General features: G+C 32.1%; 42 protein-coding genes and 1 tRNA gene. 33 read left to right on the top strand and 10 right to left on the bottom strand.

What is annotated here, in order from left to right:
- Together QZZ53_RS06445 and rpiB are read right to left on the bottom strand one after the other, a co-directional pair.
- On the bottom strand, positions 1-787 hold a 787-nt coding region (locus tag QZZ53_RS06445; protein ID WP_296382737.1), incomplete at its 3' end, for a cation diffusion facilitator family transporter.
- Positions 788-1,222 (bottom strand): ribose 5-phosphate isomerase B, encoded by a 435-nt coding sequence (gene rpiB / locus QZZ53_RS06440; RefSeq protein ID WP_296382735.1) that lies wholly within the window; start codon positions 1,220-1,222, stop codon positions 788-790.
- A gap of 735 nt (positions 1,223-1,957) precedes the next feature.
- Here rpiB and QZZ53_RS06435 point away from each other — a divergent pair.
- From QZZ53_RS06435 to QZZ53_RS06410, 6 genes are all read left to right on the top strand, one after another.
- A complete protein-coding gene (locus tag QZZ53_RS06435) occupies positions 1,958-3,463 on the top strand; it encodes a T9SS type A sorting domain-containing protein (RefSeq protein ID WP_296382733.1) in 1,506 nt (501 codons plus the stop codon).
- 195 nt (positions 3,464-3,658) lie between these two features.
- A complete protein-coding gene (locus QZZ53_RS06430; RefSeq protein WP_296382732.1) occupies positions 3,659-5,905 on the top strand; it encodes an RNB domain-containing ribonuclease in 2,247 nt (748 codons plus the stop codon).
- Between the two features lie 127 nt (positions 5,906-6,032).
- The gene (locus tag QZZ53_RS06425) at positions 6,033-6,332 is read left to right on the top strand and encodes a heavy metal-binding domain-containing protein (RefSeq protein ID WP_296382729.1); all 300 of its coding nucleotides are present in this window, start codon (positions 6,033-6,035) and stop codon (positions 6,330-6,332) included.
- A 30-nt stretch (positions 6,333-6,362) separates the two neighbouring features.
- Entirely contained in the window at positions 6,363-7,034 is a 672-nt protein-coding gene (locus QZZ53_RS06420) for a head GIN domain-containing protein (RefSeq protein ID WP_296382727.1), read from the top strand.
- A gap of 44 nt (positions 7,035-7,078) precedes the next feature.
- The gene (locus QZZ53_RS06415; protein ID WP_296382726.1) at positions 7,079-7,771 is read left to right on the top strand and encodes a LysE family transporter; all 693 of its coding nucleotides are present in this window, start codon (positions 7,079-7,081) and stop codon (positions 7,769-7,771) included.
- A gap of 8 nt (positions 7,772-7,779) precedes the next feature.
- Positions 7,780-8,172 (top strand): RDD family protein, encoded by a 393-nt coding sequence (locus QZZ53_RS06410; RefSeq protein ID WP_296382723.1) that lies wholly within the window; start codon positions 7,780-7,782, stop codon positions 8,170-8,172.
- Positions 8,173-8,330: 158 nt separating this feature from the next.
- Here the strand turns inward: QZZ53_RS06410 and QZZ53_RS06405 are convergent.
- Both QZZ53_RS06405 and folB read right to left on the bottom strand, forming a co-directional pair.
- Positions 8,331-8,401: transfer RNA gene (locus QZZ53_RS06405), tRNA-Cys, on the bottom strand.
- Between the two features lie 50 nt (positions 8,402-8,451).
- On the bottom strand, positions 8,452-8,814 hold the full coding sequence (gene folB / locus QZZ53_RS06400; protein ID WP_296382721.1) for a dihydroneopterin aldolase: 363 nt from the start codon (positions 8,812-8,814) through the stop codon (positions 8,452-8,454).
- 63 nt (positions 8,815-8,877) lie between these two features.
- Here folB and QZZ53_RS06395 point away from each other — a divergent pair, with 63 nt between their 5' ends.
- The 4 genes from QZZ53_RS06395 to QZZ53_RS06380 all read left to right on the top strand — a co-directional run bounded on the left by QZZ53_RS06395 (position 8,878) and on the right by QZZ53_RS06380 (position 14,250).
- On the top strand, positions 8,878-9,978 hold the full coding sequence (locus tag QZZ53_RS06395; RefSeq protein WP_296382718.1) for a helix-turn-helix domain-containing protein: 1,101 nt from the start codon (positions 8,878-8,880) through the stop codon (positions 9,976-9,978).
- A gap of 87 nt (positions 9,979-10,065) precedes the next feature.
- Complete coding sequence (locus QZZ53_RS06390) at positions 10,066-12,444, top strand: TonB-dependent receptor (RefSeq protein ID WP_296382716.1); 2,379 nt, start codon at positions 10,066-10,068, stop codon at positions 12,442-12,444.
- A 4-nt stretch (positions 12,445-12,448) separates the two neighbouring features.
- Positions 12,449-13,276, top strand: coding sequence for a DUF4249 domain-containing protein (locus QZZ53_RS06385; protein ID WP_296382715.1), 828 nt, complete (start codon positions 12,449-12,451; stop codon positions 13,274-13,276).
- A 113-nt stretch (positions 13,277-13,389) separates the two neighbouring features.
- Positions 13,390-14,250 (top strand): hypothetical protein, encoded by an 861-nt coding sequence (locus QZZ53_RS06380; protein ID WP_296382713.1) that lies wholly within the window; start codon positions 13,390-13,392, stop codon positions 14,248-14,250.
- 69 nt (positions 14,251-14,319) lie between these two features.
- Here the strand turns inward: QZZ53_RS06380 and QZZ53_RS06375 are convergent, their stop codons facing one another.
- Positions 14,320-14,520 (bottom strand): zinc ribbon domain-containing protein, encoded by a 201-nt coding sequence (locus QZZ53_RS06375; RefSeq protein ID WP_296382711.1) that lies wholly within the window; start codon positions 14,518-14,520, stop codon positions 14,320-14,322.
- An 88-nt stretch (positions 14,521-14,608) separates the two neighbouring features.
- On the opposite strand from QZZ53_RS06375, the gene QZZ53_RS06370 reads away from it, so the two are divergent.
- Positions 14,609-16,618 carry a glutamine--tRNA ligase/YqeY domain fusion protein gene (locus QZZ53_RS06370; RefSeq protein WP_296382709.1) on the top strand — a complete coding sequence of 670 codons (2,010 nt, stop codon included), beginning with the start codon at positions 14,609-14,611 and terminating at the stop codon, positions 16,616-16,618.
- 100 nt (positions 16,619-16,718) lie between these two features.
- Positions 16,719-17,207, top strand: coding sequence for a DUF1761 domain-containing protein (locus QZZ53_RS06365; protein ID WP_296382707.1), 489 nt, complete (start codon positions 16,719-16,721; stop codon positions 17,205-17,207).
- Positions 17,208-17,281: 74 nt separating this feature from the next.
- Here QZZ53_RS06365 and QZZ53_RS06360 read toward each other — a convergent pair whose 3' ends face one another.
- The gene (locus QZZ53_RS06360) at positions 17,282-18,211 is read right to left on the bottom strand and encodes an SPFH domain-containing protein (protein WP_296382706.1); all 930 of its coding nucleotides are present in this window, start codon (positions 18,209-18,211) and stop codon (positions 17,282-17,284) included.
- 85 nt (positions 18,212-18,296) lie between these two features.
- On the opposite strand from QZZ53_RS06360, the gene QZZ53_RS06355 reads away from it, so the two are divergent.
- Positions 18,297-18,977, top strand: coding sequence for a hypothetical protein (locus tag QZZ53_RS06355; protein ID WP_296382704.1), 681 nt, complete (start codon positions 18,297-18,299; stop codon positions 18,975-18,977).
- 119 nt (positions 18,978-19,096) lie between these two features.
- On the opposite strand, the gene gltX is transcribed toward QZZ53_RS06355, so the two are convergent.
- Positions 19,097-20,611, bottom strand: a complete 1,515-nt coding sequence (gene gltX, locus QZZ53_RS06350; RefSeq protein ID WP_296382702.1) for a glutamate--tRNA ligase — start codon at positions 20,609-20,611, stop codon at positions 19,097-19,099.
- Between the two features lie 150 nt (positions 20,612-20,761).
- On the opposite strand from gltX, the gene QZZ53_RS06345 reads away from it, so the two are divergent.
- The gene (locus tag QZZ53_RS06345; protein WP_296382700.1) at positions 20,762-21,115 is read left to right on the top strand and encodes an immunity 22 family protein; all 354 of its coding nucleotides are present in this window, start codon (positions 20,762-20,764) and stop codon (positions 21,113-21,115) included.
- A 2-nt stretch (positions 21,116-21,117) separates the two neighbouring features.
- Here QZZ53_RS06345 and QZZ53_RS06340 read toward each other — a convergent pair whose 3' ends face one another.
- A complete protein-coding gene (locus QZZ53_RS06340; protein ID WP_296382698.1) occupies positions 21,118-22,161 on the bottom strand; it encodes an alkane 1-monooxygenase in 1,044 nt (347 codons plus the stop codon).
- Positions 22,162-22,270: 109 nt separating this feature from the next.
- Between QZZ53_RS06340 and QZZ53_RS06335 the strand changes: the two genes are divergently transcribed.
- The 5 genes from QZZ53_RS06335 to QZZ53_RS06315 all read left to right on the top strand — a co-directional run bounded on the left by QZZ53_RS06335 (position 22,271) and on the right by QZZ53_RS06315 (position 29,933).
- Positions 22,271-25,897: a DUF4175 family protein gene (locus QZZ53_RS06335; protein WP_296382696.1), complete on the top strand. Its 3,627-nt coding sequence runs from the start codon at positions 22,271-22,273 to the stop codon at positions 25,895-25,897.
- The gene (gene ybeY, locus QZZ53_RS06330; protein WP_296382694.1) at positions 25,890-26,306 is read left to right on the top strand and encodes an rRNA maturation RNase YbeY; all 417 of its coding nucleotides are present in this window, start codon (positions 25,890-25,892) and stop codon (positions 26,304-26,306) included. The genes QZZ53_RS06335 and ybeY overlap by 8 nt, the downstream gene beginning before the upstream one ends.
- A gap of 74 nt (positions 26,307-26,380) precedes the next feature.
- Complete coding sequence (gene mnmG / locus QZZ53_RS06325; RefSeq protein ID WP_296382692.1) at positions 26,381-28,252, top strand: tRNA uridine-5-carboxymethylaminomethyl(34) synthesis enzyme MnmG; 1,872 nt, start codon at positions 26,381-26,383, stop codon at positions 28,250-28,252.
- A gap of 77 nt (positions 28,253-28,329) precedes the next feature.
- Complete coding sequence (locus QZZ53_RS06320; RefSeq protein WP_296382690.1) at positions 28,330-29,187, top strand: class I SAM-dependent methyltransferase; 858 nt, start codon at positions 28,330-28,332, stop codon at positions 29,185-29,187.
- Between the two features lie 212 nt (positions 29,188-29,399).
- The gene (locus QZZ53_RS06315) at positions 29,400-29,933 is read left to right on the top strand and encodes an OmpH family outer membrane protein (protein ID WP_296382688.1); all 534 of its coding nucleotides are present in this window, start codon (positions 29,400-29,402) and stop codon (positions 29,931-29,933) included.
- A gap of 31 nt (positions 29,934-29,964) precedes the next feature.
- Here the strand turns inward: QZZ53_RS06315 and QZZ53_RS06310 are convergent, their stop codons facing one another.
- The gene (locus QZZ53_RS06310; RefSeq protein ID WP_296382687.1) at positions 29,965-31,122 is read right to left on the bottom strand and encodes a DNA polymerase III subunit delta'; all 1,158 of its coding nucleotides are present in this window, start codon (positions 31,120-31,122) and stop codon (positions 29,965-29,967) included.
- Positions 31,123-31,208: 86 nt separating this feature from the next.
- Here QZZ53_RS06310 and QZZ53_RS06305 point away from each other — a divergent pair, with 86 nt between their 5' ends.
- The 3 genes from QZZ53_RS06305 to QZZ53_RS06295 all read left to right on the top strand — a co-directional run bounded on the left by QZZ53_RS06305 (position 31,209) and on the right by QZZ53_RS06295 (position 35,019).
- Complete coding sequence (locus QZZ53_RS06305; protein WP_296382685.1) at positions 31,209-32,396, top strand: phosphoglycerate kinase; 1,188 nt, start codon at positions 31,209-31,211, stop codon at positions 32,394-32,396.
- Positions 32,397-32,457: 61 nt separating this feature from the next.
- On the top strand, positions 32,458-34,017 hold the full coding sequence (locus tag QZZ53_RS06300; protein WP_296382683.1) for a LysM peptidoglycan-binding domain-containing protein: 1,560 nt from the start codon (positions 32,458-32,460) through the stop codon (positions 34,015-34,017).
- Between the two features lie 24 nt (positions 34,018-34,041).
- On the top strand, positions 34,042-35,019 hold the full coding sequence (locus QZZ53_RS06295; protein WP_296382681.1) for a DUF4837 family protein: 978 nt from the start codon (positions 34,042-34,044) through the stop codon (positions 35,017-35,019).
- 54 nt (positions 35,020-35,073) lie between these two features.
- Here QZZ53_RS06295 and tatA read toward each other — a convergent pair whose 3' ends face one another.
- Positions 35,074-35,256 carry a twin-arginine translocase TatA/TatE family subunit gene (gene tatA / locus QZZ53_RS06290; protein ID WP_296382680.1) on the bottom strand — a complete coding sequence of 61 codons (183 nt, stop codon included), beginning with the start codon at positions 35,254-35,256 and terminating at the stop codon, positions 35,074-35,076.
- Positions 35,257-35,369: 113 nt separating this feature from the next.
- On the opposite strand from tatA, the gene QZZ53_RS06285 reads away from it, so the two are divergent.
- From QZZ53_RS06285 to QZZ53_RS06235, 11 genes are all read left to right on the top strand, one after another.
- Entirely contained in the window at positions 35,370-36,239 is an 870-nt protein-coding gene (locus QZZ53_RS06285) for a M23 family metallopeptidase (RefSeq protein WP_296382678.1), read from the top strand.
- Entirely contained in the window at positions 36,239-37,741 is a 1,503-nt protein-coding gene (locus QZZ53_RS06280; RefSeq protein ID WP_296382675.1) for a GH3 auxin-responsive promoter family protein, read from the top strand. Before QZZ53_RS06285 ends, QZZ53_RS06280 begins: the two co-directional genes overlap by 1 nt.
- 27 nt (positions 37,742-37,768) lie before the next feature.
- On the top strand, positions 37,769-39,460 hold the full coding sequence (locus QZZ53_RS06275; RefSeq protein WP_296382673.1) for a hypothetical protein: 1,692 nt from the start codon (positions 37,769-37,771) through the stop codon (positions 39,458-39,460).
- A gap of 3 nt (positions 39,461-39,463) precedes the next feature.
- Positions 39,464-40,531 (top strand): hypothetical protein, encoded by a 1,068-nt coding sequence (locus QZZ53_RS06270; RefSeq protein ID WP_296382671.1) that lies wholly within the window; start codon positions 39,464-39,466, stop codon positions 40,529-40,531.
- A complete protein-coding gene (gene rfbB / locus QZZ53_RS06265) occupies positions 40,528-41,571 on the top strand; it encodes a dTDP-glucose 4,6-dehydratase (RefSeq protein ID WP_296382669.1) in 1,044 nt (347 codons plus the stop codon). Before QZZ53_RS06270 ends, rfbB begins: the two co-directional genes overlap by 4 nt.
- 8 nt (positions 41,572-41,579) lie before the next feature.
- Positions 41,580-42,443, top strand: coding sequence for a glucose-1-phosphate thymidylyltransferase RfbA (gene rfbA / locus QZZ53_RS06260; RefSeq protein WP_296382667.1), 864 nt, complete (start codon positions 41,580-41,582; stop codon positions 42,441-42,443).
- A gap of 1 nt (position 42,444) precedes the next feature.
- Positions 42,445-42,993 (top strand): dTDP-4-dehydrorhamnose 3,5-epimerase, encoded by a 549-nt coding sequence (rfbC, locus tag QZZ53_RS06255; protein WP_296382665.1) that lies wholly within the window; start codon positions 42,445-42,447, stop codon positions 42,991-42,993.
- Positions 42,987-43,850 carry a dTDP-4-dehydrorhamnose reductase gene (gene rfbD / locus QZZ53_RS06250; protein WP_296382663.1) on the top strand — a complete coding sequence of 288 codons (864 nt, stop codon included), beginning with the start codon at positions 42,987-42,989 and terminating at the stop codon, positions 43,848-43,850. Before rfbC ends, rfbD begins: the two co-directional genes overlap by 7 nt.
- 166 nt (positions 43,851-44,016) lie before the next feature.
- Positions 44,017-45,486, top strand: coding sequence for an MBOAT family O-acyltransferase (locus QZZ53_RS06245; protein WP_296382662.1), 1,470 nt, complete (start codon positions 44,017-44,019; stop codon positions 45,484-45,486).
- A 2-nt stretch (positions 45,487-45,488) separates the two neighbouring features.
- The gene (locus QZZ53_RS06240; RefSeq protein ID WP_296382660.1) at positions 45,489-46,949 is read left to right on the top strand and encodes a DUF1574 family protein; all 1,461 of its coding nucleotides are present in this window, start codon (positions 45,489-45,491) and stop codon (positions 46,947-46,949) included.
- 41 nt (positions 46,950-46,990) lie between these two features.
- Positions 46,991-47,472, top strand: a 482-nt coding sequence (locus QZZ53_RS06235) for a hypothetical protein (RefSeq protein WP_296382658.1), incomplete at its 3' end; no start/stop codon positions are given.

Raw genomic sequence — 47,472 nt, 5'->3', positions numbered from 1 at the left:
ATGTAATATCGTTTTTAAAATTTACATGTGCTTCTAAATGAATCTCTGCTTCATTAAGTTGCCATATATGTACATGATGCATATTCTCTATAAACTCTAATTTTTCTATGTCTTTAACAATATCCTTGATATGAATTTCCTCTGGTGTAAACAACATCAACACTTTAAAAGAATCCTTTAATAAGTCCCAACCCATTACAATTAAATAAATAGCAATTGCAAAGGTTAACACACTATCAATCCACCAGATCTCATAAAACTTCATTAATAAACCTCCAACTAAAACCGCTACACTTGCCATCATATCTGTTAATAGGTGAAGGTAAGCACTCTTCATATTCATGTTATCATCAGCATTTTGCTTTAGTAACAACACACTAAATCCGTTTCCTAAAATAGCGATAAGAGATAACCAAATTACTAAGTTAGATTCTATTTCTTGTGGGTTTTGAAAACGCTCAACAGCTTCAAAAATGAGAAGAATAGCAACAATAATTAAAGTTGAAGCATTAATAAAAGCAGCTAAAATTTCGGCACGTTTATAACCAAACGTACGTTTTAAAGACGCTTTTCTTTTTACAAGCTTATTTGCTATATAACTTATTACTAAAGAAACGACATCGCTAAAATTATGAAGCGCATCACTCAATAAAGCTAAACTACCAGAAATTAAACCACCAATAACTTGAGCAACTGTAATCGCAATATTTAAAACTATTGAAATAAGTAAATTACGACCATTAAGATCGTGAGAATATGAATGATTATGTGAGTGCGAGTGACTCATTTAACATGATAAAGGAATTTTATCTACACGATTTTGATGACGACCACCTTCAAACTTAGTATCTAAAAAAGTATCTACCATTTTTATGGCTTGTGGAATTGATGTAAAACGTGCTGGAATACAAATAATATTAGCATTATTATGTAAACGTGTTAATTCAGTAATCTCACTTGTCCAACACACTCCAGCTCTCACTTTTTGATATTTATTAGCTGTCATCGCTACACCATTAGCACTACCACAAACTAAGATTCCAAAATCTACCTTACCATCATTAACATCTTTAGCAACAGGATGTACAAAATCTGGATAATCTACACTATCTAATGTATCTGTACCATAATTAGTAATAGTATGTCCTTTGGTTTCTAAATGTTTTACAATAGCAGCTTTATAATCTGGTCCTGCATGGTCGTTTCCAATGGAAATTTTCATAATAAGTAGTCTTATGTTATTAGACCTCAAAGTTAATAATTGCTTATAAGTAAGCATAACTTATAACAGCTTACTTATTCATAAGTTTTAAGTTTGAAAATAAGTTTTTTGTGAGCATTTATAATTGCTGTTCATAAGTACAACTAAAAATGATGAGTACTTGTTAATAACTGTTCATAAGTCTCTAAAACTAAAATTAGGTTTATCCATTAATTTTCATAATCAAAATTAAGATGATACAAACCTAATTAGTTAGCTGTTTTTTTAGAGAGAGTTATTAAGTATCATTAGTATAGAAATGAACAGTTTTTTAGTAAAAATATATGAGTAAATTCTATTAACATCGTTTATTAACAGTTGTTCATAGTTTTTAAAATAACCTTTAAAATGAAGGAGTTATATATAAATTTAATGTTAACTACGTATTAAATAAATATGATAAGTCACTTATCAAAACAAAACTCTAAAAAGTTATAGTAACTATTAACAGACTATAATAACCATCGTTTTATTTTTTAAATTTTAAAAGAAAAATGATTATATGTATATATATGTTGATAAGTTTGAAATTTAAAAAATAGATAAACTTTTATATTAAACGCATTATACTCAATATTTCAAACCAATATTTTACTAATAAACGACTATCTATAAGCTATTATTTACCGATTACACTTTATTTGATAAAACTCTTATAAAAAAGCGATATTTTGTAATAAGTTTAAATCACTTATTATGAAACATAAATTACGTTTACTAGTATTATTAATATCCTCATTAAGTTTTTCACAAGTACAAATTGGGCAGGATATTGATGGTGAATCCGCAGGAGATTTTTCAGGACGTAGTATAAGTTTATCTTCAGATGGAAGTATTGTCGCTATTGGTGCTTCTAATGCTAAAGGCTATGATGCTAATGGAAATCTAGGTTCTACTGGACATGTACGCATTTATGAAAACCAAAGCGGTACTTGGTCACAAATAGGACAAGACATTGATGGAGATGTATCGGGAGATAATTCAGGATTTAAGATAAGCTTATCATCAAACGGTAGTATTGTTGCTATTAGTTGTCCTATTCATAATGGCAATGGAGGTACTTTAAGTAATTCAGGTCATGTACGCATTTATGAAAACCAAAGCGGTACTTGGGTACAAGTAGGACAGGATATTGATGGTGAAGCGACAGGAGATGAATCAGGACAAAGTGTAAGTTTATCATCAGATGGAAGTATTGTTGCTATTGGTGCTACTGAAAATGTGGGTTATGCGCAAAGTTGGCAAAGGCCAGGTCATGTACGCATTTATGAAAATCAAAGCGGCACATGGGTACAAATAGGCCAGGACATTGATGGTGAAGGAACAGGAGATGAATCAGGATTTAGTGTAAGCTTATCATCAAATGGTAGTAGTATTGCTATTGGTTCAATTCTTAATGATGGTAATGGAGGTAATTCAGGTCATGTAAGAGTTTATGAAAACCAAAGTGGTACATGGGTACAAGTTGGACAAGATATAGATGGTGAAGCAACAGGGGATTTTTCAGGACGTAGCATAAGTTTATCGTCAGATGGAAGTATTGTTGCTATTGGTGCAAATGATAATGATGGTAATGGATTTGGTTCAGGTCATGTACGCATTTATGAAAACCAAAGTGGTACTTGGGTACAAATAGGACAAGATATTGATGGTGAATCCGCAGGAGATAATTCAGGAAATAGTATAAGTTTATCGTCAGATGGAAGTATTGTTGCGATTGGTGCTGAAGCAAATGATGGTAATGGTTTAAGCTCTGGTCACGTACGTGTTTATGAAAACCAAAGCGGCATCTGGACACAAATAGGGCAGGATATAGATGGTGAAGTTGCAGGAGATGCATTAGGATATAGTGTAAGTTTATCTTCAGATAGTAGTAGTGTTGCTATTAGTGCAATTAGTAATGATGGTAATGGTATTAATTCTGGCCAGGTACGTGTTTACGATTTAAGTGCTTTATTATCTTTAAATGAGTTTGCATTATCACAATTTAAATTATACCCAAACCCAACAAAAAATCAATTCACTATTCAATTAAATACTACTACAAAACTAAAAAGCGTGTATATCTACAACAACTTAGGTCAATTAGTTTTAACTTCTAAAAAGAGGACTATAAATTCTTCAAAATTAGCAGCAGGTGTTTATACTGTAGAAATAGAAACTACTAAAGGAAAAGCCTCTAAAAAGTTGATTATAGAGTAGATTATAAAAAATTTAAAAAACTAAAAAAGAGGTGTGAAATTCACACCTCTTTTACAATAATTTAACCTTAGCTAAACACTATTAAATTTTAATAGTGTAGCTTTGCATTAAACTTAATATCTTCACTTCCACCTATATTGAGTTAAAATTTAGAATTCCTAACACTTTTAGGAAAAGAATATGATTACAAATTAAATGACAAAAAAGAAAAAAAGGAAATCATCAAAAAACAAGATTTCCAACCTTACAAATACCATTCTAGGTATTTTAAAAAAAGAAAGAAACCAAGCCCTAAATTATAAACAAATTGCTTCTAAACTAGGTGTTAACGACGCTAGTAGTAGAAATCAGATTATAAAAACTTTAGCAAAATTAGCCGCTAAACAAGAAATAGAACAGGTAGATCGTGGTAAATATAAAGCCATTGTAAATACAGAATATCATACAGGTATTTTAGATTTAGCGTCAAAAGGAAATGGATATATCATTTCAGACGATTTTGAAGATGATATTTTCATTGCTTCAAATAATATAAATAAAGCTTTAAATGGAGATGAAGTAGAATTTCACGCTTACAAAAGAAGACATCGTGGAAAATTAGAAGGAGAAATCACCAATATTATTACACGAGCTAAAACGGAATATGTTGGTACTATTCAAATTCACGAGAAAAAGAACTTCGCATTTGTAGTACCAGATAGTCCTAAAATGTATAAAGACATTTTTGTACCTATTAATAAAATTAATAAAGCAGAAGATGGAGATAAGGTTTTAGTTTCTTTAGAAGATTGGCCAGAAAAATCAGATTCACCTAACGGAAAAGTACTTCAAGTATTAGGCAAACCAGGAGAACACAGCACAGAAATTCATTCTATTTTAGCTGAGTATGGTTTGCCACTAGAGTTTCCTCACAATGTAGAAACGTATGCTAATAATTTAGATATTTCAATTAAACCAGAAGAAATCGCAAAACGACGCGATATGCGTAAAGATTTAACCTTTACTATAGATCCTAAGGACGCGAAAGATTTTGACGATGCCTTATCGTTCACGGTTCTAGATAATGGTTTATATGAAATAGGAATCCATATTGCAGATGTATCTCATTACGTACAACCAGGAACTGTTTTAGATGATGAAGCTTACGAACGCGCAACCTCTATTTATTTAGTGGATCGTGTAGTACCAATGTTACCAGAGCGTTTATCTAATGGAGCTTGTTCATTACGTCCACACGAAGAGAAATACACATTCTCAGCTGTGTTTCAAATGAACGAAAAATGCGAAATTAAAAACGAGTGGTTTGGTAGAACAGTAACTTATTCTGATGCACGTTTTGCTTACGAAGAAGCTCAGGCTATTATAGAGAACAATCCTAAGTATACTCTTTCATCTCGAGCGAAGTCGAGAGATCTCATAGATCTTAAAATACCAAAAGAAGTTGCTTTAACAGGTAATGAATATAATACAACAACAGATGTTGCTGAAGCTGTTTTAGTTTTAGATAAGTTAGCTAAAAAAATGCGTTCACAGCGTATGCGAGAAGGAGCGATTTCTTTTGATAAGGTTGAAGTAAAATTTAATTTAGATGAGGAAGCCAATCCGGTTGGAGTGTTCTTTAAAACAAGTAAAGATGCTAATAAGCTGATTGAAGAATTTATGCTATTAGCCAATAGAAAGGTTTCAGAGTTTGTTGGAAAACAAAATCCAAAAAAGACTTTTGTGTATCGTGTACATGACGAACCAAAGCAAGAAAAATTAGCACAACTACAGACTGTTGTTGCTCGTTTTGGACATAAATTAAATTTTAAAGACAAAGGAAGTATTGCGTCTTCATTAAATAATTTATTAAAGGATGTTGTTGGTAAAAAAGAACAAAACTTAGTAGATACATTGACTATTCGTACCATGTCTAAAGCAGAATATACTACGCATAATATTGGGCATTACGGATTAGCGTTTGATTACTACAGTCATTTTACGTCTCCAATTCGTCGTTATCCAGATGTGATGGCACATCGTCTATTACAACAGTATTTAGATGGAGAGAAATCTGCAAATGAAGCTATTTATGATGAAAAATGTAAGCATTCTAGTAATATGGAATACTTAGCAACAAAAGCTGAGCGAGATTCAATAAAATACATGCAGATTCGTTTTATGCAAGACCACCAAGAAGAAGAGTTTCTAGGAGTTATTTCTGGAGTTACAGATTGGGGAATTTATGTAGAAATTGTGTCCAATAAATGTGAAGGTATGGTCAGTGTAAGAGATATGAAAGATGACCACTATCAATTCGATCAAGATCAATATGCAATGGTTGGTAATAAATTAGGTATGGTATATCAACTTGGAGATGAGGTTATTGTAAAAGTGAAAAACACAGATTTATTAAAAAAGCACTTAGATTTCTATATGGTTGGTAAACCAGAAGTTGAGTAAATTAAAAATATGATTTGTCATACTAAATTCACAAATTCAACGAAGTTAATTTATTTCAACATCTTGTATTTTACTATGTAACAATTTACTGTTTTTAAGTACTTATAAACAAACAAACAATCACTCAATGATATTAACCACAACAAATTCAATAGAAGGCCATAAAATAATTGATTATTTAGGTATAGTAACTGGTGTTGCTATGAATGAAGAAACCTTATCAATGGGTTTTAGTATGTCTAAATATTATAAAAAAATTCAAGAAAGTATAGATAAAGTTAAAGAAACAGCTTTTCAGCGTTTACAAGTAAATGCATCACAATTAAATGCAAATGCCGTCGTTGGTATAAAAGTAGAAGTTGAATTTACTGCAAGTAACTATCCTATAGTTTCTGTAACAGGTACAGCGGTTAAAGTTGCTGTGTAATCTAAAAAGATATTAAATAAAATAATAAGCATGAAAAAACTCACTCTAATTATAGCCTTAGTAATTGGTTTTATAATAAACGGACAAGAGACTATAGAAAAAACAGTAGGAGAATTCACAACCGTTAAAGTCTATGATTTAATCAATCTTAAAATGATTAAATCAACTGAAGACAAAGTTGTAGTCTCTGGTAAAAACAAAAATGATGTTGAAGTCGTTAATAAAAACGGAAAGCTTAAAATAAGAATGAATATCGAAGAGATATACGATGGTAATGATACTGTTGTGATATTGTATTATACTTCTGTAGATGTCATCGATGCAAATGAAGGAGCTAAAGTTGTGGTTAATGGAGCTATTGAACAATTTGAAATAGATTTAAAAACACAAGAAGGTGGTGAGATTACAGCTAATTTAAAAACGAGTTATGCTAATTTTAGAGCAGTTACAGGTGGAGTTATAACTGTAATTGGAAGTTCTAAAAATCAAGATATTTCAATATATACAGGCGGAGTCATCAATGGTAAGGACTTTGTCACTGAACAAACAGAAGTTAGTATTAATGCTGCTGGAGAAGCTTATGTAAATGCAACAGAGTATGTTGATGTTAGAATAAAAGCAGGAGGTGATGTATTTATCTATGGTAATCCTAAAAAGGTAGAAGAGAGTCGTGTACTTGGTGGCAGAATAAAACGTATGTAAATTCTTAATAGTTTTGTTACTTTTGTGTAAACCGTAAGATTTACATGTTTGATGATATCTTAACAGCCATTCCTTTTGGTATTATTTTAGCCTTTACCATTGGTCCTGTGTTTTTTGTTTTACTCGAAACCAGTGTAACCAAGGGTTTTACTAGTGCTATTATTTTTGACCTTGGAGTTATCTTAGCAGACATTGTATTTATTTTATTGATTTTTAAAAGTACAGACACCCTTTTAGATAAAATAAAAGACGATCCTAAATTATTAGTTTTTGGTGGTGTTTTACTCATTGTTTATGGTCTTATAAGTTTTATAAAAACCTCAAAATCTTTCCGGTCTATTGTAAGAGAACATCACAGAATTGAGTTGCCTAAAAAAGATTATGGAAAGCTATTTATCAAAGGCTTTCTGCTCAATTTTATCAATATTGGTGTACTTTTAGGTTGGTTAGGGTTTATAGTTATTGGCACTTCAATAACCACTTCAAAAAATGGAGTATTTATTTTTATAAGCACAATGCTTATTTCTTATTTCGTAACTGACCTCTTTAAGATTGCGGCAGCAAAACGCCTTAAAAATAAACTTACACCAAGACGTATTTTTAAAACAAAAAAAATTGTTTCATTGGTTATTTTAGGATTTGGAGTATTGTTGCTTACACAAGGCTTGTTTCCTGAGCTCTATGAAAAGAGTAAAGAACAAATAGAGAAGGTTAATCCAATTAAGGATAATGATTAATCGTAGTTATGAATTTAGATTACGCAAGATTACAAAATAGAATTAAAGCTGCTGTTATAGATAGTATTATTCTATTTACTGTGATGTATTGCACATCAGAATTACTTAATTCATTTGAAAATATTTCTCCATCTTTAAGAATGTGGCTTTTCATTCTATATTTTATCCTATATGAACCCTTAATGATATCTGTATTTGGTTATACACTAGGTCACTTTTATTGTGATATAAAAGTGAGACGTGAGAATGATTTTAATAAAAAAATAAACTTCCCGCTAGCATTGATAAGGTTTCTTTTTAAAGCTTGTTTGGGTTGGTTATCACTACTTACAATCACTGGAAGTGAAAAAGGACAAGCAATTCACGATTCAGTGGTTAAATCTGTAGTTTTAGTTGATTAGAACTATGTAAACCTGAAAATTTATAAAAATTACCTCAATATAAGTTGAAGATTTTTTGAGGTACTATTTACAAAGTATTCGAACCGCATAAGTCTTAATTTAAACTTTCTTAAAATTTATAAATAAAAAAACCTTCAACATATGTTGAAGGTTTTTTGAGGTGTCGAGCGGATTCGAACCGCTGTAGATGGTGTTGCAGACCACTGCCTAGCCACTCGGCCACGACACCTTATTGAGAGCGCAAATGTAAAAAAAATAAAGGTTTTACACCATATTGCGCTACTTTTTTCGCTTTTCGGTCATTTTTATGGTTACCATTTCCACGTCACCACCTATTGGTGGATTGATTTTACTAACCGAAATGGTAGCTTTAGTTACCATTTTATCTTCATTAAATATTCGAGTTAATATACGCTGTGCTACGGTTTCAAGAAGTTTTGATGGTTTACTCATTTCTTCTCTAGCCACTTTATTTAAGAACACGTAGTCAACAGTATCATTGAGTTCATCGGATTTTGCCGAAGCTTTTAAATCAGCTTTAACTTCTAAATCTACTCTGTAATCGCTGCCAATAGCTGTTTCTTCTTTTAAGCATCCATGATTTGCAAATACTCTAATATTTTCAACTTTTATTGTTCCCATGCAATAGTTTTGTTATTGCAAAGTTATTTAAAAAAAGAATGTAATTTTATTAAAACACCTTTAATGCTTTCCGGAGATTTTTTTCTAATTTTTTTAGATCTTTTATCAGGATTTTCTGCAATTATGATTGGTCTTTTGTTTTTAACTGTAAAATCAAAAAATCAAATTGCTAATATATTCCTAGTACTTTTTTTATGGTGTTTGGCTTGGTTAATTTTAACAGACACATACATTAATTATACTGAAGAAAATGTTTTAAGCGATCCATTTATTTTTGGTTTTGATCCTGTATTGTTAATTATTCCATCACTATTTCTATACATCATCATAACTATTAACAAATCATTTAATGCATGGTATTTAGTATTGTTTATACCTGGTATTTTATTTAATCTTTTTCAGATTCAAGAAGATAGTATTCTAGATATCATATTTATGCTATTGTTTCCTATAATTAATTTACCCTTAATGATTATTGCTTATCGCATATTAATACGACATAAGAAAAATGCCGCGAACTATTATTCTGAATTAGAATATAAAACTCTAGTATGGATTAAGAGTATTATTATAACGGTTTTAATATTGCATTTTTTTCTATTTTTTAGTGAATTTGCAGAATATTTACATGGGTCATTAGGAGATGTTTTTATGTTTTTAGAAATATTAACGACGTTGTTTATTGTGTATTGGATTGGTTATAATGGTTTTTTCCAAGCACAATTATTTAAAGAAAGTTCTTCTAAAGAAAGTCTAATAGAGGAATTGATTATTTCAGAAACAGAAGCTCAAAAAGAGATAATTTTAAATAATGAGTTGCTCGAGGTGTTTAAAGAAATTGAATCTAGAATAAGGACCGAAAAGCTATTTAAAAACTCAAGCTTAAATTTAAGAAACTTAGCGATGGGTTTAGAAATTAAAGAAAAGGAATTATCTAAGCTGATTAATCAATGTTCTGATACAAATTTTTATCAATTTATTAATCGTTTTCGCGTAGATGAGTTTAAAAACTTATTAAAATCACCAAAGGCCAAACAAATGTCAATTTTAGGCTTAGCTCAAGAAGCAGGATTCTCTTCTAAATCAACATTTTACACTGCTTTTAAAACTTTAGAAGGTGTAACCCCAAAACAGTACGAATTATCTCTTAAAAAGTCCGAATAAAGACCATTCGGACTCCTTCTAACATTCCTTTAAGAATTTAAATATAGGTTACTACGTTCTTTTGCAAACACAAAAAAACGAACGTATATGAAACACACTTTTTTATCATTATTATTTTTCATTTTTATTAGTACTGGATACGCACAAGAAAAATTCACGATTAGCGGTACACTTAAAGATCAAAGCAATGGTGAAACACTTTTGGGAGCAACAATCATTATAAAAGGTACGTCAATTGGTACAACTACTAACGAATATGGTTTTTATTCCTTAACCGTATCTAAAGGTAATTATGTATTAGTTGTGTCTTATTTGGGCTATAAAACAATTGAGGAAAAGATAGATCTTAATCAAAATATAAAATTCAATACTGAATTAGAAGAAGATGCCAGACAATTAGATGAAGTAGTTATAACTGCTGGAGAATCCAAAAAAGTTAATTTAAGAACTCCACAAATGAGTGTTGCCAAATTATCTTCTAAATCCATTAAAAAGATTCCAGCTGCTTTTGGAGAAGTAGATGTAATTAAGTCTATACAATTACTGCCTGGTGTTACTAATTCTGGTGAAGGAGCATCTGGATTTAATGTACGTGGTGGAGCAGAGGATCAAAATTTAATTTTATTGGATGAAGCTGTTATATATAACTCATCACATTTATTTGGTTTCTTTTCAGTTTTTAATGCAGATGCTATTAAAGATATTAAACTTTATAAAGGAGGCATTCCTGCTCGTTTTGGAGGAAGAGCTTCTTCTGTTTTAGATATTCGTCAAAAAGACGGTAATAGCAAAGAATTCAAACTTACCGGAGGTGTTGGACTAATATCAAGTAGGCTAACCGCAGAAGGACCAACTTTTAAGGATAAAGGCTCTTTTTTAATATCTGGTAGATCATCTTATGCGCATTTACTCATGAAGTTATCTAAAAAAACCAAAAAGAGTAGTGTTAAGTTTTACGATTTAAATTTTAAAACCAATTACGAGGTTAATGAGAATAATAAACTGTATTTATCTGGATACTATGGAAATGATGACATTAGTTTTAGCAATTCTTTTAAAAACTCTTACGGTAATCTTACTGGAAACCTGCGTTGGAATCATCTTTTTAATGATAAATTATTTTCTAATCTATCACTTATATATAGCAAATACAATTATAATCTCGAAATCAATTCAGCTGGTATAGATTGGAAATCGGATATTAAAAACTATAATTTAAAATACGATGTTGGTTATTATTTAAATGATACTTATAAATTCAATTTTGGTGTTAGTGGTATCTATTACGATTTTAATCCAGGTCAATTAAACCCGTTAAATTCTAGTTCTGGAGTTAACAAACGTAAGTTAGATGATAAGTTTGGATTCGAAACAGGAATTTACGCTGGTTTAGAACATAAAATTTCTAATAAACTTACAGCGCAATATGGTATTCGTTATAGTAATTTTACTCGATTAGGGAAGCAAACTCTAAATGAATACAGCAATAATTTACCAGTCGTTTACAATGCAGATTTAGGAATTTACGAACGTGCAAATTCTATTGGCCAAACCATGTACAATAACGGCAAGAAAATTGCATCTTTTGGGAATTTCGAGCCTCGATTAGCACTATCTTATCAGTTAAATGAAAAATCTTCAATAAAGGCAAGTTATAATCGCATGGCTCAATATTTACATTTAATTTCTAATACCACATCAGCAACACCATTAGATGTATGGGCACCTAGCGGAAAATATATAAAACCACAATTAGCCAATCAATATGCTGTAGGATATTTTAGGAATTTTAGTGACAATATGTTCTCTATTGAAGCAGAAGCTTATTATAAAACAGTAGATAATCGGGTAGATTATATTGATGGTTCAGATTTAATTGCACAGAACAATATAGAAACGGAAATTTTAATCGGTAAGTCAAGATCTTATGGTTTAGAACTATTGCTTCGTAAAAACAAAGGTGATTTTACAGGATGGATAGCCTATACACTCTCTAAAGCACAACAAAAAACACCAGGAGGTGCTGCAGGAGGATTAGGAATTAATAATGGAAAATGGTATAAGACCTCGTACGATAGAACACACGATATTTCCTTTACTGGGAACTACGAATTAAATAAAAAATGGAGTTTCGGAACAAATTTTGTTTTTCAAACAGGTCGCCCAGTTACCTATCCAAATGGGCAGTTTCAATATAGTGGGCTTTCAATTCCTACATATTCCAACAGAAATGCAGATCGTTTACCTGCATACCACAGATTAGATATATCTGCAACACTCACTCCTAGAAAAAATAAAGACCGGAAATGGAAAGGCGAATGGGTATTTGGTATCTATAACTTATATGGACGCAAAAATGCAGCATCTATTTCCTTTGGTGAGAATTTAGATACAGGCATAAATGAAGCTACACGAACTTCAATTTTCGGATTTATGCCAGGAATCACTTATAACTTTAAATTTTAATACTATGAATATCATAAATAAAAATATCAACCTTTTAATAATTGCAATTCTTCTTTTAACTTCTTGTACTGATACTATTGATGTTGCTGTGCCAAACGGAGGAACAAGATTAGTTGTCGAAGCATCAATTAATTGGGAAAAAGGAACTACAGGTCAAAATCAAATTATTAAATTAAGTACGTCAACAGCTTATTTTGATGCAAATCCAGATATGCCTGCTAATGGAGCAATTGTTTTGGTAACTAATGAAAATGATGGGACTCAATTTACATTTCAAGATCAAGGAAATGGAGAATATATTACAAACAATTTTATTCCTGAATTGAATCATCCCTATTCATTAGAAATTATATTCAACGGAAAAACTTACTCGGCAACCGAAACCCTAATTTCTGTAGTAGATATTTCTGAAATTCAGCAGTCCATAAATGAAGAAGAAGGTGAAGAAAATATAGAGGTTTCCATTTATTTTAATGATCCTGCAAATGAAGCAAATTATTACTTGGGAGAATTTATTCCGTCAAACAATCCAAAAACTAATTTAGAACCTCTTGAAGATAGTTTTACAGATGGGAATCAAAATTTTATTGAATTTGAAGATGAGGATTTTATTGTAGGAGATACCTTAGAGATAAGCCTGTATGGAATTTCCGAACCCTATTACAATTATATTAATCTTTTAGTAAATCAATCTGATTCGGGAGGAAGTCCTTTCCAAACAACACCAGTTCAATTAAAAGGAAACTGTAAAAATTTAGAAGATCCAAACGAAGAGATATTAGGATATTTTAGGTTGGGCGAAGTTGTTAGAGCCACACATATCATTAATTAGATTTAAAAAAAAGTGTTGTAGGCTGTCAACAATTTAAGTTGATTGATTGATAGTACGTTGACAGTCCAACAACCAAAATTATTAATTTATATATATAATAAAAAACGAAAAATATGAAAAAATTAAATTTTAAATTACTTACGATTTCAATCACTTTATTAAGTTTCATCTCGTGTTCTAGTGATGATAATGGTATAACGATATCAACAATAATTGACCCAGGAAACGATCCTAATTTTACCATTGTAGCTAATACAGATATTGGTATGACTAAATACAATAGAAAAGTTGTTGTATTTGGCGTAGATATTTACGCAGCATCTGGTGTAGAAGATGCAAAGTTATTATATGCGGCTAATATTATGGCGCAGTATTTAGATAATAATGAAGATGGTATTGCAGACAATCAAGCAATAGTTGATAAAATGGTAGAAAACAATGCCTTTTTATTTATGTGGAAAAATGAAAGCACTGATTTTTTAAACAATCAACCATCGGGACGTGTTGGGCAAGATTTAGGAAATGATGAAACACACCCTAATTTTGTACTTAATGGACGTACAGGCACTTTTGATGCTGGTTTAGAAGAGGTATGGCATATTATCACTAATGCTGGTTACGAACGCTTATATCCAAACGTTTTTGGTACACAAGCAGGAAGCTCAATAAGTAACGCAATGGATATTGCTAGAGGTGGGCAGTTTACCACAATTCCAAACCCTTATCCTACAAGTGCATGGTATACATATGATGATCAAACTTGTGATTATGAGTGTCATGGAGGTGAATATATTTACTGGGCAATGAGCTCTATTCTTGGAGCACAAGAAAATAGATTGAGCGAAATAGATAATGAATGGCGATTAAATACGTTAGCTCTAGTACAAAGTACAGATTCAGAAGTATATGGATTACTTACGGATCCACAATATAAATTCCCAACAGTTCTACCAGATGGAACCTATAGGCAATAAACAAAGTGTTGGAGGCTGTTAGCTGTTTTTTAAGTTAGCTAGCAGCTTCTCAACCACAAGTTGAATATTTTAATTAGTAAACAAATCAAAAATATTACTCATAGCACTGGTTTTTGCTTTAAAGAACTCAGTATAAGAACAGTTTTTACAGGTTACAGACGTGAATTTCTTATTCTGCACATCAAAGATTTTAGATAAAGTTCCTCCTGTAGCTCTCATTTCTCCGATTTCGTAAGTGGTATTATCACATTTTGGACATTTGTAGTTCATTTGATTTATATGTTTTGGTTTATACTATAAGTGTATCATGGTTGATAAATGTTACAATTTGCTTAATTTTACACTTTATAATTTTCCGATGTCAGAAGAAACAAAATCACTCAATTTTATTGAGCATATCATAGAAGAAGATTTAGCAAATGGCTTATCAAAAGATAAGTTGCGTTTTCGTTTTCCGCCAGAGCCAAATGGGTATTTACACATAGGTCACACTAAAGCTATTGGTATTAGCTTTGGACTAGGTGAGACGTATGGTGCACCTGTAAATCTTAGGTTTGATGATACTAATCCTGCAAAAGAGGAACAAGAGTATGTAGACGCTATTAAGCGTGATATTGCTTGGTTGGGCTATAAATGGGAAAACGAATTATATTCTTCAGACTACTTTCAAAAATTGTATGATTGGGCTATTCAAATGATAAAAGATGGGAAGGCTTATGTAGATAGTCAATCGTCAGAAGTCATAGCAAAACAAAAAGGAACACCAACCCAAGTAGGAACTAATGGTCCATATAGAAATCGTAGTGTCGAAGAAAATTTAGATTTATTCCAAGGTATGAAAGCTGGTGAATTTCCTGCTGGAACACATATTCTACGTGCCAAAATAGATATGGAAGATCCAAATATGTTAATGCGAGATCCTATGATGTATCGCATAATGTATGCAAACCACCATAGAACAGGAGATGAATGGTGTATTTACCCAATGTATGATTGGACGCATGGCGAAAGTGATTACTTAGAGCAGATTTCACATTCATTATGTTCTTTAGAATTTAAGCCACATAGAAAGCTTTATGATTGGTTTAAAGAACATGTTTACGCCTATAGTAAAGATAAGTTACCATTACCACCAAAACAGCGAGAATTTGCACGTTTAAACCTTAGTTATACCATAATGAGTAAGCGTAAGTTGTTGCGTTTAGTAGAAGATGGTGTAGTAACTGGTTGGGACGACCCACGTATGCCAACGATTTCTGGTTTACGCCGTCGAGGCTATACACCAAATTCTATACGTCAGTTTATAGAAAAGGTTGGTGTTGCAAAGCGCGAAAATGTTATTGATGTATCGCTACTCGAATTTTGTATTCGTGAGGATTTAAACAAATCCGCAAATCGCGTAATGGCTGTTTTAGATCCTATAAAAGTGGTGATTACCAATTATCCTGAAGATAAAGAAGAATGGTTAGAAGCTGAAAATAATCAGGAAGATGATTCTGCTGGTTTCAGAAAAGTACCATTTTCTAGAGAAATATATATAGAAAAAGAAGATTTTAAAGAGGAAGCTGGCAACAAGTTTTTTAGGTTGAAGTTGGGTGGAGAAGTTAGATTAAAGAACGCTTATATTATTAAAGCAAATAGTGTTGTAAAAGACGATAAAGGTGAAGTAACAGAAATTCATTGTACTTATGATGAAGACACCTCTAAAAAAGTAAAAGGAACCTTACATTGGGTGTCAATAAGACACGCAATTTCAGTAGAGGTTAGAGAATATGATCGTTTATTTTCGCATGAAGCGCCAGACAGTAACAAAGAGAAGAGTTTTATGGAATTTATAAATCCTAATTCACTAAAAGTTAGAACGGGTTATTTAGAACCAAGTTTGGCAGAAGTGAAGGTAGGAGAGCAATTTCAGTTTCAACGATTAGGTTATTTTAATGTAGATGATGATTCTAAACCAGATGCACTTGTTTTTAATAAAACGGTTGGCTTAAGAGATAGTTGGGCTAAACAAAAGCCAAAACCTCAAAACAACAACCAAAATAAGAATAAACAACAATCGCAACAACAGCGATCAGCAATAAGTGTGATTCAACAATTTGGTAAAAAATACACCAATTTACCAGAAGAAAAGCAATTAAAAGTAAAGGCTGACATACAAGAGCTTTCAAAGAGCGTATCTTATGATGAATTAGAGCCATTATTTGGTACTGCTGTGAAAAAAGCAGGTACACGTATAGCTGTAATGATTTCATTGAAAATATTGCTTAAAAATGGACTAGAACGCAACAATACTATCAATGAGTTTATTGAAAAAGCACTCGAAGATAAAAATGAAATTTTAGTAACTGAAGCAAGTGAAATATAAGCTATCACTCATCATTTAGTTCCAGATATAAAACCTCTAAGAAATCACCTTAGAGGTTTTTTTGTACATTTAAACATACTAACTAATAAAATATAAAAAAATGGAATTTAATTTTTTAGCAATTTTAGTTGCCGCAATTGTACCAATGGTTTTAGGCTTTTTATGGTATAACCCAGCATTATTTGGAAATGCTTGGATGAGAGAATCTGGTATGACAGAAGAAAAAATGAAAAGCGGTAACATGGGTGTTATTTTCGGAATATCATTCTTACTTTCTATTGTTTTAGCGTTTTTCACTCAATTTTTGTCCATTCACCAAATGGGAGCTGTTCAAATGATAGGTGGAGACCCAACAATTGATGGTATCTTACCTTCGTTTCAAGCTTTTATGGACGACTATGGCACTGCTTTTAGAACTTATAAACACGGAGCTTTGCATGGTTTAATAATGGGTCTTACTATTGTATTCCCAATAATGGCAACCAATGGGTTATTCGAGCGCAAGTCTTGGAAACACATTTTTATAAATGTTGGCTACTGGACAGTAACTTTGGTTATTATGAACGCGATTGTTTGTGGTTGGGTTTAAAAAGATAATCTTTTTAATATAAAAAAACCTCGAAGTTTATAGCTTCGAGGTTTTTGTTTAATAATGAGAGTTAATTATTCTTCTATTTTTTTGTTTTTAGCATTTTTCATAGCCTCTCCAATCTGGTTACTAGCCGTAAAACTAGCCACCATATCGTTTAACATTTGGCTTCCTGCCTGAGGTGAATTAGGCAATAAGATTAAGTTACTATTCGTTTCCTGTCCAATTGACTGTAATGTATCATAATGCTGTGTTACCACAATTAGTGCAGACGCTTCTTGAGAGTTAATGCCAACCTTATTTAGTACTTCAACCGATTCTTCTAAACCACGAGCAATCTCACGTCTTTGGTCAGCAATACCCTGACCTTGTAAACGTTTGCTTTCGGCTTCAGCTTTTGCTTTTTCGACAATAAGAATACGAGCTGCATCACCTTCAAATTGTGCAGCAGTTTTTTCTCTATCAGCGGCATTAATTCTGTTCATGGCAGCTTTTACTTGCGCATCAGGATCGATGTCTGTTACCAAAGTCTTTATAATGTCATATCCATATTCTGCCATAGCATCATTAAGCTCTGCTTTAACCGCAATAGCAACATCATCTTTACGAACAAAAACATCATCTAATTTCATTTTTGGCACTTCTGCTCTTACCACATCAAATACATAAGATGTAATCTGATCATGAGGATAGTCTAGTTTATAAAAAGCATCATAAACCTTATCTCTAATCACTTTGTATTGTACAGACACCTTAAGGCGTACAAATACATCATCTAGAGTCTTAGTTTCGATGATAACGTCTAATTGTTGAATTTTAAGACTTAATTTACCAGCAATTCTATCGACTAAAGGAATTTTTAATTGTAATCCTGAATGACGAACACTTTGGAATTTACCAAAGCGCTCTACGATTGCTGAGGTTTGTTGTTTCACCACGAAGAATGATGAAATTAAAATGATTAATCCAAAAAATATAATCGGAATGTAAATAAATTCGCCCATAATGCGTTTTTTTAATGTTAGTTAATACGAGATACTAAATGTAAATAATTTTACTTAGGTTTGTCGTAATCAGCTCTAAAATCGCATGAAAAAAACAACACACCTCCTATTAGTAGCCTTTTGCATTGCTTTTGTTACACTTGGTTACGCACAACATAAAAATTATAAGATTAAAAATGGAATAGGCCTTCAAGGAGGAGTTACACAATTTGATATACTTACCGATAATTTTGAAACCAAATCTAATTCTGGTTTTATAGGAGGTATGACAGCTTCTGTTGATATTCCGCATCGTTGGTATAATGTGAGTTATAATATTCAATTATCAGAGAATAATATAGATATTCATGCTGCTACACCTGCAACCTCAAGAGAAGAATATATAGAGTATAAGATGTTTACTGCTCAGATTGCTTTTTTGTTTCACATTAAATTAATCAGTAATAATATAACTTTAGATGTTGGACCAATGCTACAGTATAATAGTGAATTAGAATTGAAAGACGATTCTAAGGAGGGCTATTTAATTACGGGTTATGATAATTTGTTTACAGAAGATATTACAAAAATATCTCAGTTTAATGCCAATGGAGCCGTAGGTATTTCTGCTGGTTTTGGTAGTTTTTTACTAAGAGCACAATATGTCTATGGTTTTACAAATATTTTAGGAAAGCTAAACGACCAAGACCTTAATGTTGGTAGTAATATCGATAAGTTTAAAGGTAATCAGTCATTATTGGCTTTTACAGCAATGCTTATTTTTTAAAATGAATTGTCATTGTGAATCACGTTTTTTTGCGTGATGTGGTAATCTATTAAACTATAATATTTTCATTCATGAAATCGCCATGTCTTTCGCTCCTTGTTTCTCACAATAACACATAATTAGATGCTTTCCACTAAGGCGCCAATACGCTTAATAGTTTCCGCTTTTCCAATCATATGCATAATATCAAACACATCTGGCCCTTGCAAAGCACCAACTAATGCTAAGCGTAAAGGCATCATTACTTTTCCAAAGCCTATTTCATTATCTGTAATCCAGCCCTTGATATTAGTTTGAAGGTTTTCAACCGTAAAATCATTAGTCCCATTTACAAGTTCGGTGACTTTATTTAAAATATCAGCAGTACCATCTTTTAGTGCTTTTTTAGATGCTTTTTCATCATAAAAAGTTGGAGATACAAAGAAAAAATGACTCAATTCCCAGAAATCACCAACAAAAGTTGCGCGTTCTTTTATTAAACCAACAACGAGCGCAATGTAATTCACATCGACCTCTGTTAATTCAGGTTTAATAGTTTTGAATTCTTCAGCCAAATCTAAATCGAGTTGTTGTTGCATGTAATGGTGGTTAAACCACTTTGTTTTATCTGGATCAAATCGCGCTCCTGCTTTATTTACTCTAGCTAAATCAAAATCTGAAACGAGTTGCTCTAGACTAAATATTTCTTGTTCAGTTCCTGGATTCCAGCCTAAAAAAGCTAAGAAATTAACAACAGCTTCGGAGAAATAACCATCTTCTTTATAACCTTTAGAAACTGTTCCGTCTGGCGCTGTATATTCTAATGGAAATACCGGAAAGCCTAATTTATCACCATCACGCTTACTTAGTTTTCCTTTTCCTGTTGGTTTTAATATTAACGGTAAGTGTGCAAATTCTGGAGCATCCCAACCAAAAGCATCATATAATAATTTATGTAGTGCTAAAGAAGGTAACCATTCTTCACCACGAATTACATGAGAGATTTCCATTAAATGATCATCTACAATATTTGCTAAATGATAGGTTGGCATTCCATCACTTTTAAATAGAATTTTATCATCAAGCACGTTAGTGTCAATAGAAATATCACCACGAATAATATCTTTTAAATGAAGCGTTTCATCTTGAGGAGACTTAAAGCGAATCACAAAATCTTCACCAGCATCAATTTTTGCTTTAGTTTCAGCTTCAGTAAGAACTAAAGAATTTACCAATCGACCTTTTTCACGATTGTGCCAATTGTAGATAAAGGTTTTTCCCTCTGCTTCATGACCTTTTCTATGTATATCTAATTCTTCTGAAGAATCAAAAGCATAGTATGCTTTGCCATTAGAAATAAGCTCATCTGCATATTGCTTGTATAAACCTTTACGTTCGCTTTGTCTGTATGGACCAAACTTTTCGTTTTTCCCAGGACCCTCATCAAAAGGAATATTACACCAATTTAAAGCGTTTACAATATAATCTTCAGCACCTTCAACATAACGGTTTTGGTCAGTATCTTCAATTCTAAGCACAAAATCACCACCATTCTTTTTAGCAAATAAATAATTGAATAAAGCAGTTCTTACACCACCAATATGTAATGGTCCTGTTGGACTTGGTGCAAAGCGCACACGCACGTTTTTAGACATAATCGGGAAACACTAATGGGTTTGTCGTCCTGAACTTGTTTCAGGATCTCATTAAGGTGCAAAGATAGTCTGATAAGATTTGAGAACAAAGAAAATAGATTGTTCAGTAATCACATTAAAAAATCTTATTTACTTTTAATAAAATTTTTAATGGAAGAACAAGGAAAAGTATCTATTTGGGTCGGAAATTTAAGTAGCAGAAATGATCTAGATAAATACATGGAAGAGGTTTTCGATGAAGAAGGAGATTCGACTTCGCAATTTATGACTGATTTTAAAATTGACTATATGGATAATCAATTTCTGGAGGTTGATTTTAACAATCAAAAAATCTCTTTACATCAGAAATTAGAAGGTTGCTCTTATCTTGACTCATTTCGTAATCAATTACCAGATACCAACGAGAATTTTAATTCTTTAATTTGCCTCTATAATTTTAAATATAGTGCGTTAATTAAAGACTGTAATAACCTTGAATATCTTGGTTGTTTTAATTATAAGTAAGATTAACTAATAATCATTTCTCTGGGCACGCGCTTATTCATAATTCCAAACCATAAAGGTGGAATCATTGCCAAAACCATTGAGGTTGGATAACCATAAGGCATTTGTGGACTTTTATCGTGGCAATCTAAAACTTGATATTTCTTTGAAGACTTAAAATGATGATCACTATGTCTTGTGAGTTCGTATAATACAATTCTACCAATAATATGATTGGAATTCCAAGAATGAATCTCTTTAACACGCTCGTAACGACCAGATTTAGTTTTGAGTCTAATTAATCCGTAGTGTTCAATATAATTAACGGTTTCAAGTAAAACGAAACCAACAATTCCTGCAAAAAGGGCAAATAATAATGCTGAGGTTCCAAATATTAATAAAACACCAATTAAATAGCATATTTGAAGAATTATATACCAAAACATATCATTTTTAGTTGAAAAGAACGAGTTTTTGCTGTTTTTCAATAATTTATTCTGAATCTTCCACGCACTCAAATATTGACGAAATATTGAGGTAAACCAAAATGAGTACACACTTTGATTGTATCTCGCTGTTGCAGGATCTTCTAGAGTTGCTGCGTGCAAATGATGTCCAAAATTATGCTCAATATAAAAGTGCATATAGAATGAGGGAAGAAGTAATGCTTTACCAAGAAAGCGTTCGTTTGTAGTTTGTCTATGACCAAGCTCGTGAGCGACATTAATGCCGTTAACACCAAGAACAATTCCAATGGAAAAAATTAAACCTACAAATTCATAAGTGGCTAATACGTTATTTGAAACTATAAACAACCCATAAAAAACAAGTCCAAAAACTAGTGGTAAATTTAAGTAGAGCAGCCAATCAAAGATATTGCGACTCAACTTGCTGTTGGCTTCTTCTGGTTTTAGGTTATCTGCATCTACAGGAAAAATAAGTTCTAAAACAGGAATGCATATAAAGGCAAAAATAGGTGTTGCCCAAACCCAATAATTTTTTAAGAATAAACCCAAAAAACAAACAATTGGAATTGAAAATGCTGCTAAGTATTTGAGGTCTTTCATATAAATTTGTCTGATTTAACAGTTAATTCCCCTAAATTAACAGAATCTTACCAAATTTAGCGAATTGGCTATTAAAATAAAATTGTAGTTTAGTCAGTTAGAATAGTATATGAGCAATTTCGAAACTATAAAAAACAAACTAGAGCAGTTCATTAAAAGGTATTATACCAACGAACTACTTAAAGGAGCGATTCTTTTTTTCGCTATTGGTTTATTGTATCTTATCGTGACATTGTTTGTAGAATACATGCTTTGGTTAAACCCAACAGCGAGAACTATTCTTTTTTGGACATTTATTGCCGTAGAACTAGGGCTCTTCATTAAGTTTATAGCAATTCCGTTATTAAAACTTTTTAAACTAAGGCAAGGGATAAATCTAGAGACCGCTTCAAAATTGATAGGAAATCACTTTCCAGAGGTTAATGACAAGCTTTTAAACGTGTTGCAATTAAACCAAAGCCCAACGCAATCTGATTTATTGATTGCTAGTATAGAACAGAAGTCTCAAGAATTACAACCAATTCCATTCAAGTCTGCAATTAACTTCAGATCTAACACTAAGTATTTAAAATATGCAGCAATTCCGATTGCAATTTTACTATTGTCTTTTTTAACAGGAAAAATTGATTGGTTTAGTGACAGTTATCAACGTGTGGTAAACTATAAAACCGCTTATGAGCCACCAGCACCTTTTCAGTTTTTTGTGATTAACGAATCACTCCAAGCTATTGAAAATAAAGATTTTAAGTTGAAAATTTCAACAGTTGGTGATGTGATTCCTGAGAATGCACAAATTAAATTCAATGGACAATCTTACTTCTTACAACAATTAGCACCAGGCGAATTTCAATATACATTCAGTCTTCCAAAAGAATCTATTGAGTTCAGCTTATCAGCTAATGGCGTAGAATCAAAACGATATCTTCTAGATGTTGTAAATACACCAAACTTGGTGAATTTTGAAATGGTTTTAGACTATCCATCACACACTAGAAAGCAAGATGAGGTTTTAAAAAGTACAGGATCTGCGGTAATTCCTGAAGGTACAAAAGTAACCTGGAAGGCAAAGACAAAATCTACAACAGGAGTTCGGATTTATGCAGAAGACACCTTGAACTTTACGCTAAATAATGCTGATAATTTTGAAGCTTCTAAACGTTTATATAAGAACTATAATTATAGCATTACAACCAGTAATGACAATTTAAAAGATTATGAGAACCTAGCTTACAACATTAATGTTGTAAGAGATATCTACCCAGAATTAAGTATAAAGGTTCAGAAAGATTCTATAGATCAGCAAAGTCTTTATTTCTATGGTCAGGTGAGCGATGATTATGGGTTAAGTAAACTTCAGTTGGTGTACTATCCTGCTGAAGATGAAACCAATAAAATTGTTGAGCCTATAACTATATCAAAATCTAATTTTAGTGAATTTGTAAGTGCGTTTCCGAATCGATTAAACCTAGAAGAAGGAGTGAGCTATCAGTTATATTTTGAAGTGTTTGATAACGATGCTCTTCATAATTATAAACGAACCAAGAGTACTGTATTTACTTACCGAAAACGCACCAAGGAAGAAGAAGAGCAGAAGCAGCTCAATGAGCAAAATGAAACCATAAAGGATATTAGTAAAACATTTGATAAGCTTCAAGAACAAGATAAAAAGTTAGAAGAATTATCTAAAACACAGAAGGAAAAAGAAAGCTTAAACTTTAATGATAAAAAGAAATTTGAAGATTTTCTAAAGCGGCAAAAGAATCAGGAGCAGTTGATGAAAAACTTCAACAAAAAGCTTCAGGATAATTTAGAAGAATTTCAGAATGAAAAGAAAGAGGAAGATCAGTTCAAAGAAGATTTAAAAGAACGTCTCAAAGAGAATGAAGAGCAACTTAAAAAAGATGAAAAATTACTAGAAGAGCTTGAAGAATTAAAGGACAAAATCAATAAAGAAGAGTTTACTCAGAAACTTGAAGAGCTTGCGAAGCAAAACAAGAATAAGAAACGAAGCATGAAACAGCTTTTGGAATTAACCAAGCGTTTCTATGTGATGAAGAAGGCAGAAAAGATTTCTAGCGAGTTAGAAGAACTATCTGAAGAACAAGAAAAATTGTCTAAAAAAGACAAAGAAAATACGAAAGAAGCACAGGAGAAATTAAACAAGAAATTTGAGAAAATTCAAAAAGATTTAGACGATTTAAGAAGAGAAGATAAATTGCTTCAAAAGCCAATGAATTTAGAACGCGATCGATTTTTAGAGGATGAAATAAAATTTGACCAAAAAGAAGCTAAAGAAGCACTTGAAAAACAAGAAGAAGAATTAAGTAACCAAAAACCACAGGAAGCTCAGCAGCAGCAGAAAGCTAAGAAAAATCAGAAGAAAGCAGCTAAGAAAATGAAGCAAATGAGCGAGATGATGAAAAAGAAAGCTGGAGGTGGCGGAGGAGGTGGAGACCAAGCTTCTGAAGATATTGATACACTTCGTCAAATATTAGAGAACTTATTACTCTACTCATTTGACCAGGAGTCACTTATGAATACATTTAATGAGATTGATATTAATAATAATAAGTACGGAAAGCATATAATTGAACAAAGTAACCTTAGAGAGCATTTTGAGCATATAGACGATAGCTTATTTTCATTATCGTTAAGACAACCAAAGATTTCGGAAAAGGTTAATTCACAAATTACTGATGTTTATTTTAATATAGATAAGGCACTTGGTCAATTGACAGAGAATAGGTTATATCAAGGTGTAGCATCGCAACAGTACGCAATTACAGCAAGTAACGAATTAGCAAGTTTCTTAAGTGATGTTTTAGACAATATGGAAATGTCTATGAATTCATCGCCTGGTTCCGGAAGTGGAGGCGGAGAACAGCTTCCAGACATTATTATGAGTCAAGAAGAGCTTAATAAAAAAATGGAAGAAGGCGTTAAAAAAGGCAAAGAAGGCAATGAGGGAAAAGAGGGTGAGGAAGGCGAAGAAGGTAAGGAAGGACAAGGTGAGAAACCTGGTTCTGAAGGTAAAGATGGAAAAGAAGGTGAAGGAGAACAGCCAGGTGAAAAAGGTAAGTCTGGTAAAGAAGGAGAAAGCGGTGAGAGTGGTGAGGATGGCAAGAGTGGAAAACAACAAGGGAAAGGTGGTGAAGGAGGACAAAGTGGTGAGAACGGAAACCAAAAAGGTGAAGGTGGTCAAAGTGGAAAAGAAGGAGAGAACGGAAAAGGCGGCAAAGATGGGAAGAATGGTAAAAACGGAGGTGAAGGACCTGATGGTGAAGGGGAAAAGAATGACGGTTACGGTGAAGGTGGAAGTGAAGAGCAAAATGGTGAGTTGTTTAAGATTTATCAACAACAACAGCAATTGCGTCAGGCATTAGAAGATAGACTAGCTAAGGATGGAAAGATTGAATCCGCAGGACAGCTAATTAAGCAAATGGAAGAGATAGAGCTCGATTTATTAAACTCTGGCTTTACCAATCAAACACTTCAAAAAATGATGGATGTGCAGCATCAATTATTAAAATTAGAGAATGCTACATTTATGCAAGGTCAAGATACTAAGCGTAAATCTGAAACCAATAAGAAACAATTCAATCAAACGAATCAGAGTCAAATACCAACTGCGAAACAATATTTTAATACTACAGAAATATTAAATCGTCAAGCACTACCTTTGCAGAATCATTTTAAGAAAAAGATTCAAGAGTATTTTAAAAGCAACAATGATTAGTTTTAATTACGAAACCGATTTTAATTTAGATAATACAGAGCAGTTTTCAGAATGGATTACAAAGACCATTTCTGAAGAAGATTGTAGAGAAGGAGAGATTAATTATATCTTTTGTTCAGATGATTATTTACTACAATTGAATGTGGATTTTTTAGATCACGATACGTTAACGGATATTATTAGTTTCGATTATTCGGTAGGAAAAGAACTACATGGGGATATTTATATTTCTGTTGAACGCGTGAAAGAAAATGCGTCAGATTTTAAGGTGTCTTTCAAAGATGAAATATCTAGAGTGATGATTCACGGAGTGCTTCATTATTGTGGTTATAAAGACAAGTCTGAAGATGACAAAAAGGTGATGCGCTCAAGGGAAGACCATTATTTATCTAAACGAAAATGGAATTAAGAATTCGCCTTATATTTGCGAGCTGAATTTTTTAGAATATAATTGTTCCACGTGGAACAAAAGAGAATTGAATTATGTTTAACGAGATATACGATGTTATTGTAGTTGGTGCTGGTCACGCAGGTAGCGAGGCTGCCGCTGCTGCTGCAAATATGGGAAGCAAGACATTGTTAATCACTATGAATCTTCAGAATATCGCTCAGATGTCTTGTAATCCTGCAATGGGCGGAATTGCTAAAGGGCAAATTGTAAGGGAGATTGATGCATTAGGTGGCTATAGTGGGATTGTGTCTGACACTTCTGCTATTCAATTTAAAATGCTTAACAAATCTAAAGGACCTGCAATGTGGAGTCCAAGAGTGCAATCTGACCGAATGCGTTTTGCAGAAGATTGGAGAATGCTTTTGGAAGGGACAGAGAATCTTGATTTTTATCAAGAAATGGTTTCGGGTTTAATTGTAGAAAATCATAAAGTCGTAGGTGTAAAAACATCGCTTGGAGTAGAAGTTAGAGGGAAGTCAGTTGTGCTTACTAACGGAACATTTTTAAATGGTTTAATTCATATTGGTGACAAAAACTTTGGTGGAGGAAGAGCAGGTGAAAGAGCTGCAACTGGAATTACGGAACAACTCGTAAATCTCGGCTTTGAGTCTGGTAGAATGAAAACAGGAACACCTCCAAGAGTGGATGGTAGATCCTTGGATTTTTCTAAAATGATTGAGCAACCTGGAGATGAAAACCCACAGAAATTTTCTTATTTAGACACAACTAAAATATTAAAAGAGCAGCGTTCTTGTCATATGACTTACACGAGTGAACAGGTTCACGATTTATTACGTGAAGGTTTTGATCGTTCGCCAATGTTTAACGGAAGAATAAAAAGTGTTGGACCAAGATATTGTCCATCAATAGAAGATAAGATTAATCGTTTTGCAGATAAGGATAGACACCAATTATTTGTAGAACCAGAAGGTTGGAATACTTGCGAATATTATATTAATGGTTTCTCTACATCGTTACCAGAGGATGTTCAGTTTAAAGCTCTGCGTTCTGTAGTGGGTTTTGAAAATGTGAAATTCTTTAGGCCTGGTTATGCGATTGAATATGATTATTTTCCACCTACACAATTAAAGCACACACTAGAAACCAAGCTGGTTGATGGTTTGTATTTCGCGGGACAAATTAACGGAACCACTGGTTATGAGGAGGCGGCATCTCAAGGACTGATGGCTGGCATAAATGCAAGTTTAAAAACTCAAGAAAAAGACCCTTTTACATTGCAAAGAGATGAAGCTTATATTGGTGTTCTTGTGGATGATTTAATAACAAAAGGAACAGAGGAGCCATATCGTATGTTTACCTCTAGGGCCGAATATAGAACATTACTAAGACAAGATAATGCTGATTTTAGATTGACACCAAAAGGATATAAATTAGGTTTAGCTTCTGAAAAACGCTTAAAGCGAATGGAAAAAAAGCAATCTAAATCTGATGCTTTTGTGCAATTTTTTAGAGACACAAGTGTAAAGCCAGATGAGGCAAATCCTGTTTTAGAATCAAAAAATTCAACACCAGTGAAACAGCAAGACAAAATGTTTAAGTTGTTTGCAAGACCAAACATTACGATTGACGATGTTCGGAAATTTAAAGCTGTTGAGAATTACATTCAGTCAAATGAATTAGATACTGAAGTGATTGAGCAAACTGAAATTCAAGTTAAATATGCTGGCTATATAGAGAAAGAAAAGAACAATGCGGACAAGCTAAATAGACTCGAAAATTTAAAAATACCAAAGGGTTTTGACTACTCAAAATTAAAATCTATGAGTATAGAGGCTAGACAGAAACTTGAGAAAATACAGCCTGTGACAATATCTCAAGCCTCAAGAATCAGCGGAGTTTCACCTAATGATGTTTCAGTTTTATTAGTTTATTTAGGAAGATAAATTAATGTTCCACGTGAAACAACCCATAATAGTTTAATGTTTTTTGTCATTCTGAACTTGATTCAGAATCTATTTAAATGAATAACAAATCAACATATCTAACTGTAAAAGACCATTCCGTTTCAGGAGAAGAGTTTCGGTTAAAGCATAATTTGGAATTGGATATGTTAGAAACATTTCCAGAACCAGAAGTAGACAAACTTTCGGATTATTATAAAAGCGAAGATTACATTTCACATACAGACACTAAGCGAAATTTATTAGAATATGTTTATCATTCTGTGCGTCAAATTGCCTTAAAGCGAAAATTGAAATTGATTAATTCTCTTCGTTCTGAGTCAAAAAACTTATTAGATATAGGATGTGGCACAGGTGACTTTTTAGAAACAGCTTTAAAGTCTAATTGGAATATAACAGGAATTGAACCCAACGAACAAGCAAGGCAAATTGCAAATTCTAAAACCAATAACTCAGTTTTCAAAATAGAGTATTTAGCAAAACTAAAACCAAATAGTTTTGACGTCGTCACCCTTTGGCATGTATTAGAACATTTACCAAATTTAGAAATGCATACAGCATTATTGAAGTCACTCTTAAAACCAAATGGAACTTTAGTTATTGCAGTTCCTAATTTTAAAAGTTACGACGCAGAGTATTATAAAAACTTTTGGGCAGCTTATGATGTGCCGAGACACCTTTGGCATTTTTCTAGAACATCGATTTCAGAATTATTTAAAAGAGAAAATTTAGAATTGCTAAAAACGCTTCCAATGATTTTTGATGCGTATTATGTGAGCTTACTTTCCGAAAAATATAAATCAGGATTTATGAATCCATTCAAAGCATTCTGGATTGGGTTTAGATCAAATCAAAAAGCAAGGAGATCAAATGAGTACTCATCCCATATTTACATCTTAAAAAGCGGCAATTCTTAATACGAGAATCGTTATTCTTTAGTTAGACAACAAAACACCCAATCATAAACAAGAAAAAAGAAAGGCGCTTAAAATGCTTTATTTGAACTTGTTCTTCATAGTTTTTTAAAATAACACCTTTCAATCATCATAGATTTTATTAATAGTATAAAAATTGGTTAAATCTCAGATTAACTTTTATACATTTGCAAAAATTTAATTAGAATATAATCATGAGAAACATAATTATCGCATTAGTTGTTTTGGTAACTTTTTCATCTTGTCAGCAACAACAAAAAATCGCGTTTGTAGATAATACAAAAGTGGTAAACGAATTTAACAAGAAAGTAGAGTTTGAGGCAAAGTTTAAAACAAAGATTGAAGCTTTTAATAAAAAAGCAGATAGTTTAAATCAAGCTATTCAAATGGAAGCACAATTGTTTCAGGGACGTGCTGCTAAAATGAATCAGAAAAAGGCAGAAGAAGAGTACAATGTATTACTTCAGAAAAAACAAATGCAAGATTACCAAATAGGTAATGAAGAAAAAGCACTTCAGGCAGAAGGTCAAAAACAAATTGATACTTTAGTGAAAGAAGTAAAAGCGTTTATAAAAGATTACGGTAAAACTAATGGTTATACCTTTATCTTAGGAGCAAATGAAGCAGGAAGCGTTTTATACGGAGCTGACGCAACAGATATTACGGATACTATTTTGGCATCTTTAAATAAAGGAGACAAAAAGGAAGAGGTTAAGACTGAAGAGTAATCTTTCTTTAATAAAGAAATTAGAGCCGAGCTTACGCTTGGCTTTTTTTATGTAATAAACGCGTTAGTTTAATTGATAAATCTGTAAGAATAATCTTAGAGTTTCCGTTGCGTTCTATATGATAAATAGCATCTTGTAGCTCATTAGAAATATCTAAAATGTTAGAATCATGAACAAAAGGAGCGAATTTTTCAAGTTTAAAATCTTCAGTTTTTGGCTCTAAGTAAACTAGGTCGTTTGCCTTATAATTCATGAGTAGCGCTTGTCTAAAATAGTTTAAGCAAAAACCTAAAAACTTCTTTTGCGTTTCTCGTCCTGTCTTAGCGATTTCTTCGGACCACGAAATTAAATCGTGAATAGCACTCTTATTGCCTTTTGCCTTAAAAGCAGATCTTACCCAAAGTATAAACCATTTTTCAAACTGAATGTCTTCACTATCTTGATATATTAAATCACAAGCTTTATTAAAATTACCATTAGCTTGGTGTGCAATTTTCGTGGCAACAGAAGTTTCAATATGGTATTTATTTACTAAAGCCTCTGTAATAGCATCTTCTGCTAAGGGAGGGAAATGCAAAACTTGACATCGAGACCTAATTGTATTTATAATCTGCTCTTCGTCTTCTGCAATAAGAATAAAAACCGTTTTTTCTGGTGGCTCTTCGATTAATTTTAAAAGCTTATTTGCAGAAGCTGTATTCATTTTTTCAGCCATCCAAATGAGCATTACTTTATGACCACCTTCGTAAGATTTAAGTGCTAATGATTTTACAATTTGTAAAGCTTCATCCACACCAATTTGTCCTTGTTTATTATCAACACCTAAAAGTTTATACCAATCAAATAAATTACCATAAGGCTGCTGATCTATAAGTTGTCTCCATTCTTCTAAATAAAAACTGGAAACAGGCTTACTTTTTACTTTATCACTGGTAGTAACAGGAAATGCAAAATGAAGATCTGGATGCGCAATAGTTTTAAACTTTAGATTACAAGAGTCATTTCCTCCAGTATTTTCGCCATTAGAGTTGCCGCATAAAATATATTGAGCATAGGCTAAAGCCATAGGTAGCGTACCAGAACCTTCTGGTCCAACAAATAATTGTGCATGCGCAATTCTGCCAGCATCAACACTAGTTGTGAGGTGGTTTTTGATGTGTTTTTGTCCTAAAACTTCAGAAAATAACATAAAGCAAAACTATGTAATTTTTTTATCCTTTCTAATCTTTATATTTGTTCATCAAAATAAATAAATTTCACACCTATTTTACACTCATGAAGACCTTAAACGATTTCAACTTTCAAGATAAAAAAGCACTAATCCGTGTCGATTTCAACGTGCCATTAAATAATAATTTCGAAGTCACAGATACTACAAGAATTATGTCTGCAAAACCGACAATTATTAAAATATTAGAAGATGGAGGAAGTTGTGTTTTAATGTCTCATTTAGGAAGACCTAAAGGTGTACAGGATGAGTTTTCTTTAAAACACATTATAAATAAAATTGAAGATATTTTAGGTGTAGAAGTGAAATTTGCGTCTAACTGTGTTGGTGAAGAAGCAGAGGAAAAAGCAAATGCTTTACAAGCGGGAGAAATTTTATTGCTAGAAAACTTACGTTTTCATGAGGAAGAGAAAAAAGGAGATAAAACCTTTGCGGAGCAGTTATCTAAGTTAGGTGATATTTATGTGAATGACGCATTTGGAACAGCGCATAGAGCACACGCGTCTACTACAATTGTTGCTGAGTTTTTCCCAGAAAATAAATGCTTTGGAAGTTTATTAGCTAAAGAAATTGAAAGTATTAAAAAGGTAATGGAAGATGGTGAAAAGCCTGTTTTAGCTGTGCTTGGAGGAGCAAAGGTGTCTTCAAAAATTACAGTAATAGAAAATATTTTAGATAAAGTTGACCATTTGATTATTGGAGGCGGAATGACATTTACCTTTGTTAAAGCACAAGGGGGAAGTATAGGAGATTCTATTTGTGAAGACGACAAAATGGAATTAGCTTTAGATATAATGAAACAAGCAGAAGCTAAGGGTGTGAAAATTCACATTCCAGTAGATGTTGTTGCTGCTGATGCTTTTAGTAATGATGCAAATACGCAAATTGTAGATGTAAATCATATTCCTGATGGTTGGCAAGGTTTAGATGCTGGACCAAAATCTTTAGCAAATTTTGATACTGTTGCCAATGAATGTAAAACGATTCTTTGGAATGGACCTCTTGGAGTTTTTGAAATGGAAAACTTCGCAAAAGGAACAATTACTTTAGGAGATTCTATTGCAAACTCAACTAAAAATGGAGCTTTCTCACTTGTTGGTGGAGGTGATTCTGTTGCCGCAGTAAAACAATTCGGTTTTGAAAACAAAGTGAGTTATGTTAGTACTGGTGGTGGAGCTATGCTAGAAAGTTTAGAGGGTAAAACTTTACCAGGAATTGCAGCAATTTTGGACTAAAACTCTAAAAAACACTATTTTAGGACTATTAGCGTTTAAAACAAAACATCAAATTAGATTTATGACAGTTAAGACAATTTTATCTGCTTTACTTTGTATGGCTGTGTTTTGTGGGTTTTCTCAAACGAAAACTGACAGCATTATAAAAACAGAGGTTAGGCCAATAAAGGTTAATGACTCGGTAATTGATGGTAAACTAATCGTTCCAAAAAAAGTCATTCCCGCTGAAGTTGATTCTTTAGGGATTAAAAGCCTTCATGATTTACCAGAGGCTGCAGAATTAGATCAAAAGTGGTTAAATGAACTTTATAGCACTTCGCTTTTTGATACTATTTATAAATCAGTTTCAGAACTTACATATGAACCTGTAAACTATCCGCAACTTACAACTGATACCTTAAAGGCAAGATTAAAACGCTTAAATGCTAGAACACCTTTTAATGTAGAATATAATTCGTCTTTAGAAAATGTTATTAAAGGTTATCTTAAACACAGACGAACTTCTATGGAACGCTTAATGGGATTAAGTCATTTCTATTTCCCGATGTTTGAGCAAGAATTTGATAATTACAACATTCCATTAGAGATGAAGTATTTGTCTATTGTAGAATCGGCTTTAAAGCCAAGAGCACGATCTAGAGTAGGAGCAACGGGTTTATGGCAATTTATGTTTGCTACAGGTAAGGAGTATAAATTAGATGTAAGTAGTTATGTTGATGAACGCAGTGATCCAATAAGATCTACAACTGCAGCAGCACAATATTTATCGCGTTTATATAGAATATTTGGTGATTGGGATTTAGCATTAGCCGCTTACAACTCTGGGCCAGGAAACGTAAATAAAGCGATTAGACGTTCTGGCGGTTATAAAAACTATTGGAACATACGTCAGAATTTGCCAAGAGAAACTGCAGGCTATGTTCCAGCTTTTTTAGCAACGATGTACATTTTTGAATTTGCAGAAGAGCATGGTTTTAAACCAGAACGACCAGCATTTCAGAATATTCAAACTGACACTATCCATGTAAAGCAAATGATTACTTTAGATCAGGTAGCAGAAACTACAGGAGTTAAAATTGAGGAATTACAGTTTTTAAATCCATCATATAAATTAGATATTATTCCAAAGGTAGAAGGGAAAACCTATGTGTTACGATTACCAAGGGAAGCTGTTGGTGTTTTCGCTGCTAATGAGGATAAGATATATGCTTTCGCCAACGCTGAGTTTAATAAGCGTGAAAAGCCTTTGCCACAAATATTTAATGCGGATACCAAGGTTAGATATCGCGTGAGAAATGGTGATTATCTAGGGAAAATTGCAAGAAAATATGGCGTACGTGTGAGTCAAATAAAACGCTGGAATGGTCTTAGAAGCAACAACTTAAAAATAGGACAACGTTTAACCATTTACCCAAGAAACCCAAGCACATCTTCATCGTCACAATCTGTTAAAAAAGTAGTGAATACAACTGGTAAAAAAACCTATAAAGTAAAGCCTGGCGATTCACTTTGGAGTATTGCTCAAAAATTTTCTGGTGTTTCTGTTCAAAATATTAAAGATTGGAACGATATTAGTAGTAGTAAACTCAAAATAGGAATGACACTTGTGGTGTCTAAATAAATAAACCAACAAAAACCTAAACTTATGAGAGCTTTATATTCTGTATTATTTTGTGTATTGATATTGGCATGTGGCGAAAAAAAAGAGGATAATAGTATATATCTTCCTGCATCAAATGGAAATTTAAACAGTATTTCTGTAGTCGTTGATAATCAACTCTGGGAAGGCAGTGTAGGTGAGAGTATCAGAGATATTTTTGCAGCTCCTTTAAATGGTTTACCTGTTGATGAGCCGTTATTTAGTATGCGTCAAATTCCACCTCAGGTATTTGATGGTTTTGCTACTAGAAGTAGAATTGTACTTAAAATTGAAAAAGGTAACATTGCCTCAACAACTAAAATTGTAAACGAGGCTTTTGCTAAACCACAAACTGTAGCTGTTATTGGAGGAAAAACAAACCAAGATATTATTGATCAACTTAAAGAAAATAAAGATAAAATAGTTGATGCTTTTAATAAAGAGGAGGTTAAAGAGAAGCAAAGACGAATAGGTTTATCATTGTTAGCAGATGAAGAAATGGAAAATAAACTTGGGTTTACTATTAATATACCTTCTGCATATAAAATATTTAAACCGAGTGATGATTTTTTCTGGCTTAGAAAAAATCTTAGTAATTCTAAAACCATAGAATTGATGATATACGAAGTACCATTAGAAACAATTTCTAAAGGAGATAGTACAGTTGTAGACTTTGTTAAAATGAGAAATGGAATTACTAAGACTAAAATACCTGGTGAAGACGGTATTTTTATGGAGGTACAAGGCGATTATGCACCAGCTTTATTTAATACAATAATAGACAACAAGCCAGCTTATGAGGTTAGAGGTATATGGAGAATGAATGGCTTTACAATGGCAGGACCATTTATAACCTATGCTATTGAAGATAAAATTAATAATCGTTATTTAGTTGCAGATGGTTACGTTTATGCACCATCACTAGAAAAGCGAGATTATGTTTTTGAGCTAGAATCCATGATTAAATCTATAATTATAAAATAACAAAAAAGCCAACTTTATAAAAGTTGGCTTTTTTTATGTTGTTACAAAAAGGTTTTATTCTTTTTCTTTGCTATCAGTTGATTCGTCTTTACTCGCGTCTTTAAATTCCTTAATTCCACTTCCTAAACCTCTCATTAATTCTGGGATTTTTCTTCCTCCAAAAAGTAACAAAACAACTACCACAATAAGAATTACCTGAGGCGCTCCAATTGCTAACGGGACAATGTTTAAACTCATAATTTTTAATTTAGACTACAAAGTTAGTAATTATAGTTTAATAATGGCGTTGTTAAATCAACTTTAGGAGGTTATCATTATGGTATTTCACTATTTTAACTAATTTTGTTTTGATGGCAAAAGAGAAAAAAAAAGAAAAGAAGTTTGCTAAAAAGTTACTTCATAAGTACCGTTTAGTTATCTTAAACGAGGATACTTTTGAAGAGCGATTTGCGATTAAATTGACACGCCTTAACGTCTTTATACTAACATCAATTTCTGCAATTTGTCTTGTTGTTTTGACTATTTTACTGATTGCTTATACTCCGTTGCGAGAATATATACCAGGCTATTCTTCCGCGAAGTTGAAGAAAGAAGCTACTATATTGAACTACAAAACAGATTCGTTGGTTCGTGAGTTAGAACTTAACAAGAGTTATTATGCTTCTATAAGAAAAGTATTAACAGGTGATGTGGCAACAGTAGATTTTAATAGAGACTCTATAATAGCAGCGACACAGAATGATATAGATATTCTGCAGGTTAAAACTAATAAGGAAGATTCACTACTTAGAGAAAAGGTAGAAAAGGAGGATAAATATAATCTTTTTGAATCTGCTGGAGATAGATCTAATTATGTACTATTTCCACCAGTTAATGGGACGATTTCAGAAGGGTATAATATTGAAGAAAAACACTTTGCTGTGGATGTTGTCATTGCAATAAACACACCTGTAAAAGCTACTGCAGATGGTACAGTGATATTTGCCGAATGGACAGTAGAAACAGGTTATGTAGTTATTATAGAGCATAACCAAGAATTAATTTCCGTATATAAGCACAATTCCGCAATTACTAAAACCCAAGGAGATTTAGTAAAAGCGGGTGAAGTTATAGCTATGTCTGGTAATACGGGAGAATTAAGCACAGGGCCACATTTGCATTTCGAACTTTGGAGTAAGGGCTACCCAGTGAATCCAACTAATTTTATCGACTTTCAATAATGCCATCAGTTAAAGCCACACTTTCCAAACCTTTTGCAAAATATATTGCAAAGCGCATTAAAAAATGGTCATCTAGACCAGTTGAAACACAACAAAAGGTGTTTAAAAACCTTATTTCTGAAGCAGCACACACCGTTTTTGGTAAAGATCATAGCTTCGGTAAAATTCAATCTCACCAAGAATTCAAGACCAAGGTTCCTATAAGAGATTATGAGGAATTAAAGCCTTATGTAGAACGTGTTGTTGCTGGTGAAGAAGATATTCTTTGGAAAGGAAAACCGATTTACCTTGCAAAGACTTCTGGTACAACATCTGGAGCAAAATACATTCCCATTACTAAGGAAAGCATGCCAACACATGTGGAAGCAGCAAGAAATGCGATTTTACTGTACATCCACGAAACAGGGAATTCAAAGTTTGTAGATGGTAAAATGATTTTTCTTCAAGGAAGTCCAATTTTAGAAGAAAAAAATGGAATTAAACTAGGTCGATTGTCTGGAATTGTAGCACATTATGTCCCAAAATATCTTCAAAAAAACAGAATGCCAAGTTTAGAAACTAATTGTATTGAAGATTGGGAAACTAAAGTTGAAGCTGTTGTTGAAGAAACAGTAAATGAAGATATGACGATTATTTCTGGAATTCCATCATGGGTTCAGATGTATTTTGAAAAACTAATGCAAAAGACTGATAAGAAGGTTGGTGATATTTTTAAGAATTTTAATTTGTTCATTTTTGGCGGTGTTAATTATGAACCTTATCGTGCTAAATTTGAAAAGCTAATAGGAAGAAAGGTTGACAGTATTGAGTTATATCCTGCTAGTGAAGGTTTTTTTGCATTTCAAGATAAGCAAGATGAAAAAGGGATGTTACTTCAGTTAAATTCAGGTATTTTTTATGAGTTCGTTGAAGCAGACCGTTTTTTCGATAGCAATCCTGAGCGCATAACTATTGCAGATGTTGAGTTAGGTGTTAATTATGTAATGATTATCTCCACTACAGCTGGTCTATGGGCATATAATATTGGTGATACTGTAGAGTTTACATCATTAAAACCCTATAGAGTAATCGTAAGTGGTAGAATAAAACACTTTATTTCGGCATTTGGAGAACATGTTATAGGAAAAGAAGTAGAACAAGCTTTAAGGGAAGCGACGGAAAACACATCTATCTCTGTAAATGAGTTTACAGTTGCGCCACAAATAAATCCTAAAGAAGGTTTACCGTACCATGAATGGTTTATAGAGTTTGAAGAAGAGCCAGAAGAAGAGCGAATTTTGATAGAGGCTCTAGAACAGTCATTACAACAACAAAACAGCTATTATTTAGACTTAATTGAGGGTAAAGTATTAAGATCTATAAAAATCACAAAAATTAAAAAAGGAGGCTTTCATACTTATATGAAATCTATTGGAAAATTGGGAGGACAGAATAAAATTCCTAGATTGTCTAACGACAGAAAAATTGCTGACCAACTGTATCAACTCAATTTAACGAAATAACGCTATATTTGCAGGTTAAAATAGCCTATGAGTACAACTAAGAAAAATCACGAAAGAACAAGAGCGCAAGAAAGCTCTAGCGCCATAGAACGCATGTATATTACAATGCGCCACCTTTTTAATCGTGGATTTTACAAACCTATGGGAGTTTCTGGTGAAACTTTACGTGAGGCTTTACTTCTATTGAGACCAGAAATTTATGGTTCTATCGGTGATGAAAAAGCAGAGTTAGAAGGTTTACTTTATGTTGTAGATCGTTTACCTCAAGGTATAGAAGAATGTACCTTTATAAACCTCACAAGTGATGAGGGTTATGCTAATTCTCATTTTAAACCAATAATTCCACCAAAGAGAAGACGAAATTGTTATCGTATTGATGATGAGCAGATGAATATTGAAATTACGAGAGGGCGTTCTGAGATATATGATATATTAACGCATCTTACATTTCTATTTGTTGAGTCGCACAAAATCAGTAAACGTGTTATTATAAATGAAGAAGGAGCAACAGTAAGAGATTGGCAGAAGCTTGAGAGTGCCGTTAGTTCAACTAAAAAATTAACGCAAAAAGAACGAGAGATTGCGATTACGCATACTGCAAACATCCTTGGTAGAACATTTAATGAGTTAACTGAAGCTTATCCAAAATTTGCTACTGAAAATCAGCCAGAACGCTTATTACATATTGTGTATTGGTTAGGTAAGTTAGCAATAGAAGAAACTGTTAATAATAACAAGCGTACGATTACTTTTAGTCCAGTTTTAAGAGAACGCTTAGGTCACCACATTCACGGAGAGATTTGGGCAGATACTATTAAATCTGTATTGCATAAAAACGGATTACTAGAAAGACCTATACATATTATTAGTGCTAATATGCATAGTGTAATGAATTCTCTATTTGCTAAAGGAACGCTCAAAGGGGCAGATGCTAAGAAAGATATTTTTGACACTTACGAAGCTCTTAGTGACTCAAAAAATGGCACCTTACGCAATAAAGTAGAAAAATCAGCGTTGCAACACGGAATGCATTATATAAAGGACACTTCGGGAACCAACATTGATGTTCAAATCTTTGATACAGATAAAATTGATTTTTCTAAGTCAGAATTCAAATACTTAGAAGAGCACAAGGAAAATAAGGCCGTTATATTTGTTATGGATTATGCGTTTGGAGAGCAAGCTTATGAAACTTTAGATGAGTTTTTAAAACCGATTAAAGTAGAGGGCAAACAAGTGCATTTAGATGTAAAGTCTATTTCTATCATGGGTAAAGCAGGCATTTTAGAAGGAGGCAAGGGAGACGTTATGATTCCTTCGGCACATATTTTTGAAGGTACAGCGGATAATTATCCATTTAAAAATGAGCTAAGTAAAAACGATTTATTAGATTGCGGTGTTGATGTTTTTGAAGGCACTATGGTAACTGTTTTAGGTACTTCACTTCAAAATAAAGAGATTTTAAAGTTCTTTAAAAACTCAACATGGAATGTTATAGGTTTAGAAATGGAAGGAGCGCATTATCAAAAAGCCATACAAGCAGCATCTAGAGTAAGGGGAAGCATTAATGAAGACGTTAAAGTAAGATATGCATATTATGCTAGTGATAACCCACTAGAAACAGGTAGTACATTAGCTTCTGGAGGCTTAGGTACATCTGGTGTTAAACCAACATATGTTATAACAAAAAAAATACTAGAACAAATATTTAATTCTTAATATATGAGCGATAAATTACCGCAGCAAAATCCAAATGAGGAGGTAGAGTTAGGTTTACTACTTAGCTTAATTAAAAGTGCCTTTCGTAAATTTTTTGACTCTATTGCCGCTTTTTTTAAAGGAATATATTCTGTCATTATCCTTTTTCTAACCCATATATTTAAAAGCGCTAAATGGTATGGAATAGCTATATTTTCAGGTTTAGTACTAGGTTATTTTATTGATCATTTTTCTGAAAAAATATATGGTGCTAAAATGCTGGTTGAAACCAATTTTGATTCAGCACATCAAGTATATGAAAATCTTAAATACTTGAATCAATTGGCAGGTGTAGATAATGATTCTACCGAATTATCAACAAAACTAGAGATTACAGTAAAAGAAGCGAGAACTTTAAAAAACTTTAAGATTGAACCAGATATAGATGAAAACGAAAAAATTAGACTTTTTTCTGAATTCAAAGCTGAGTTAGATTCTGTTTCTCGCGAGGAGCTTATATATACCGATTATATTGAATCTTTGAGCTTTTTTAGCTTTTCTAAGCATGAAATAACAGTAACTTCATCAGATAAATTTATTTTTCAAAAGTTAAGAGATAATCTAACTAAAATCTTAACAAATAATGATCATTTGACTTTAATGAAAAAAACTACTTTACAGAATTTAAGCGGTGAAAAAGAGTTTTTGTTAGAGCAACAATCAGAGATGGATTCGTTACTAAAAGAGTACTTAAGGATTAGAATAAAAGCATCAGAAAAAGAAACAGTTTCTGGAACTGGTTCAGGAACAAATTTTTATATGGGCAATGCTCAGGACAATAAATTATTTGTTGATGAAGCTGATTTACTGAGTAAAAAACGAATGATTGAAAAACTAATTAGAGAGATAAACCTTGATCTCGCTAAATCTAAAGAGGTTATAAATGTAATTGCTAAGTTTCCGGATGCAGGCTATGATATTTCTGAATGGACAGAAAAAAAGAAATTTACACTTCCAATCATCTTTTTTAGTTTAACACTTATTGGTTTTATTATTTTAGGTTTAAATAAATACTTAAATCAGAATAGATGAAAATACTCATTACTGGTGGTGCTGGTTTTATCGGTTCACATGTCGTTAGATTATTTGTTAATACATATAAGGACTACCACATATACAACCTAGATAGCCTCACTTATGCAGGAAATTTAGAAAACCTTAAAGATATTGAACACGCATCCAATTATACTTTTATAAAGGGAGATATAACAGATGAAAGTTTTATAAATAATATATTTAAGACGCATTGCTTTGATAGCGTTATTCATCTGGCAGCAGAGTCTCATGTGGATAGATCTATAGCTGACCCATTAGCATTTGTTAAAACAAATGTTATTGGAACTATGATTTTATTAAACGCCTTTAAGGATTGCTGGCATTCTAATTTTGATAACAAATTATTTTATCATGTTAGTACAGACGAAGTCTATGGCTCTTTAGGAGAACAAGGTTTATTTACCGAAACCACATCTTATGATCCAAATTCACCATATTCTGCATCTAAAGCAAGTTCAGATCATTTTGTTAGGGCTTATGGGGAAACTTATTCAGTGCCTTATGTTATTACAAATTGTTCAAATAATTATGGGCAAAATCAGTTTCCCGAAAAACTAATTCCATTATTTATTAATAACATCTTAAAAGGAAAGGAGCTACCTGTTTATGGAGATGGTAACTATACTCGAGACTGGCTCTATGTAGTAGATCACGCCAAAGCTATTGATTTGGTTTTTCATAAAGGAAAAATAAGTGAAACTTATAATATTGGAGGTTTTAATGAATGGAAAAATATTGATTTAGTAAAACTGTTGTGTAAGTTAATGGACAAAAAACTAGGGAATCCGCATGGAAGCTCGATAGGTTTGATTGCCTATGTTAAAGACAGACCAGGTCATGATTTGAGGTACGCTATCGATGCTAATAAGATAAAAAATGAATTGGGTTGGCAGCCTTCAGTGACTTTTGAAGAAGGATTGAGTAATACTATAGACTGGTATTTAGATAATACAGAATGGTTAAATCGTGTTACAAGTGGTGAGTATCAATTATATTACCAAAAACAATATAACTAGCATATAATATGAAAGGAATAATACTAGCCGGAGGTTCGGGAACGCGCTTACATCCCTTAACCCTTGCTGTAAGTAAGCAACTAATGCCTATTTATGACAAGCCTATGATTTATTATCCCTTATCTACGTTAATGTGGTCTGGCATAAAAGATATTTTAATCATATCTACACCACAAGATTTACCTTTATTTGAAAAACTTTTAGGTAATGGCAATAAGTTTGGATGTAATTTCCAATATGCCATACAAGAAGAACCAAATGGTTTGGCTCAGGCATTTATAATTGGTGAAGATTTCATTGGAAATGATAAGGTGGCTTTAATTCTTGGTGATAATATTTTTTACGGAACAGGATTATCAAATTTATTACAAGAAAACAATGATCCGGATGGAGGGATTGTATATGCATATCATGTTCATGATCCAGAACGTTATGGTGTTGTAGAATTTAATAAAGAAGGGAATGCCGTTTCAATTGAAGAAAAACCTTTAAAACCAAAATCTAATTATGCAGTTCCAGGAATTTATTTTTATGATAATTCAGTGGTCGAGATTGCAAAAAACATTAAACCTAGTCATAGAGGCGAATTAGAAATCACAGATGTTAATAAGACTTATTTATCTCAAGGGAAATTAAAAGTTAGTGTGTTAGACAAAGGCACAGCTTGGTTAGACACAGGCACGTTTAAATCTTTGATGCAGGCTTCTCAATTTGTTCAAGTTATAGAAGAACGACAAGGCTTAAAAATTGGCGCCATCGAAGAAGTAGCATATAGAATGGGCTATATTGATAAAAATCAGTTTAGAGTATTAATTGAACCATTAATTAAAAGCGGTTATGGTAAGCACCTATTAAGTCTACTACCAAAATAATATGTTAGTAACAGAAACTAAATTGAAGGGATGCTTTATCCTTCAACCAACGATTTTTAAGGATAAAAGAGGCTACTTTATTGAGAGTTTTAATCAACAAACATTTAATGATTCCTTGGGTTTAAAAGTTAATTTTGTTCAAGACAACGAGTCACAGTCTTCTAAAGGCGTTTTAAGGGGTTTACATTACCAGACAGGTAATCACGCACAAGCTAAATTAGTAAGGGTGGTTAAGGGCAGTGTTTTAGATGTTGTAGTTGATATGCGAGAAAGTTCAGAAACTTTTGGAGACCATTTTTCAATTGAACTTAATGTAGAAAACAAAGCACAATTGTATGTACCTAGAGGGTTTGCACATGGATTTATTGTATTAGAAGATGAGACTATTTTTAGCTATAAGTGCGATAACTTATATAACAAAGCATCTGAAGCAGGTATAATTTATAACGATAAGGATTTGAATATTAATTGGGAATTGCCAGAAAAAAATTTTATTATTTCAGAAAAAGATTTGGTGCTTCCAAAGTTTAAAGATGCTCAAATATGTTAACTGTACTTGTTACTGCAAAAGATGGTCAACTGGCACAATGTATTGAAAGTATAGCGCCAAAACATCCAAACCTTAAATTTATATTTAAGTCGTTTTCTCAGCTAGATATTACTAACTTCAAACAGGTTAATTCTGTTTTTAACAGTTCAGAACAATTTGATTATTGCATCAATTGCGCTGCTTACACAGCTGTTGATAAGGCTGAGACTGAAATAGAAAAGGCTTATGATGTTAATGTTTTGGGTTCTAAAAACTTAGCTGAAGTTTGTCGTAAACATAAAGTCACTTTATTTCATCTTTCAACAGACTTTGTGTTTGACGGTAAAACTCTACAGCCGTATTTGGAGGATAGCATTACAAATCCATTAGGCGTTTATGGTGATACTAAATTAAAAGGAGAGAACGCAATATCAGAAACGCTCGAAAATCATTTTATTTTAAGAACATCGTGGTTATATTCAGAGTTTGGCAACAATTTTTTAAAAACCATGCTCAGATTAGCTAGAGAGCGAGATGAGATTAGTGTTGTAAGTGACCAAATAGGAAGCCCAACCTATGCAAAAGATTTAGCGGAGGTTATCCTGAAGTTTATAGAAACTAAAAATACGTCTTATGGTTTATATCATTACAGTAATGAGGGAGCTATAAGTTGGTATGATTTTGCAAATGAAATTTTTAAAAAGACAGATAAAGATATTAGATTAAATAAAATTAAAACCAAAGATTATCCAACTCCAGCAGAGCGCCCAAAGTATAGTGTGCTTAATAAAGAGAAGATCACTAATATTCGTGGTGTTTCAATCCCAAATTGGAAGGATAGTTTAGCAGAGGCAATTGCAAATCTCAAAGAAGAATAGTTTCGTATAGTTAAAAGAATAGTGTGTGCTTAAATCGATCTCATATAGAAGAATTATGAAATAAAAGATATATGCCCAACAAGAACACTACCATTTTATTTAGCGAATATGCAAATGCTATTTCACAATAGATTCTGTTATAAAAATGATATAAACACCAATTTAGATGCTATTTAACTCAATAGATTTTGCAATATTTTTCCCAATAGTTTTTGTTATCTATTGGATTGTTTCAGGCAAATTAAAAATAAGAAATATTGTTGTTTTAATATCTAGTTATATTTTTTATGGTTGGTGGGACTGGCGATTTCTTTTTTTAATTGCCATAAGCACATTAGTAGATTTTTATGTTGGGAAAAAATTAAGTATCACTGAAAATAAAATAACTAGGAAAAAGTTATTATTTATTAGCCTAGCTGTTAATCTAGGATTTTTATTTTATTTTAAGTACACTAATTTTTTTATTGACACTTTTGTAGAATCATTTAAGCTATTTGGAAAAACGTTAGAAGTTTCAACTTTAAATATTATACTCCCAGTTGGTATAAGTTTTTACACATTTCAAACTCTAAGTTATACGATTGATATTTACAGAAAGCGTTTTAAACCTACAGACGACTTAATAGCTTTTTCTGCTTTTGTCGCTTTTTTTCCACAGTTAGTTGCTGGTCCAATTGAAAGGGCGTCTCATTTGTTGCCACAATTCTTCAAAACATATAAGTTTAATTATGCGTTAGTAAAGTCTGGGCTTTTGTTGATGGCTTTTGGGTTGTTTAAGAAAATGGTTATTGCTGATAGAGCGGCTTTATATGTAAATGAAGTATATAATAACCCCTCGAATTATGAAGGTGTAGAAACCATTATGGCAACTGTATTATTTGCTTTTCAGATATATTGCGATTTTTCAGGATATTCTGATATCGCTATAGGTGCAGCCAGAACGATGGGATTTGATTTAATGAAGAACTTTGATAGTCCATACTTATCAAAATCTATTACTGAATTCTGGAGAAGATGGCATATCTCTCTATCTACATGGTTTAGAGATTATGTTTACATACCTTTAGGTGGAAGTAGAAAAGGTGAATTTAGAACGTATTTCAATTTATTTTTAGTGTTTTTAGTCAGCGGTTTATGGCATGGGGCGGCAATGACTTTTGTTATTTGGGGAGCTATACATGGCATCATAATCGTTATAGAGAAGGCAATATCAAAAAATAAAGAGCGTGTTTTTAGAAAGTTAAATATTAATAAAGAAAATATATCTAACAGACTAGTTTTCGTTTTTATTAATTTTGTTATTGTGTGTTTTGCATGGGTGTTTTTTAGAGCAAATTCATTTGCGGATTCAAAATTAATAGTAGCTGGTTTTTTTAATAATAATTTTGATGCATTATTTGGAGATGAAATCTATCTCATTGGTTTGCAGGATAATGAATTTAAACTATTAATATTTGCAATTATAGGATTAGTTGTTGTTGAAAGATTTCATCGTAAACGGAGCCTTGTTAAAATTCTAAACCAACAGGCTTTACTTTTTAGGTGGAGTGTTTATGTGTTGATAGCCTTGTTTATTATGATTTTTGGTGTTTATGGAGACAATAACATATCAGAATTCATTTATTTTCAATTTTAAGAATGAAAAAGAAAAACTTAATTCATTTATTGTTTAAATCCGGGTTATTTATAATTCTCATGGGGTTTTTAACTATGACATGTGCATTTATGTTTGGCACTCAAAACTCTGGTGATTTAACTTGGAGTGCATTTTATAAACAAAAAAAGAACTCCATTGATTTGTTGTTTTTTGGAAACTCTCACTTAGGAAATGGTTTAGATTTAAATATAGTAAACGCTAAAACCAAATCTAAAGTTTATACGCTTTATAGCTCAGGGCAAACACTACCTCAAACATATTATAATATTAAAGAAGCTTTAAAATATCAGACCCCTAAGTTAATTGTTATTGAAACGTTTGCCATTTCTAGTGATACTATCTATTATTTTAATGAACCAGTAAGTGATAAAAACATACCATTAAAGGCTAAACTACAGAGTTTTGACTCTAAGAAACTCAGCTTAGTAAAAATAGAAGAATACAGAGATTTATATAAAGGAGAAGAAATAATACCAACAATTTTTCCGTTAATTAGAAATCATTCTAATTGGGCTGATTTAGATTTACTTAAAGGGAATTTGGCTAAAAAAATGAAACCTAATTCTGAATACTATTTCGGGTGCTCAAACTCAATCTGGCCATTAAGTGAAAGCAAGATTGAAGAATATAGAGCTAAAGATTTTGGTAAACAAGAATTTAAAATTTCTAAATACCAAAGATCTTATTTTAATAAAATTATTGAATTAGCAAAAGATAATAATATAGAAGTATTACTAGTAACAATACCATATTTTAAAGAATACAGAAAAAAAATAGATTATAAGTCTGTACATAATTCAATGATAGATTTGGCATTAAAAAACAATATAAAGTATTTAGATTTAAATCACATTTTCCCGGATTTGTCTTATCAGTATTTTACAAATGAACCCGTAGGGCATAATCAACATTTAAGTTATAAAGGAGGTATTGTTGTTAGTAATTATTTATCTAAATACATTAATAATAACTATAAATTTAAGACTGATAATGCAAATAAATCTCTCCCAGAATATTATTTATATAATAAAATTAAAAGAGAAACATTAAATAACGGAGACAAGATTATTGGTAATTTAGATGCAATAAATGGAACAAAAAACACAAAGTACGCTTCAACCCAAGGAAAAGGCCCAATAGTTTTAGATGGCTGGATAGCAATAGAAGGTAAAAGTTCAAAGTTTAATGAATTGTTTATAGCATTAGTAAGAGATAATAATTTTATTTACGTTAGTAAACCAAACCAATTAAAAAGTAAAAACAGAAAAGATGTTACCAAATATTTCAATGAAAATAATAACTTATACGATGACTCTGGGTTTCTTATAAATATTGACAGTAAATTACTGGAATTAGGACGATACAGCCTTTATATGGTATTAAGAAATAATAAGGGAGAAGTTCTAATAAAAGACACTTTTAAAACCGTAGAGATACTTTAAATAATATCTTAAGGTCATCATTTTAACTAAAAACGAATAATATGAAAAGAATTATTTTAGCTCTAATCGTTCTTGGGTTTCTATCTTGTAAAGAAGATAAAGGAAATAGCACTCAAAAAAAAGTAATAGAAGAGGTAGGTGTTGAAAAGCGTAAAACAAAAAAAGAAGATATTTTCAAAGTAACACTTAATATAAAGATGTTAGAAGATGATAAAATAGAACTATTCTATTTGGGGGAATTTCAAGACGGCAATTTTAATTCTAAGGAAAGAGTCGCAAAATACATAAAAGGTAATAACGAATTTCAGATTATTGAGCTAGTTTTACCAAAGGGTATAATTCCTTATCAATTTAGAATTGATATAGGTGATAATGTAAATAAACATGAAACACAAGTTGATATAAAGTCAATTAATTTAGAATTAAACGAAAACATTATTAATATAGACAACACATTGTTAAACAGTTTTTTTCATCCTAACCGATATTTGGAAAAAAACAACACAGGGTATTTGAGAAGAGT

Source organism: Winogradskyella sp. (genome assembly GCF_016744625.1).
GTDB lineage: Bacteria > Bacteroidota > Bacteroidia > Flavobacteriales > Flavobacteriaceae > Winogradskyella.
This window is presented reverse-complemented; position numbering and strand designations above follow the sequence as displayed.

Coding starts and splice junctions, on each gene's coding strand:
- QZZ53_RS06420 (WP_296382727.1), top strand. CDS start 6,363: ATGAAAAAACTCACTCTAATTATAGCCTTAGTAATTGGTTTTATAATA.
- QZZ53_RS06310 (WP_296382687.1), bottom strand. CDS start 31,122: ATGTTATTTTCTGAAGTTTTAGGACAAAAACACATCAAAAACCACCTC.
- QZZ53_RS06375 (WP_296382711.1), bottom strand. CDS start 14,520: ATGAACTACAAATGTCCAAAATGTGATAATACCACTTACGAAATCGGA.
- QZZ53_RS06435 (WP_296382733.1), top strand. CDS start 1,958: ATGAAACATAAATTACGTTTACTAGTATTATTAATATCCTCATTAAGT.
- QZZ53_RS06365 (WP_296382707.1), top strand. CDS start 16,719: ATGGAATTTAATTTTTTAGCAATTTTAGTTGCCGCAATTGTACCAATG.
- QZZ53_RS06295 (WP_296382681.1), top strand. CDS start 34,042: ATGAGAGCTTTATATTCTGTATTATTTTGTGTATTGATATTGGCATGT.
- QZZ53_RS06425 (WP_296382729.1), top strand. CDS start 6,033: ATGATATTAACCACAACAAATTCAATAGAAGGCCATAAAATAATTGAT.
- rfbA (WP_296382667.1), top strand. CDS start 41,580: ATGAAAGGAATAATACTAGCCGGAGGTTCGGGAACGCGCTTACATCCC.
- QZZ53_RS06335 (WP_296382696.1), top strand. CDS start 22,271: ATGAGCAATTTCGAAACTATAAAAAACAAACTAGAGCAGTTCATTAAA.
- QZZ53_RS06395 (WP_296382718.1), top strand. CDS start 8,878: ATGCTTTCCGGAGATTTTTTTCTAATTTTTTTAGATCTTTTATCAGGA.
- QZZ53_RS06370 (WP_296382709.1), top strand. CDS start 14,609: ATGTCAGAAGAAACAAAATCACTCAATTTTATTGAGCATATCATAGAA.
- QZZ53_RS06275 (WP_296382673.1), top strand. CDS start 37,769: ATGAGTACAACTAAGAAAAATCACGAAAGAACAAGAGCGCAAGAAAGC.
- QZZ53_RS06315 (WP_296382688.1), top strand. CDS start 29,400: ATGAGAAACATAATTATCGCATTAGTTGTTTTGGTAACTTTTTCATCT.
- QZZ53_RS06280 (WP_296382675.1), top strand. CDS start 36,239: ATGCCATCAGTTAAAGCCACACTTTCCAAACCTTTTGCAAAATATATT.
- ybeY (WP_296382694.1), top strand. CDS start 25,890: ATGATTAGTTTTAATTACGAAACCGATTTTAATTTAGATAATACAGAG.
- rfbC (WP_296382665.1), top strand. CDS start 42,445: ATGTTAGTAACAGAAACTAAATTGAAGGGATGCTTTATCCTTCAACCA.
- folB (WP_296382721.1), bottom strand. CDS start 8,814: ATGGGAACAATAAAAGTTGAAAATATTAGAGTATTTGCAAATCATGGA.
- QZZ53_RS06240 (WP_296382660.1), top strand. CDS start 45,489: ATGAAAAAGAAAAACTTAATTCATTTATTGTTTAAATCCGGGTTATTT.
- QZZ53_RS06355 (WP_296382704.1), top strand. CDS start 18,297: ATGAAAAAAACAACACACCTCCTATTAGTAGCCTTTTGCATTGCTTTT.
- QZZ53_RS06415 (WP_296382726.1), top strand. CDS start 7,079: ATGTTTGATGATATCTTAACAGCCATTCCTTTTGGTATTATTTTAGCC.
- QZZ53_RS06245 (WP_296382662.1), top strand. CDS start 44,017: ATGCTATTTAACTCAATAGATTTTGCAATATTTTTCCCAATAGTTTTT.
- QZZ53_RS06340 (WP_296382698.1), bottom strand. CDS start 22,161: ATGAAAGACCTCAAATACTTAGCAGCATTTTCAATTCCAATTGTTTGT.
- QZZ53_RS06345 (WP_296382700.1), top strand. CDS start 20,762: ATGGAAGAACAAGGAAAAGTATCTATTTGGGTCGGAAATTTAAGTAGC.
- mnmG (WP_296382692.1), top strand. CDS start 26,381: ATGTTTAACGAGATATACGATGTTATTGTAGTTGGTGCTGGTCACGCA.
- QZZ53_RS06390 (WP_296382716.1), top strand. CDS start 10,066: ATGAAACACACTTTTTTATCATTATTATTTTTCATTTTTATTAGTACT.
- QZZ53_RS06300 (WP_296382683.1), top strand. CDS start 32,458: ATGACAGTTAAGACAATTTTATCTGCTTTACTTTGTATGGCTGTGTTT.
- gltX (WP_296382702.1), bottom strand. CDS start 20,611: ATGTCTAAAAACGTGCGTGTGCGCTTTGCACCAAGTCCAACAGGACCA.
- QZZ53_RS06430 (WP_296382732.1), top strand. CDS start 3,659: ATGACAAAAAAGAAAAAAAGGAAATCATCAAAAAACAAGATTTCCAAC.
- QZZ53_RS06320 (WP_296382690.1), top strand. CDS start 28,330: ATGAATAACAAATCAACATATCTAACTGTAAAAGACCATTCCGTTTCA.
- QZZ53_RS06410 (WP_296382723.1), top strand. CDS start 7,780: ATGAATTTAGATTACGCAAGATTACAAAATAGAATTAAAGCTGCTGTT.
- QZZ53_RS06380 (WP_296382713.1), top strand. CDS start 13,390: ATGAAAAAATTAAATTTTAAATTACTTACGATTTCAATCACTTTATTA.
- QZZ53_RS06385 (WP_296382715.1), top strand. CDS start 12,449: ATGAATATCATAAATAAAAATATCAACCTTTTAATAATTGCAATTCTT.
- rfbD (WP_296382663.1), top strand. CDS start 42,987: ATGTTAACTGTACTTGTTACTGCAAAAGATGGTCAACTGGCACAATGT.
- QZZ53_RS06285 (WP_296382678.1), top strand. CDS start 35,370: ATGGCAAAAGAGAAAAAAAAAGAAAAGAAGTTTGCTAAAAAGTTACTT.
- rpiB (WP_296382735.1), bottom strand. CDS start 1,222: ATGAAAATTTCCATTGGAAACGACCATGCAGGACCAGATTATAAAGCT.
- QZZ53_RS06305 (WP_296382685.1), top strand. CDS start 31,209: ATGAAGACCTTAAACGATTTCAACTTTCAAGATAAAAAAGCACTAATC.
- rfbB (WP_296382669.1), top strand. CDS start 40,528: ATGAAAATACTCATTACTGGTGGTGCTGGTTTTATCGGTTCACATGTC.
- QZZ53_RS06360 (WP_296382706.1), bottom strand. CDS start 18,211: ATGGGCGAATTTATTTACATTCCGATTATATTTTTTGGATTAATCATT.
- QZZ53_RS06270 (WP_296382671.1), top strand. CDS start 39,464: ATGAGCGATAAATTACCGCAGCAAAATCCAAATGAGGAGGTAGAGTTA.
- tatA (WP_296382680.1), bottom strand. CDS start 35,256: ATGAGTTTAAACATTGTCCCGTTAGCAATTGGAGCGCCTCAGGTAATT.